Raw genomic sequence first — 57,671 nt, 5'->3', positions numbered from 1 at the left:
ATCATCAACTGAAAAGAGCTAAACCGATGAAAACCGATAGCACAGATTTAGGTAACTAAATCTGTGAGTAAGCAGAAGTCAGCAGACGGCATAGTAGCCAAACGCCCATCGTAATGGAGGGGACATGGTGAAGGCCTGAACATCTTAAACGAGGAGATACCATATTGAACTTGAACCACAAAACCTCACCATGTTGTGATAGTGACACTCAGCGTTCAGATATGAACCATACCTTAAATGAATATCCATTAATGACGTTAATGCTCAGTGACGACAATATGAAAGCGGCATGGAAACATGTTAAAGCCAATAAAGGTGCGCCAGGTATTGACGGAATGAGTTTCGAAGACGCTGAGCCATTTCTATTAGCTCATTGGCAAGGAATAAAAGCAAAACTGATGGAAGGACACTATTTTCCGCTTGCGGTAAGACGGGTCATTATCCCGAAACCAGATGGTGGAGAACGCTTATTGGGGATACCTGCGGTCATCGACAGGCTACTTCAGCAAGCGATGAATCAAGTGATCGCGCCTTACTTTGAACCAGTATTTTCGTCTCATAGCTACGGATATCGCGCGGGTAAAAGTGCACATCAAGCGGTAACACATGTACAAGATTGCATCTCGCAAGGGTACAAAACAGCCGTTGATATTGACCTCTCAAAGTTCTTTGATGAAGTTAATCATGACATGCTAATGAACCGCGTTGGTCGTAAAATCAAAGACAAGGCGTTAATGCAATTACTCGGTCGGTTTTTACGAGCAGGTATTGCAGAGGCAGAAACAGGTCTTTGGTTTCCATCCGATAAAGGCGTACCGCAAGGTGGGCCACTATCACCACTTCTTTCCAATATCATTTTGGATGAACTGGATAAAAAGCTAACACGAGAGCGACTACACTTTGCTCGATATGCAGACGACATCATGATTTTAGTGAAGTCCAAGTTTATCGGCAACAAGGTTAAAGTGGCGATATCGCACTACATCAGTAAACGTTTAAAATTGATTGTTAATGAAAAGAAAAGCCGTGTCGGGCCAGTATCTGGCTCGAAGTTTTTAGGCTTTGGCTTTTCTGGAGGTGGTTTACAGATCCATGCTAAGACTTTAAAAACATTTAAAGAGAAAGTGCGGATACTGACTAATCGAAACTGGGGAATTGCAATGGGAAAACAGATCCACAAACTCAATTTGTATTTACGAGGATGGGGGAATTATTTTCTAATTGCCAAGGGCTACCAATTAACGATTGAGCTCGACCATTGGATCCGTCGCCGCCTGCGAATGTGCTACTGGCGACAATGGCGAAAACCACGGACGAAAGTGAGATCATTGATCAAACTGGGTGTCAGTGAACGTTTAGCTATTTCCTGTGGGATCACCAGCAAAGGACCTTGTCGTAGTTCGAAAACCAAAGGGATCAATATAGCGATCAGTAATGCGTTTTTAGCCAGACAAGGTTTGATGTCATTAAAGGACTTGTGGATTAACATTCACTATTCATCATAAGATGAACCGCCCTGTGCGGAGCCGCATGCAGGGTGGTGTGGGGGCTGGAGGTTAGATACCTCCGGCTACCCGATTATGTTTATGCTGTAAATTGCGAACCAACATTCACAAAAATAAAACTTAAACGTTAGCCCAATTACTCTTTAGGCTTCTTGTACTTCTTTCTGCATGCTCGACACCAGCTTTGATTTGTAGCTGCATTTGGTTTTATGTTCCTGAAACCAAATATGGTGTCCATTTCTTGATAAGTGCCAGCGTTGCTAATAGAGCACTTCGGACAAGTATGCGGTAAATTGATTAATCCACTCATTTAACCTCCTAGTTAAATATAAAATATGCACATGTTTAATATGGGAGAGTTAATAAAACTCAACTGAACGATTTAAATAAACATAACAGCTTATTATACAGAAATATTCCATATTTCTGGTGGAAAGACGGAATATCTTAATTTGATAAAATTAATCGGACATTACACTTAAAAATTGATATATCAATGCATTACGGGAAATTATCAAATACTCGTCATGTAAATAGACAGAATAATTCCGCATTAACGACGGAAAGGCGGAATAGCAATAACTCTGTATATAAAACCACCACTTATTTACCATGAGGAAATAAAAATAAAATCTTCATTTTAAGTGCCGCTGCTGAAAAATCAGTTTAAACTTTTATGCAGGAAAACCATTTTTTGCATAAAATTGCTATGCACTTCAAGGTTGAATCTGCCTAAATATTATTACGGGTAAATACTTTATCCTTTAGGGATGCACTAGTAGTAAAATAGTGATTAATTTATATTTTCTCTCGCGTGTTCTTTAAAAGCGCTTACGACTATATTCGCCTTCTTCATGACTCTAGTGTGTTCTTTTCTATCGGTTTCTAAAGTGTAAGCATTGTCGTTAACTGCGAAAAATGATTCATCTATATTAGTAACGTCCGCAAAACCATCTTCATTGATCACGTGTATATATAGTAGAGAGCCTCGTTCGGCTTGTCCAACACCTATCTTGTTTGTTATGCGAAACTTAGCGATATCGCCCAATTTCACTCCCCACTAAATCAATTAGTCCCTTTCCAGAAAAAGGTTCAAAGTGACCACCAAATATAGTTGATACCGGATATTGACAAAGACGTTTCAAACCGTCTTCATAAGACTGAACATCTTTAGGTCGAAAATCATTTAGATATGGGTCGACAAACAAAGTTTCGCCGCCAAATAAGTAGCCAGTTTTCTCTTCCCAAAATACTAAACTTCCCGGAGTGCGTCCTGGAATGTGAAGAACTTCGATACTCCGATTACCCAAATCGAAGATGAAGCCGTCGCTAAGTAAGTCAGTGGGTATTGTACTTATAGGATGATATTCCCCTAATTTGAACTCTTTGTTTGGCAACGCGGAAAATACAGAAAATTGAATAAAATTGGCTGCGCCCATGTCGTTTGTGGAATCAGAAATAACAGCGGCATCAAGGGGGTGACTGCATCGCCGGTCGAAATAGTGAAGACCTCCTGCATGATCATAATAATGGCAAGATGAGGCCGCTATTAATGGTGTATTCGTAATCGATTCAATTATTGGAATAGGAGATACGATCCCCGTTCCGGTATCGACAATCAAGCTGGCTTCAGAGCCCTTAATCACCCAAATATTACCTGACCAGTAAGGGTCGATATATTTTTCAGAAATTCTAGTGACGTTGTTTGGATATGACTTGGTCTCATACCACTCATTCACGATGGGGAGATTGAAGTTAGACATTTCTACTCGTTGCCGGTGGTCAGGAATTATTCGCATAACAATTTATTATCCATAATTAATATTTTTGGTGGAAACACGGCATATTTTAATTTGACAAAATTAATTGAAGATTATATTTAAAAATTTTTAAATCAATGTATTACAGGGAATTATCAAATACTCGTCATGTAAATAGACAGAGTAATTAAGCATTGTCGGTGGAAATTCAGAATAACAACGACTCTGTATATAAAACCACTTATATACCATGAGGAAATAAAAATAAAATCTTCATTTTAAGTGCCGTTGCTGAAAAATCAGTTTAAAATTTTATGCAGGAAAACCATTTTTTACATAAAATTGCTATGCACTTCAAGGTTGTATCTGCCTTATCTTAAATGACAGGATATTTTTTATATGATTTTAACTACATGCTATTAATAAAATAGTATTAATCTAACTACCCTTCTATTTTAAAAAACTTTAGCGACTGTTCTGTTAAACCTTCTGATGTATTAAGCGAAAAAATAGAGAGTTTAAATATTTGGACATTAGGATCACAACCTATTGTTTTAACATCTTGTTATACCATTCATATGGTAATTACACAGTTAAAAATGATTTAATATTTTGATTACTCAGAACTATATTCAATGACGTATTAGTCAACTCGATATTTTTGATTAGTTCTCCCAATAAAGGCATGGTAATCGGCAACGACGCATTTAAAGGCCAAATAGAAAACTAACGGGTAAAGTATGCATCCAAAGAAAATGTGGATGCCCTTTTAAAGCATAAGGTAATAAAATTAAGTTTACTCTGCCCCCGCTTACCCTTTGAAAATATTACAATTTAATCAGAAAAAATTACAGTTTTACTGTTATCACAGTCTTATTGAGCGGATAAAAAAAGTAATGCATATATATTGTTCTCCAACATTCACTAACAAAAAAATAAACGTAACCCATTGATATTAAATTAAATATCAAAATCAGATAAACAGCTCTTTGTTACTTTTATAATGTTGGCACCCATTTTGTAACTAGTTAAATGAATTCACGTAATTAACTAGGAGTATCTTATGAAAAATACGATTATTACTTTAGCTGGACTTATCTCGTTAGCCTCTGTTAGTACTTTATCTCACGCTGATGACTTCAAGAAAGACGTAGCAGAAAATGGCATTTATGTCGGCGGTAATTATGGTTACCTAAAAGTAGATGGTGAAGATGACTTTGACGACGACAATGATGTTCTCCAAGGCATAATCGGTTATCGCTTCAACAACTACTTAGCCCTAGAGGGTAGCTATATTGATTTTGGTAGTTACGGCAACAACTTATCTAGCGCTGAAACAGATGGTTATACCGCAGGCTTAAAGGTGATATTGCCTATTGCTGATCGAGTAGAGTTGTATGCTAAAGGTGGTCAGTTATGGTATTCCACAGACTATGACGTGGTCGGATTTTCTGGCAATGAAGATGATGAAGGTGTGTTTGCTGGTGCCGGTGTAGCGTTTAAAGTAACAGAGCGTTTTTTAATTAATGCCGAGTACACTTGGTATGATGCAGAAATTAATTTGGATAATGTATCTAACGGTTCCGATACAGAAACAGACTTTAAGCAGGCTAGTATCGGTGTTGAATATCGTTTCTAGTGATAAGTAGAGTGCTTAAATTAACGATTTAAAAGTAAAGTCCAAAGGGTGTAATACAGATTATATACACCCTGACCAGAATAAACCTCGCTTGCCCAAACCTAATTAATCATCTGTATCCGAGTAACGTTTTTGAATATTTTCCTCAACCAGATAAATCTTAATATTAAACTCTTAGCATTAAGTTTTACTTTTGAATTGTAATATATTCTAAACATTCACTTACTGCAGTTACTTAATTTTTTGAATGAAAAAATTATTAATACACTTCATCAACCTTATTGCTGTCGGATATTGTTAAATGGTAAATGGTAAATGGTTAGTTAGTTGTATACGCTTTATATTTTAATACTGTTCGAATATTTTTATTTATTAAACTTGGCTTAAGATTATTTTATTTCACTATTGGCAAAATAACCTCATAACCAAAATTAATTTTATCGTTAATTTAAATAGCGGGTATTTTGCTTTTAATGAACTTATTTCCTTTCCCCAGTTTAATATTACAAATAATATACCTTTATTTATTCATCACAAAAGCAGCCAATTGCTTTAGTTTTTCGATATTTTGTGGTTCTTCATAAGTGCTTTTGAAAAGCTCCAAGGCAATTAAATCATTCTCTTTAAGCCATGAAAAACTATGCTTAGGCCCTAAATACCACATATCACGCAATAGAAAGTATGTTTGTAAAAGATCAGACTGCAGTCGTACCTTTCTGAAATTCCCTTCAAGGTCACCTTTATCTGATTGTTGTAAATTTTTATTACCTAACTCTACGATATTCATTTTATTATCACGGCTTAAAGGTATTGGCCCTTTTTTATATGCCTTAGCGACTTTACTTAATAATTTTTTGCCTAATCCCAGTTTATCAACAGCACAATAGGCATTATTGAGCTTTATAAAATCATTAATATTATTCATCGAAGTTGTTGGATATATCCATGCATCTATAAAAATTCCATTAACATTTCTAGTGTCCTCGAACTCTAAAGTTGAATCTAGAAAACAAACAAGATCAACATCACTTTCTGCAGTAGCATCACCCCTAGCTCTTGAGCCATAAATGATTATGGTGTGAGGGTTATACTTTTCAATCATTGTATTTATTGAAAACTCTGTTTCTATATCCATCAAGCCCACTTTATTTCTCCTAAATGGCACTTATGCGGCAACATATAACGAGGCAGTAAAAATTCTTATTTTCAGCCTAGTTATTTTAATAACCACCGATATTAATTCATATTTCCTTTAAATTCAATAAGTTACTAAAGCGTGAGTAACTTATTGATTACATTGGTTCATAAGCAACTTTACTGGATTATTAAATCGAGATTTATAAATATCAGAACTTAGCCCTTACATTAACTTCTCATGTTTATCGTGTGTCTTATAATGCAAGAGACATTTCGTGCCAACTAAGACCACCATGATCTGAATCTGATTCCCCTAAATGAATAAAACCATATTTAGCGTACATGTTTATCAGTTCGGTTTGGCATATTAAATAGATTTCAGTTTTTTCCATTGCCTGCATTGCATTTATAAAGTTTCTCATTAGTAAACTAGTAAAGCTTTTACCCTGATAATTTGGGTGAATGACAACTGACATTATTACAATGTGTTTGCCATCGGGGTCATGGCCAATTAATTCCTTGAACTCTTCATCGGACAACTCAACTTTATGTGTTGCACCAGAATTAATGAAGCCAATAATTTCTTTTTCATTTTCTAAAATAATAAAACCTTCTGGGTAGGTTTGAATTCTTTTTAAGATTTTTTCTTTTGTAGCTGCCTCTTCACCAGCGTAAGCATCCTTTTCGATTTCAAAGCATCGATCTAAGTCAGAGACCTTTGCACTACGAATAATTAGTTCGGACATTTAAAACTATACTCCCAAATTGCCGTTTAAATAGATTGCTGAATAACACATCTTCAACCTACTTCTTTCATTTATTCAGTCAAATAACAACTGACAATAATTTATATTTATTTTAGATTCAATCAGTTATTCTATTTTTATTCACTGCTTGATTAAATTGCTCCACCGTGAGATCCAGTATCACATTAACTTTCTTTTAATTAAGTTTTTCTGAACGCCTGAACGTTCAATTTAAATTACATAAAACAGCTAATATTCACATAATTTTTCTTATCATTGTTACCAATTCATTTGAAATAGCAGTTTTCATTACTAACGTAAATTAAAATATAGAGCATTTTGTTTTGGTAGTGAGTGCTTCAAGCACTTTCATCCCTTTATAAGAATTACCTTTGGCATTTAACTTTGGGCTCCATACTGCAATACAAAATTTACCAGGGTGTATGGCTACAATGCCACCACCGACACCACTTTTACCAGGTAAACCGACTCTAAAAGCGAACTCACCAGCTTCGTCATAAAATCCGCACGTCAACATCACTGAATTTATCCGTTTTGTTCTAGTAAGGCTAATAACCCTTTCATTTATAATAGGATTCATACCACCAGAAGCAAGAAACATAAAAGCGTTAGTCAATTCTTTACAGGTCATTTCGATTGAGCAAAGGTAGAAATAAAGGTCTAAAACAATATCTACGTCGTTATGAATATTACCGAAATCTTTCATTAAATTGACGAGTGCATAATTACGATAACCACACTTTTTCTCTGACTCTGCTACTTTTGAAGAATAGTTAATACTATCAATACCTGATATTTTTCGAATAAACGCAAGTAAATCTTTCTTTGGGTCATCCAAACAAGTAACCAGAATATCACAAATAACAATTGCGCCAGCATTGATGAATGGGTTTCGCGGGATGCCCTTTTCATATTCTAGCTGCACCAAAGAATTAAAAGGAGAACCCGACGGTTCAACACCCACTCGATTCCAAAGATCTCCGCCCATAATTTTCAAGGCTAATGTCAGTGATAATACTTTTGCCACACTTTGAATTGAAAATGGTTCGTCAGCATCACCAAATGCATAGTGTTGGTTATCAACAGTAGTAAGGTGAACTCCCAACTTAGTTGGATCGACCTTACCTAATTCAGGTATATAGTTTGCGATCGCACCAAGGTCATCAACCTCTTTGAATTCAGATGCAATTTCAGAAAAAATATGATGGTAATCGATAGTATTAATCATTTATGCATTGCTCCAATATATAATATTGAGTAGCCGTTAGGCGTGTTATGAAATTGAACTTTTAGTTATTAGCAAATAACAACTATTTGAGCAACTAATACTACAGCAGTAATGAATTCACCGTCGCCACATTAAAAGGTTTGCTCGTTAGCTGTTAAATTATTTTTATAATTATATTTAATATTAATCACCGCCTTTGTCCCTCTTTTAAAGGTTGTGCTTTTTAACACTCTCGAGACAATAAGAGTATCCATTCACAAGCTTCTTGATTTGATTACCTTAACCAGTTCGTAATTTCATAATAGAATTAATAAACAGCCATTAAATTCTGAACACCGACTGGATTTCTTTGGTTGATACTGTTTTAAAAAAAGCTACGGCAATTAAGCTTAGCTTTGAATCTCATTTATGGTGTATTCGATACTTTGTTGACGGCATAACCTTGGCATCCATTAAATTTAGCAAAACTGATTAGTTCTATATCAAGTGCTTCAAAAAATGCTTCTTGGTTTTTTAATTTTGGTTCTAAATGTAAATGGTTAATGTTGAGTACTTTTTCTTTTTTATCTACTCTGCAATCGGCGCGAGCAACTAAATTTCCATCCCATAAAATAGGCAAACAAAAATAGCCAAATTGACGTTTAGCCTCTGGTACATAGCACTCTAATAAATAATCAAATTCAAAAATAGCACGGGCTCTTTTTCGTTGTATGAGTAGATTATCGAACGGCGAAACAATCTTAGCCTGCTTTTTATTGAGCCTATCATTGAGTAAATTTAAAGCACTATCAAATGTAAAATAAGGCGTTTTATTAATAAGTATGCGCTCTATTGTCTTCGACTCTACTAACTCATTAAGTGCTTGGGTTATTTGTGCTTTACTATTTTTTAGTAAGTAAGTTATTTCACTTAATGTGCCAAATCCATGTGCTTTTAGATAATTTAAGACTAAAAACTGCCCATGTTCTTCATTGGTTGGGATTGAAGTATTTATTGTATTAGGGAGTACTCGCGATGTTAAATCGTACACCTTATGAAAATTTTTACGCTCGGTGATCATTAAATCCCCCTGCATAAATAACATTTCTAACGCTTGTTTTGTTGGCTTTGCTCCCCAGCCATTACTTTTAATATTATGCGATGCAAAGTCTTTCGCCATCAATGGGCCTTCGCTCTCTATTCGCGTAAGGACATGATTCATCATTTTTTTATCTTTGGTGAACCAGTGTTTTTGTTCACCTCGTTTTAGGGCTGCTTTTCGTGGCAAAGTAAATCGATAATTTTGCATGGGTAAATAGGCTGCTGCATGCGACCAGTATTCAAATACGTCTTTATTTGCCACCAGTTGATCTAAATGATCGATGTTGTAATGAGGATTGCGGCTAAAAAGCGTGTGGTGATGTGCACGTTGCACCACTGAAATTGTATCTATTTGCACATAACCAAGCTGATTAAACACAGCTAATGTTTTATCTAGCTTATTACCCGTCTTTGAAACTTTTGAAAGTAAACCTTGAGAAAGTAATGATAGTTTTTTAGCTTGAGATAAAGAGAGTGATTTCATAAATTTTTATTTAGATGTTTATTTACAAGAGCATTTAAGAGAGTAACTGAAAGTATCTAAAAAAGCGGTTAAGAGAATAAATAATTATTAATTTATAAAAACACTATTGCTTACTTGCTTATAGTGGTAAAGCTTTTAGGTAAGTAACTTTATTAATCAGTGAACAAATGAATTATACAAATATGAACGCTGTGTTGTTGTGTAGAAAGATGTAACTTACACATAAAAATAAACTTATATTCAATTTTTGGTCTTTCTAAAAAACATACAGAAAAGATTTAACTACAGATGAAGATTACCTTTTTGCACAGTAGGTATTACAAAAAGGTAATTTGAAGTTTAAACGCCCAAACGATTTTTATCGAAAGCCGCCTATTCATTGATTAATAGTAGGCTAACAAAAAGTCATTTAGCTACACATTTAATTTCAGCATTTTAACCATAAAAAGCTTCAACTGTGCCTTTTACTGTTTTCATTAGTGGGTGTCCACGACGGTCTAATGCTTTATGTGCAGGTACTTTTACCCATCCTTCGCTAATGCAGTATTCTTCAACATCGAAACGTTGTTTGCCGTTTAGTTTGATGCCAATTTCATGTTCAAAAATTTCTGCTACATGATGTGGACTGCGAGGATCAACTGATAGGCGATCTGGTAAAGCGGGTAAAGATTTAGTGTCGTTCATGATTAAGACCTTTGATAAGAAAAAATAAAACTGCGCAATTGTAGTCAATATAACGACCACGCTCAATACTTGTTATGATAAAAAACCATGTTACTTTACATTGCTATGGCGCTATTTCTAGATTCGTATAATAACTTGGTTACTTTATTGTAATTTAAACAGAATTAAACATGACATTAACAAAAACTTCATCTTAAAAGGCTTATTTTGTTTAGAGTACTATTCTAGTTAGCTTAATTAGTTACATAAGAAATGTATTTTACTATTTATTATTTATTATTTATTATTTACTATTCTGCCACTCTATTTTTTAGGGATAAACGGTTGTTGATTAGAATCGCTTAAAATATCCCTTAAATCCTTCCAAAGCAGAGGCTTACTGAATAAATATCCCTGAAGCATATCGCAGCCCTGCTCTAATAGGAATGCGTGTTGTTGATGGGTTTCAATCCCCTCTCCGACTGTCTTTAATTGATATGACTCTGCAATTGAAAGAATCGCTTTGATCATAGTTGATGTTGTTTTATCCGCTGAATTTAAGTTATCAATAAAGGTTTTATCTATTTTTAAACAGCTTACAGGGTAGTTAATCAATTGTGAAAATGCCGTATACCCTGTTCCAAAATCGTCCAATGTGAGATGAATACCTAGATTGTGTATCTCCTCTAGTGTTGAGACACTCATTAGATCTGCTTCAACCAAACAAGTTTCAGTTATTTCAAGTTCAATTGTTGTTGGATCTATTTGGTATAGAGACATTAGCTCAGTAAGTTGTTGTACAAAAATTGGATTATGTAACTCTACAGATGAGATATTGATACAAAATATTAAGGGATGTGATTGTAAAAACGTGGATTCTTTTGTTATTTGTTTAAACGTTGTCTCAATAACCCATAAATCGATACTTTTAATTAGATTATATTCTTCTGCTATAGGGATAAAAACATCGGGGCCAATCCCTAATAATTCATGAGTATTAGCCCTAATTAATACTTCGACACTGACTACTTTTAAACTTTTAGCATCCAATATAGGCATAAAGTTTAAATGAAATTGGTCGTGGATAATGGCATTTTTAATTTTTTCAGCCGTTTGTTTACGGAAAAATATATCTTGTGAAACTGTTTCGTTAAAGACTTTGAAACAATTCTTACCTTCTTTTTTTGCGTAATACATTGCTGAATCGGCCCTTGCTAATAAACCGTCAAATGTTTTTACATCTGCACTTAATTTAGCAATACCCAAACTAGCACGGGCATAAGTTTCATGTTCTTCGAGCGCAATTGGAGCATCCCAAACCCCAAGTAAATTTTTAGCAAAAGTTTTTATTTGCTGATCTTTTAAACCTATAACCACTAATGCAAATTCATCACCTGATAATCTTGCAAAGGTAAATTGAATACCTTCGATTGAATCTAAATAATTTTGTACATAATGTGAAAAACTAATTAATAACTGATCCCCTACTTGGTGGCCATAGGTATCATTGACTTTTTTAAAATCATCTAGATCCAAATAGAACATATGAAAACGTTGTCTAGCCATCCCCATGAATATTTTTTTATTGGTCCAGGCACTGATACCTTGACGATTATATAACCCAGTTAATGAATCGGTAATCGATATTCGTTGTAAAATATTACGTTGTAGCGTGACCAAAAAGATGATCGTGATTAACCAGATTAATAAAATTAATTTGAGTAAGTTCGCTTCTGAGATTAATTTTCCATATAAATCGATACGTTGGATTTCGATATTATAATCACCAATAACATTCATACTGTCAGTTAATATCTCTAAATAAGAAACATTGGTTAATTCAACTTGGCTATTGGTGAAGCCAATTTTGTATTGATCAACCCACCAATTATCAACTTGAAGAGCGTCGAAAGGAATGTCGACAGGAAGTTTATGTCTATTGGGATTATATGAAATACTGTTAAATTTTAATGACACCGAGTCTTCTAAATTGGAGTACTTGTCGTTAAAATTTCTAAATGAAATTTTTAATTTGGCATTATCAACGGGTGCGGTATATTTTATTGAAACTGAAATTCGGTTGTAGACACTCAAATCTAGACCATTATTTCTTATGCCATCAGTCAATGGTATCCCTACACCACAAAACTCATATCCATCAAGATTGGTTAACTTACACTGTAAAGATACTCCCGCATTATCTATAAAATGTGAATCGACATGCGCACTTTTCAACAGTAGTTTCACAGAATCGTTGCTTTTAATTAATAGAGGATACTTGGTATCAACAATCCCTAATCGGTGGGATAAAATTGCAACTATAGATAAACAAAATAATCCAATAATGACCTTTACATTAATATCTGCAAACACAGCGGATCCTTTTACTATTATGAAAGAATAAATAATAATGAAAACCTAAGTAACCGAGCCTAGATTTGTAAAATAAAAATGCCTTAACCAATTTCATGAAAATATGACAATTAATATACATGAGTTAAAGTGTCTTTAATATCATTGATATAGATATATGCTATTTACTGAGTAAAATTGATATTAATTTCTTCCTTCTCTTAAGAGGTATGCTCTACTACTTTATAAAAAGCCTGAATATTTTTATATGCCACCAAGTGCTACACAAAATAAACTAATAGATTAGGCCATAATGAAATGAGCCAACCAATGATGTTAAAGGGTATTTTTATCAAGGTAAGTTGATGAAGTATTCTTAATGAAGGTACTGTTGATCGAGGTAATGCTGATAATAGTGATGAAAAATGTTATTACAGACATTATTTACCAAAATTAAATAGGAAAATTTTATTCAAATAAAATGGTAATTTATTTGAAATTTGATGTAGCTAACAAGTCGCGACTAACTCTTATGCTGTTGTTATTATTCATGATATAAGTGTATCACTTATAAGTTATATTATTGATGCACCACAATTTTGCCTATAGTCCCCGAATATTTTGTTTGTTAAACAATTTTTTTGAAATGATTAACCGTAAATTCCTGTTTTACGGTTAATCATATAGTCTTCCAACAATACTGGTTGTTGAATACAAGGGATATACGATGAATGGCCAAGGAAGGAAAAGATGTTATTAGTTATTGCAATGGCCGATGCTTATGGTGCCGGATTTGAATTTACTGAAACAGATTATATTGAAGAAAAACATTGTCTTACACAATATCATCAACCCTGGTTAGATAACCGGCCAGCTGGTTCTTATACCGATGACACGCAGATGACGCTCGCCATTTGTGAGCTAATGCTTAACGTACAAAACACGTGGAACGAACTGTTAGTTGCAGAGTATTTTTTAAAAGTATTTAAACGAGACCCTAGGCAAACATACTCAGATAACTTCTATCACTTTTTATTAAAAACAAAGACTGCCGATGAATTTATTGACACTATCTATGCTGATAGTGTGCGTAATGGTTCTGCCATGCGTTCTGTACCATTGGGTTTAATAAAAGATAAAACCGAGATGCTGGAAAAAGCGCGTATTCAAGCGACTGTTACACACAACACTCACGAAGGGATAATAGCCTCTCAAGCCGTGGCGTTAGCTGTTTATTATTTCGTTAACAAACTAGGTAGTAAACAGGGTTTATTTGAGTATGTCTGTTTACAGACCAATGAGTTCTTTATTGAAGATAAAGTCGATCGAACGGAATGTGATGCCATTGATACTATTGATGCTGTATTAACCGTTTTATCTCAATCGAGCTCCCTTTCAGAAGTATTAGATAGAGCAATCATGTTGGGAGGAGATACTGATAGTGTTGCTTCTATTGCTTGTGGTATTGCATTTTTCAGTGATGAGTATGATAAAGATTTACCTGAATTTCTGTCACGAGATCTTGAAAATGGCCCGTTTGGTAAAGATTATTTAATACAATTAAACCATCAACTTTTATCACGTTATTTACCTTAAGTAATATCATTCCGAAAACTAAAGCTAAAAACAATAGCCAATACAATCTAAGGTTTAAAACGACAGTTGTGCGCAACTTATGATTAAAATCTAGGCATTACAACTACCTTTTCGCTTTAAAGAGAAGAGACAAAACATCAATGTAAACCAAAGTTTAATTTCGATGTCTACTTGACCATAGGTATTGATTTATACCTTTTTCACTCAATTAACTTTTAAAAATCATAAAGATAACACTGAGCCTTTGAGCGTTACTGTTATATAGTGACGGGTCGGCTTAAATAATTGTCTAGCTGACTCTACTCAAATAAGTTTTTGTATTTATTGCTTTACATAAAAAAGGATAACGATGGCTGGATTAAGTTTATTAGCGTTACTAGACGATATTGTTGCAGTACTGGACGATGTTGCATTAATGAGTAAAGTCGCGGCTAAAAAAACAGCAGGCGTTTTGGGCGATGATCTTGCTTTAAACGCACAACAGGTTTCAGGCGTAAAAGCCGATAGAGAGTTACCCGTAGTTTGGGCGGTTGCTAAAGGTTCTCTATTAAATAAAGCTATTATTGTACCAATTGCATTATTGCTCAGTGCTTTTTTCCCTTCAGCCATTACTTTTTTACTAGTCATTGGTGGATTATATTTATGTTTTGAAGGTTTTGAAAAAGTAGCGCATTCTTTGTTTACTCTTCATGAAAAACAAGAAATCAATCAGCAAATTAAACAACAACGTATCAAAGAAAATGCGGATAAAAATATCGACCTCGTGGCTTTAGAAAAAGATAAAATTAAAGGCGCGATTCGCACGGACTTTATTTTATCAGCTGAAATTGTAGTAATTGCATTAGGTACTATTGCCGATGCAGACATATTAACTCGCGTATTGGTGCTGATTGCTTTAGCCATTGGTTTAACTGTTTTTGTTTATGGTTTAGTGGCAGCGATCGTCAAACTTGATGACTTAGGCCTATATTTGCTTAAAGGTGCAAATACTGAAAATGAAAACACGTTAAAAACGATGCTAGGTAATTTTCTATTAGCTTTTGCCCCATTATTAATGAAATTTCTAGTCATTGTAGGTACCATCGCGATGTTTTTAGTCGGCGGTGGAATAATCGTTCATAACATCTATTTCATAGCAGAGTTTGTGCATTATATTGAACATTACTTTTTTACTCTTAGTTATCTCTTTGAATATATTGCCCCAACCATATTAACTGGGCTAGTCGGTATTGTTGCGGGTGGTGTATGTTTATTATTACTAACGTTAGCTTCAAAATTACTATTATTACCTAAAAAATAATGAGTCAATAATGAAAACCTTACGTTATTTTCACAAAGTGCCATTACGCGTTTTGCGTATCGAAAAACTCTCGCTTAGATTAAAAACTAGGCGTGCAATGATTAAACTAAAAATTGCTCTAGCACAGGAAAAACAAGAAACGATCTTGATGTTAACCACCTATAAAAATTATACACAAGGCCAAGCTAGCAAAGCAGAGATGAAAATGGCCAATGAGCAAATGGTCAATGTATTAAAAGGAATAGGCTTAGGCGTGTTTGCAGTTTTGCCTTTTGCCCCTATTACTATTCCTATGATCATAAAATTAGGCCGTTTAGTGGGTGTTGAGGTTCTGCCCAGTGCTTTTATTGGCAAGAAAGAAGTTGTTAAGAAAGAGATTAATAAGAAAGATAAAAAATAATAATTAGCAGAGATCTAGTGACACTTATTTCTAAAGTTCATATTTAAAACATTAAAAAGGCCAAATGAGTGGCCTTTTATATTTACAAAAAACTATGTAGAAAGTTATGCAGAAAGCTATACCTGATCAGATAGTCAATTATAACTTGTAGGTATTCATATCAACTTGGTAATCTAATAAGGGTTCAACGACTTTTCCGTTAAACATACCTTCAAAAATAACCTTAAGTGCATTGTTTTCATTGACCGACTCTCCCTTAAAATAAGTATGATCGGTGCCAATGCCGTTGACATCGGTAACGTCTATATACGCGGCATTGGGACTATTTAGTTTTTTCAGATACGCACCTAATCGCGCTTTTTGTTCTTTGCCCGGTTTGATACGTGATGCTCTCAGTGCAGAATCATTTTCATTAATAACAACATACACTCTTTTCCTTACATCAAGTTTTTCTACCCAATTAACATGATCTTTATTGTTAGTATCAGCAGCAACCAAGCAGATATTATCAAACACCAATCCAGAGGTTTCGTTTTCACTTGTTGAAAGCGTATGTTTTAGAACGTAATTCCCCATACTGTGGCAGAGTAAATTGATTGTAACGGAGCAGTCCGCTGCCATTAATTTGGTAAAAAGAGAAGCTTCCGCATTTGGGTTATCCGGATGTTTGTTAAATGCCTCTTTTTGACGTCTAAGTTGTAAAGAATGTGTCAGTAATAAATGTAGTTGTTGAATAATGCCAATGGTGCGATTAAGTGCACCAGCTGAAACTCGTGCATCAGATTTATCACTAAGATACGCGCCTGTTCCTGAAATAACACCTCCTCCATTTGCAGGCCAAGTAAATGGCACAACAATCACATTGTATAAAGATTCAATCTCATAGGCGGCTTTTAAAACATCCTCAACGTCATTGTTATAACCATGTACAAAAAATAAAATAGATTTTTGCTCTGTGCTAGCACGTTCAAAGAGTTCACAGGCGACTTCAAGACTCGCATACCAATCTTTATCAGTATCAATATCAAGGTGATATTTTGATTTTAGTTGTTTGACTTTACTGGCAGTTAGTTTGTCATCAAGCGGTTCTACTTTCCATCCGTTGTCTAATTTATCGACTCTAACTAAACGTAATTCATTAGGTCCTTTAACATTAGGGGATTTCCCAAAACATTTTAAACTGCTTGCTTTAGATAATTTACGATTAGTAATTAAGTACATAGCAATCTCCTTATGATTGTCTTTAATTAAACTAATATTTTGCAAACACCAAGAGCAGGCTCATATCTTCATTAAATAACTATTTTGACTATCGTCTACGCTTATAGTCACTGTTAGCATAATATGATTTTTCAACCTTTTTATAGCAACTCCGACGATCTACACATGCAACTTACGGATCACTGTCTGCACTGAAAACTTACACCTATCAACCATCAAGTACAGGTTACTAGGTCACATATAAATAATTAATAAGTGACTTTATATATACATTTAACGTTTTCACTTCAAAACAATACTTAAATAGGTAGAAAATATGATTAGCTAAAGTGCAGTTATTGATTAAAATATAGAGTCATTTGAGTAAATTTAATTTAGTAGGTAAAAAGTAAATCATGAACAAAGAGCATGGCAAGATTAATTTGTTAATGTATAATGAACGAGTGTTCTATTATTAATTTAAGAAATCGATATGAGTAAAAATGCTAAGTTTGATCGTACAGAGGTCATTGAAAAAGCGACTAATTTGTACTGGGAAAAAGGTTACCATGGAACATCTATGCGTAACTTACAAACGGCTATTGACCTCCGCCCAGGTAGCATATACGCAACTTTTGGCAGTAAAGACAATTTATTCAAAGAAGCAATAAATCACTACGCTGCACAAACAGGTAACTTATTACAAGATTGTTTAGATCAATCTGCAACGCCATTAACAGGTCTAAAATTATTTCTTAAGAAACTTATTATAGATAATCTAGATGGTAAACCTAGTTGTATGTGCATGATTGTAAAGTCACTCTCTGAATTAACTGAAAGTGATAACAAAGAGCTTTTAGATGAAGTAAAAAAAATACTCTCTAATATAGAAAATAGACTGGCTGGCATTATTACAGATGCTATTGATGCCGATGAGTTAGACCAAAGCAAAGATGCAATGGAACTCGCAAGTTATCTGCAAGTACAAATCATCGGGTTAAGAACTTATGCTCGGTTAAACAATAACAAAGAAATAGTTAACAAGTTTATTGATCAAATATTTGTGGGTGCACCTTTCCATTAATATGCGCATGAACTTTTAAAGTTTATTAAAGCCTGTTTAGTAATTAAACGGGCTTTTTACACTACAGCACTTATTCTTTAAGTACTCCCAATACATTCAACTATATTTAACTATATCAACTACCTTAAATAATATTAAGATGCCTTAAACTACATTAGCGAACTAACCCCCACTGCATTTTACTTAAGCTCATAAATTAAACCCCAACGTATTTCTCTCGAACCAATTAGCATTTTTATACTTATTACAATATGGATGCGAATTAAAATGCAAATAAAACGATAAATAAGTATGTTTTTACCCCTTGATTTGAACGATTGTTCAGAATTAGGTTGAACAATCGTTCATGGGCGTTTATAGTAGTCTCACTTAAGAGAATGAACTTCTCATTAAAAACTAATTTCGATAATGATTAATCACTAGAGAGAGTAAAAGAATGAGCGAATTTAAAATCCATACAGTAGAAACGGCTCCAGCAGACAGTAAAGCAATTCTTGAAGGTGCAGTTAAACAAATGGGCGTTGTGCCTAATCTTTTTGGCACAATGGCTGAATCTCCAAATCTTTTAAAAGCCTACACTCAGCTTAATGAATTATTTACAAACACTTCTTTTAATGCAGAAGAGCTAACGGTTGTATGGCAAACAATCAATGTAGAACATGAATGTCATTACTGTGTTCCTGCACACACAGCAATCGCGCATTCAATGAAAGTAGATGCAGCCATTACAGACGCTTTACGTAATGACACTGCTTTGCCAACTGCAAAACTACAAGCATTAAAAGACTTCACATTAAGCATGGTACGTGACCGTGGTAATGTGCCAGCAGCTGCAATGGAAGCATTCTTCTCAGCAGGTTACGGTCAGCAACAAGTATTAGAAGTTATACTTGGTTTATCTCAAAAAGTGATCAGTAACTATGTCAACCATGTTGCAGAAACACCTGTCGATCCAATGTTTGAGTCATTTGCTTGGAAGAAGTAATTACAACGTTAACGGTTTGAAACTTAGCAAACTATTGCTTTAGTTTTAGGGTACTTGTTGTTATCAACAAGTACCCTTTTTTATAGCCAGCTATAAATGGGGATTTTATTAGACTCTAAATAATACCGTTACTTGCTGTTCACCAATATCGATACGATATCTACACTGTAAGTAAGTGGATAATAATTGGTTTTTCGCCCCCTCGCACTTAAACCAGTAACCCCCTCTACTTTAGTTAATATCCCCCTCATATAAAACACATCACGCATAAAAATTTACAATGTAAAACCCATGTCTATTTTGCCAATATAAGCTTAGTGCTACCTATTCAATTGATTAGTTTATTATTATTGGTAGAGTGTGATTTAATTAAATATAGGTTAAGCAAAAAACATACAGTAAAAACATATTAATAATATTGTCACGATTAATACGTTACTATCAAATGAAACAGTACTTAGATTTAAATTATAAAAATGAAGGTTTATGATAAAAAACAATAAGCCAGTGAGAATAACATTGGCACATATCAATGATACGCACTCTTACTTTGAACCCCAGGCATTGCAGTTACAACTTAATATCGATGGAAAAAAGCTTTCTCCCTATGTTAGTAATGGGGGCTTTTCGCGGATCGCGACACGGGTTAAACAACTTAAAGCTAACGCACTCGCACATGATCGAAATTTTCTATTTATGCATGCCGGTGATTGTTTTCAAGGCACATTGTATTTTTCTTTGTTTAAAGGCAAAGCAAATGCCGAAATGCTCAATGCATTAGGTATTGATATGATGACGATTGGCAACCATGAATTAGATATGGGTAACGAACCAGTTGCGACCTTTTTGGATCGGATCACGTTTCCGTTGTTAGCGGGTAACTGGGATTTGTCGAACGAATTAAACACTAAGTCTCATCGGTTAAATGGTCGTTCAAACTTACTCTCTTATCAACCTAAGGATAAGACTGCACAGTGGATCACGCGTATTGTAGATGGCGAGCCGATTGCAATATTTGGGCTTTCAATCGACAAGATGGCTGATATCGCAAATGTAGACTTAGACACACCCTTTGTTGATTCTTACCAAACAGCCATTAATACTATTAAATCAATTCAAGCAACGGGCATTAATAAAATAATATTATTAAGCCATCTAGGTTTTCAGGGTGATTGTGATTTAGCAGACAAAGTAGATGGTATTAGTTTAATAGTCGGAGGTCATACTCATGTTCTGCAGGGCGATTTAAGTGATTTAGGGTTTAAAAAAGAGTCTGAGTACGGTTTAAAAATTAATGATACTTATATTGTTCAAGCAGGATGCCATTCACAGGCGCTTGGCCATTGTGAAATTGACTTTGCCGCCGATGGTTCAGTAACTGCTTTTAATGGAAAAAATGAGTTATTAATAGGTCGCCGATTATGTATTGATAAAACCCTGTTAAGCACTCATGAGGATCAACTCTATAACAAAGCCAGCCTTTACCTTGCGCAACATAAAAATGTGGTCGTGTGTAAAAAAGATCTACAACTGCAAAGTTTGCTACTTGATAAATATATCCCCAGAGTCCGTGAGTTACAAAGTACCGTGATTGCAACCATCGCTGAGAATATGCGGCATATTCGTATACCAGATGTGCAAGGAGGAAGCGATATTGCGCCTCTTGTTGCAGAGTCATTTGTTCATATGATGAATCATAATGGGCATCAAGTTGATTTTGCAATCCATAATGCGGGTGGCGTAAGGTCATCTTTAAACAGCGGTAATATTTCAGTAGCAGATATTGCAGGTAAGTTGCTGCCTTTTGTTGTGCCTATTGGTGTTTATCGTATCAAGGGGAAATATATTGCGCAGGCTTTAGAGGGTGCAATTAATAATGCGACCAATAATGGTGTCATGGGAAGCGGGTCTGGAAGTTATCCTTATACTCATAACCTGAGTTTTCGCTATTATAATGAACGGCCTATGGGTCAACGTATTGCTAAACTGGTTATCTATACAAAAGCTAACGGTTGGCAACAGATTGACCATGAAAGCTTTTATTATGGCAGTTCTTCCGCTTATACCATGAAAGGTAAAGAAGGCTACGATGCATTGACTATGATGGAAGGTGAAGGAATTATTACTCAACATTCAATGGCAGACTGCTTTATCCATTTTATTAAAAATAGCACAAACAGTCTGCTCCTTAAGTCTGCAGCAAAAGAGCAGTAAAGAGCGGCAATAAAAAGAAGATTAACTCTCTTTACAATGCTTGATCAGCAATTTAAGGCATAATTATTTACAGGGCTAACTTCAGTCAAAAATATTTAAGCTTTAATTGCAAGTGCAATACCGCCGCATATACCAGCACTATCACCCAATAGTGGAGGTACTATATAGTGTTCAATATGCGTCAAAATTTCTGCTTTACTAACATAACCGTTCAACATTTCTTTTACTTTTTGTCTAATTAAAGGGAATAAATGGGCTTGCTTCATTACCCCTCCTCCCATAATTATCTTTTCTGGGGAGAGGATGAGAATATAATTAACCAGCGCTTGTGCTAAGTAATAAGCCTCCATTTCCCATGCTTGATGTTCAACGGATAATGTATTTGCTAACTCACCCCAACGCTTTTCTATAGCGGGTCCTGCAGCTAATCCCTCAAGACAATCACCATGAAATGGACAAGTACCTTGATAATTATCATCAGGATGTCTTCGCACAGAAATATGGCCCATTTCAGGATGTAATAAACCATGCACCCTGTTACCTTCAATCACCGCGCCAGCACCAATCCCTGTACCAACAGTAATGTACAATGAAGATGATAACCCTTTTGCGGCACCCCAATTTAACTCACCAAGCGCTGCACCATTAACGTCAGTATCGAAGCCGATGGGTAAATCAAAGTGTTGTTTCAATACGCCTATTAAGTTGTAGTCGCTCCAATTTGGCTTGGGTGTTTTTGTAATGTATCCATAGGTGGGTGAATCAAGGTTAGGGTCAATAGGACCAAAAGAACCAACACCTAATGCTTGAATAGGTTTATCTTCAAAAAAAGCGATAACTTGTGCAAGGGTCTCATCTGGAGTGGATGTTGGAATAGTTACTTTTTCTAAAATATTGCCTTGTTCAGTGCCTATTGCACAAACAAATTTTGTACCACCTGCTTCTATTGCACCAAATAACTTCATGGCAACCTCTTCTGTTATGTATCAATTTAATTTCTATTTAGCTTGTCTTTGTTTTTACTTTTTATATTTAATGTTTTGTGAATATTGAAACACAGACGCTTTGGACAGTCATCTAACATTGCAGCTAAACTTGAGCCTTGCACTTATTCTTAGCATTGTAATCTGAGCAGAGTAACTATTCTGAGTTCTGCAACTATTATGAGCGCAATAACTTTGATTTTTTATGGCTAACAATAAAAAATTAGCATTAAAAATTTAATTTCTATGATGAAACATCACTTAACTAATCTGTAGTTAGGTTAAACTCTGAAAAAATAATATCAGTTACTATTCCTTAATTTACAACTGATTGCATTAACAAACTCCCGTGGTACTACAAGCTTAGGCTGGATCAATAATCTTGCAGTAGCCTACACACTTTAGATGTTTTTATTACAAGGGTTTTAGATGATTTCCGTCGCGTTAGTTGATGATCATATTATGGTACGTTCTGGCTTTGCCCAATTATTGAGTGTTGAACCAGATATACAAGTACATAGCCAATATGGTTGTGCTTTAGATGCTTACCAAGCACTCGCGAGTACTACATTAGATGTTGCTGTTATTGATATTTCAATGCCCGACGAAAGTGGCCTAGTGCTATTGGGTAAGTTACGCAAAGTACAACCAAATTTTAAAGCCATTATTTTATCTATTTATGACTCAGCTTCCTTTGTTAGCCAAGCTATTGAAGCTGGTGCCAGCGGATATTTATCGAAACGTTGTGGACCAGGAGAATTAGTTGCGGCGATCCGAACCGTGGCTAAAGGTGATCGTTATTTATGCGCGGATGCATTATTTAACTTAAGTAATGCCGCAGCAACACCATCACCATTGAATGCGTTAACAAAGCGTGAAACAGAAGTATTTAATCACCTGATTCAAGGTAAAGATGTAAAAAATATTGGAAATGAGCTTTTCATTAGCCACAAAACTATACACGTACATAGAGCGAATATTCTTAGTAAGCTAGACCTTCAAAATAATGTTGACCTAATTCGTTTTGCACTTCGGCATAAACTATTGGCAGAATAAGTAAATGGCGATTAAGTCCCCTCTAACTGAGACCAATCAAGATGTGTTCAACAATTACATCATTGGTGAACACAGCCTCTCTAAGCTCGCTTTTGTTTATATATTTAGCTTTTTAATTTATAGCATTAGCTGGTTTTGTTTATGGAATATTAGCCGTTATTTATCGCCAGATATTTTATTAGCGGGTTTATTGCTACCTACAGGGTTAAAATTAATCACATTCACTCTCGCGCCGCGTAGTTTGTGGCATCTTTTTATGATGAGTGAATTGTTTATTGTTGCTAGTTTACTTTATCTCTTGGGAGAAAGTGAACACGAAAACTTATTATTCATGTTTGTTTTTTTACCCTATATTATTGCCATACCGTTTAGTCACTATTGGAAGCATTTAGAGACCTATTGGCAAAAGTTGCTTGCGCTATCTGCCGTTACTATCCTTTATAGTTTAGTTTGTGGCTTAGCCCTTTTACTACTTGCGAACCCCTTAAACTTGCCCTTTAGTTATGTATTTTCAGCGACCATTTCCGCATTAACAGGCGGGATTTTGTTAGCCCCGTTTTTATACCTGCTTTATGACTATCTTCAACATAAATTGTGGTTACCTTTAAGTCCAATTCTGATCCATCAAGAGATCCGCTTGCGCCCCTCTGCCATCATCTGGGGAATAGGCTTTTTTAGTATCGGCCTAGTTGCAGAATTAACGCTATTAGAAACAATGAAACCCTTGGTACTATTAATTATATTATTACCAAACATTTTTATGGCCTACAAATACGGTTGGCAAGGTGGTGTATTAGCGGGTGTGATTAACAGCATACTGTTAACTACCGCGAGACAAATCACAGGCACCTTTGAATCGGATCAAGAATTACAAATTTTTATGACTAGCCAAGCTCTAGTTGGATTAGGTTTAGGGATCGCCATCAGTAGACAGTATTTATTATCTGAACAACTACAACGGGTTAACTGTGATTTAGCAATGGAGCTTTCTAATAAGCAACAGTTAACACAGCAACTAGTGCAAGCGGAAGAAAATATTCGCAAGTCTGTGGCTCGCGAATTACATGATGAAATCGGCCAAAATATTACAGCGATTCAAATCCAAGCAATGCTTGCAGGCAAAGTAAGCCAGGATAAAAATAGTCAAGATATCGCAACCACGATTAACACATTAGCATTAAGAATTCACAGCTCTACTCGGCAACTATTAACTCAGTTGCGCCCTCATTCCCTTGATGAATTAGGCTTAGAAGATGCCATTAGACAACTAAGTGCAGAAATGCGCTTTGCCGATAGACGTATTGATTTTAAACTAAATTTTGGTTTATCTGCCACTAAGCTTGATGATATTACCGCCGTTACGTTATATCGAATTGTGCAAGAATTATTAAATAATGTCAGTAAACATGCGCAGGCAAGCGAAGTTAAATTAAGTTTATTACCCGGTGAAGTGTTTACCTTAGAATTACGAGACAATGGAATCGGATTGCCTGAACAATGGCAAAATAAGGGGCAAGGGCTTAAGGGGATCAAAGAACGGACCAGTGCATTGGGTGGAAAAATAAGAATACAAACCCGAGAAGTACAAGCAGACCAGCATCAGCAATCGGCAACAAGGTTAACAAACTTGAAGACCTCTTACCCCGGCACCCTAATAACCATTCATTTACCCGTAAAAGCCTTTTCCAACGCAGATTAAAATGACAACAACTAAAGTTATTAATGATTTAATAGGCCGCTAAGTAGGAAAATATTATGTTACCTAGCCCACAACTCTGGGCCTTACACAGTAAAACTAGGAATTTTTCTTAGTCATTTAGAAATTAGTCTCACTCTTTCACCAACACCATTCAGTACCATCGTTTTCAGTTAGGAGAATTTACACATGATGGGTTTTTTAACCTCTGAGCAACCCGCTAAAACGATAACTAATCAAGTACAAATTAATGCCACTTATCAATACTGGCGATTGCACTTAATGTTATCTATGTATCTTGGTTACGGCATGTTTTATTTTACGCGTAAAAGTTTGAACTTTGCGATGCCAGCTTTACTTTCCGACCTTGGGTTAGCACATTCCGATATCGGCTTTTTAGGAACACTTTTTTATATTACTTACGGCCTATCCAAATTTTTTTCCGGGATGGTCAGCGATCAATCAAAACCTAGTTATTTTATGGGATTGGGGTTGATAGCAACGGGCATTATTAATATTGCCTTTGGTTTGAGTTCATCGTTATTCATGTTTGCCACATTGTGGGTAGCGAACGCCTTTTTTCAAGGTTGGGGATGGCCACCTTGTGCCAAGCTATTAACCACTTGGTATTCTCGTTCTGAACGTGGTTTTTGGTGGTCGATTTGGAATACATGTCACAATTTAAGTGGTGCGTTGATCCCTATTGTCATCGGCTTTATAGCGGTCTCTTGGGGTTGGCGTTATGGGTTCATTATGCCAGGACTTGCGGCCATATTAGTTGGCATTGTTTTATGTTTCAGAATGCAGGACAAGCCAACCAGTTTAGGTCTACCTAGTGTCGGCGAGTGGCGAAATGATGCACTTGAAAAGCAACACGAACAAGAAGGTAAAGGATTAAGTTTTAAAAAAATCCTAACTGTTTATGTATTAGGTAATAAGTATATTTGGATTTTATGTAGCTCTTATTTTTTGGTGTATATCGTACGTACCGCTATTAATGATTGGGGAAACCTTTATTTAATGCAAAGACATGGATTTGAACTTTTTTCAGCCAATGCGGCTGTTTCCATGTTCGAAATAGGCGGTTTTCTTGGGTCATTATTTGGAGGTTGGGGATCAGACCGATTTTTCCGTGGTAACCGCGCTCCAATGATTTTGATTTTTGCTTTGGGTATTTTCGCTTCTGTTTCTGCCCTGTGGTTAACACCTGTAGATAATTTTGTGGTGCTATCGGGTTGCTTTTTTTCCATTGGTTTTTTTGTATTTGGCCCTCAAATGATGATTGGAATGGCAGCCGCTGAATGTTCACACAAGAATGTAGCAGGTACAGCAACTGGGTTTGTAGGATTATTTGGGTATTTAGGCGCAGCACTTGCTAGCTACCCACTTGCTTTAATTATTGAACGATTTAATTGGGAAGGTTTTTTCAGTGTCATTACTTTATCTGCAGCTTGTATTGGTTTACTGATCTTACCTTTTGTAAAAGCACAGGATGTGCGAGATAACGCGAATGGCTAGCCGTATTGTTGTTACTTGCTAACGCTTGTGTTTTCTTGAAAAGAAAATTTAGAATGTTTTAACACCATTATTCATATTTGTATTAGCAGAATAGTTGAATGGAATAACGAGACTAAATGCTTTGGCATTATTTATTCACACAGTGAAATATTAGTTTTTTATCAAAAAAAGGAAGGGAAAGAATATGAAAATTAGCACTCAACGTACTTTATTAGCCGCTTGTGTTCTAGGCTCCACAATGACCATTGCACCACAAGCCGTTGCTGAAGGTCGACTTGTTGTTTACTGCAGTGCAACCAATGCAATGTGTTCAGCAGAAACTAAAGCATTCTCTGAAAAATATGATGTTAAAACTTCATTTGTACGTAACGGCTCTGGTAGCACGTTTGCTAAAATTGAAGCAGAGAAAAAGAACCCTCGTGCCGATGTTTGGTATGGTGGTACGCTAGATCCACAATCTCAAGCGGGTGAAATGGATTTACTGCAACCTTATAAGTCTCCTCAGCTTGAATTCATTATGGATCAATACAAAGATCCAGCTAAGCGTAAAGGTAATTACTCATCTGCCGTTTATATGGGCATTCTTGGTTTTGGTGTGAATACTGAACGCCTTGCAGAGAAAGGGTTAGAAATCCCACGTTGTTGGAGTGACCTGACTAAACCAGAATATAAAGATGAAATTCAAATTTCTGACCCACAAAGTTCAGGCACTGCATACACTGCATTAGCAACCTTCATCCAACTTTGGACTGAAGATAAAGCGTTTGATTACTTCAAAGCATTAGATAAAAACATCTCTCAATACACTAAATCAGGTGTAACACCATCTCGTAACTCTGCACGTGGTGAAATCGCAATCGGTGTAGGCTTCTTACATGACTATTCACTTGAACAATCCAAAGGTGCACCATTGGAGCTTATTTCTCCTTGTGAAGGAACCGGTTATGAAATTGGTGGTGTGAGTATTATTAAAGGGGCTCGTAACCTAGATAATGCAAAACTTTTTGTCGATTATGTATTATCAAAAGAAGGCCAAGAGTTAGCTTGGAACAAAGGTCAATCGTTCCAAATTTTAACCAACACAACCGCAGAGCAATCACCTAATGCGCTGGACCCTAAAAAACTAACCTTAATTAATTACGATATGAATAAGTACGGCTCATCTAGTGAGCGTAAACGTTTAATCGATAAATGGGTAAACGAAGTAAAAATGGGTGAATAACCTTCACTTAGATGAGCAGTATTAGTACTGCTCATCTCCCCTTAATATTTTATTTTAATTCTATTATCAATCGCGATTACAAATTACATTTCCATTTGCTGCAGTTCGGGAATACTTAATCTAACAAATTGATTAAAAATAACTTTTTATTAACTCGGTATTTTACAATGAATGATATAACAGATAAATCATCTACTCGTCACCGGCCTACTCCTGAACATCGAGATCCTATTTTTTATTGGGTTTTGGTGTTACTTGCCGGCTTTATATTCCTCCCCAGTTTTTCACTCGATTATGGGGTGTTCGATTCCACTTTTGAAGAAATTAACATGGCTATGGGCTGGAGCTCAGCTAATATTTCTTGGCTATGGTTTATCTTACCGCTCGGTTTATTAATTCGCCCTCGTAAAATACAAAACAAATACGCCAAAAAACAACATTGGTTCGATATTGTTTTTTCTATTTTCTGTATGTTTATAACGCTACTTTCATCCTGGTATACTGAACAAGGTTTAGGTTACTCCACGATTGTTCTATTCATTGGCCTTGGCGCAGTAATGACACTCGCCTTTTCAAGAATGGAATACCTTGGTGGTGATGTGTTTATTATCGCATCGCTCATTTCCATCATTATATTAATCTCTACTTTTATCATTTATCCAAGTATTGCCATTTTTGTACCGATGTTTCAGGATGATGCTGGTAATTTTGTACTGTTCCAGTTCCTTGAAATACTCACTAAATCGCACATTATACAAATTATATTAAACTCGGTTATGTTGGGTACTTCAGTTGGAATCGGTGCTACTTTTTTTGGTCTCATTTTTGCCATTTATACTACGCGTATTGCAAAACGTTCCGCTTTTATCGCGCGCATATTTTCTATTCTACCGATTGTAACTCCACCCTTTGTTGTAGGTTTAGGCGTAACTTTAATGCTTGGTCGTTCAGGTTATATTACTGAATTAATGGTCGATTGGTTCGGTTTAGAACAAACTAACTGGTTATATGGTTTTACTGGTATTTGGATGGCTCAAGTACTTGCTTTTGCACCTATGTCTTTCATGATTATTGACGGTGCAATGAAATCTTTACACCCTTCATTAGAAGAAGCGTCATATACATTACGTGCTAACCGTTACCAAACCTTCTTTCAAATTGTGATGCCATTATTAAAACCTGCATTGGCTAATTCCTTTTTAATCATCTTCGTACAATCTCTTGCTGACTTCAGTAATCCATTGGTACTGGGTGGTAGTTTTGATGTATTAGCAACACAGATTTATTTCTACATTGCGGGTGCTCAACTTGATTATGCTTCGGCAAGTACTTTAGGTGCAGTGCTACTGTTATTCTCTTTAGCTATTTTTGTAGTGCAGTATCTATGGATTGGTAAACGTTCATACGTGACTATTTCAGGTAAGTCTTACCGTGGTGATGTTCAACCACTACCACCATCGTTGAAACTAGGTGTATCGGGTCTTCTGTATTTTTGGATGGCCTTTAATGTGCTTCTTTACGGCAGCATCTTTTATGGCAGCTTTACGGTTAACTGGGGTGTTGATTACAGCCTGACATTTAATAACTACATCAACCTATTTGGTATGGGAATGAGTGAGGGAGCTTGGCCTTCTTTAATCACTACCATGACTTATGCTGGTATTGCCGCACCAATAACTGCTTTCTTCGGTTTATTGATTGCTTACATAGTGGTTAGACAACAATTCCGTGGCAAAAAAGTGATTGAGTTCTCAACCATGCTTTGTTTTGCTGTACCCGGAACAGTAGCTGGTGTGTCTTACATATTAGCCTTTAATGATGCGCCAATTTATCTAACGGGAACAGCCGCGATTGTGGTGATCTCAATGGTGATGAGGAATGTGCCAGTTGGGATACGCTCTGGTATAGCAGGACTGGGCCAATTGGATAAATCATTGGATGAAGCTTCATTAAGTTTACGCGCTAATTCTTTAAAAACGATTACCCATATTCTACTTCCGTTATTAAAACCAGCTATTTTATCGACACTGATTTATAGCTTTGTGCGCGCAATGACCACAGTAAGTGCCATTATATTCTTAGTTACACCGGAAACGCGTGTTGCCACTTCTTATATTTTGAATCGTGTTGAAGATGGTGAATACGGTATCGCTATTTCCTACGGATCAGTGCTGATCGTGGTGATGTTAGCAATTATTTTAATTTTTGACTTCCTTGTTGGTGATACCCGTGTATCTCGTTCTAAAGCAACCAACCAAGAATAATGACTGGAGTAACGATTAATGGAAAACAGTAAAATGGAAAATGAAAACTTCGTAGTATTAAAAAATATCTGCAAAAAGTTTGACGATAAAGAAGTCATAGGCAACTTAGACTTAGAGATCAAAAAAGGCAGTTTAGTTACATTATTAGGTCCTTCTGGTTGTGGGAAAACAACAGTATTGCGTTTAGTGGCTGGATTGGAAAAGCCCACCAGCGGTCAAATATTTATTGATGGTGAGGATGTAACCAATACTTCGATTCAACAGCGTGATATCTGTATGGTATTTCAGTCCTATGCACTATTTCCTCACTTATCATTACACCAAAACGTTGCCTATGGATTAAAGATGCTAGGCATCTCTAAAGCTGAAACTAAACAACGTGTTGATGAAGCATTAAAATTAGTTGATTTAGAAGGCTTTGGGGAGCGTTATGTGGATCAAATATCCGGTGGTCAACAACAACGTGTGGCACTGGCCCGTGCGCTAGTATTAAAACCAAAAGTGTTGTTGTTTGATGAACCTCTCAGTAATTTAGATGCAAATTTACGCCGTAGCATGCGAGAAACCATTCGTGAACTACAGCAACGTTTCAACATCACTTCTTTGTATGTAACGCATGACCAAACTGAAGCATTTGCCGTGTCAGATACCGTGATAGTAATGAAAGATGGCGAAATTATGCAGCAAGGTTCGCCCACTGAGCTTTACAAAAATCCAGCGTCGATGTTTATGGCAAACTTTATGGGTGAAGCTAATATCTTCCCAGGTGAGTTTGATGGTGAACAAATTAACATTAATGGTTACAAGACCCCTGCCGATCCGACCATGGTTGAAGGTTTTAAAAGTGGAAACTATTTAATTGGCGTTAGACCTGAAGCGATCCTATTAACTAACCAAGGTGATGAAAGTCAACGTTGCCAAGTGAACAAAGTTGCTTATATGGGGGCTATGTACGAAGTGAGTGTAACTTGGCAAGAGCATGAAATATTATTGCAGCTTAACTCTTCACAATTTAATGCCTCTTTAGCTGAACGAGCATTTTTAACGATTAATCCAACGGGCTTATTTTTATTGCCTGCCGATGCTAAATAGTTAGATTACAAAATATAAAAAGGCCAAGTAGGAGATTATCTTACTTGGCCTTCTTCTATAAGCACTTATTTAGCACTTGCATAGTACGTACGCCCACTCGACGTTTAAGCTTTAAACCTATTTTGGTTTTTTAGCTAATACTGCATCAATATCTGCAGCTGAATGACGCTCAGGAACTTGTTCCCAATCCTCACCCCAAGAACGGTTTATTATACGACCTCTTTGTACACCTTCTCGTGCTTCAAGCATTTTTGCCCATCGTAAAACGTGCGTATAAGTGTCAACTTGTAAAAACTCTGCAGCATCATATAAGTTCCCAAGTACTAGATTTCCATACCATGGCCATATTGCGATATCAGCAATTGTAAACTCTTCACCCGCTACATAAGTATTGTTAGCAAGTTGCTTATCTAATACATCCAGTTGACGCTTAGCTTCCATTGCAAAACGATTGATTGGATACTCAAATTTTTCATCTGCGTAAGCATAAAAATGACCAAATCCACCACCCAAGAAAGGAGCTGAACCTTGAGCCCAAAATAACCAATTAAAGGTCGTTGTTCTCGCCGCACCTTGTGTTGGTAAAAAATGCCCAAATTTCTCTGCTAAATGAACTAAAATTGAAGCGGATTCAAACACATTAACAGACTGATCACTCGATTTATCCACCAGCGCTGGAATTTTAGAGTTAGGGTTTGCACCCACAAATCCTGAAGAGAATTGATCGCCTTCACCAATGTTGATCAAGTAAGCATCATATTCAGCTTCTTTAACACCTGCTACTAATAACTCTTCTAAAAGAATGGTTACTTTTTGGCCATTTGGCGTACCAAGTGAATAAAGTTGTAAATTGTGTTCACCAACAGGTAATTCTTTATCATGTGTAGAGCCAGAAACCGGTCGATTAATACTCGCCCATTTGTTGCCGCCACTTGTGTCATGAACCCAGACTTTAGGTGGTACATATTGCTCTGTCATTTTAATTCCTTACGCAAATAAAAAGTTAAACTTTAGGGTAGTTAGATGGGAAGAATGCCCGTTTAGCTTCTTCATCAAACTCTTTCTTAAATGAGATGTCTTTACCAATCTCTCTCGCGCGCGCTGCTGCTGGACGACTATTAATACTATCAAACCAACGTTTAATATTAGGGTAAGGCGTTAGCCCTTCTTCGCCCAATACTACTGCCGCTTTATCAATCCAGCCCCATGCAGAGACATCGGCAATAGTATACTCTTCGCCAACTATATATTCACGCCCGGCTAAATGCGTATCTAACACTTCATAATGACGTTGCGCTTCACGTAAGTAACGGTTAACTGCATAATCATTACCTTCAGGTGCAGCATGACGGAAATGTACACATTGACCAGAATATGGACCAAGACCAGAAGCAATAAACATTAACCAAGAAAGCATTTCAGCACGATCACCTGGTTGGCCAGCCAATTTTCCAGTCTTTTCAGATAAGTACATCAAAATTGCATTTGAATCAAAAACACGTGTGCCATCATCCTCAATGGCCGGTGCTTTAGCATTTGGATTTATTTGACGATATTCAGGTGTGTGTTGCTCTCCTTTTAAAGTATCAAGTGCAACTAACTCAAAGGGAAGCCCTGTTTCTTCTAAAAACAAAGCCACTTTCATTGGGTTTGGTGTGTGGTGAAAATAAAACTTGATCATGTCATGCTCCTTTTTATGATGATAATATTGAAACACAGACAGAACGATCGTTCAATAAAATTTTAATAGATTATTAAAAATTAATGTTGAAAGTGATACATTTACCAATAACTGTATAAATAAACAGTTAGGTGAGAATGCAATAAAAAGCGGATAATCATATTAACCTACTGATTTAGTATAATTTGTTCGATTAATAAACATTAATGCTTCAAATATGTGTTAAATGTTTGAGAGTTTACTATTAAAATAAAAATCGCCCATTTAACTGTATGCATATACAGCTTTCGTTGCAATTTATGACGAGTGTAATATATGGCATTAATTACTAGGTATTAGTGATTAGTTAGTAGTTAGTAGGTATTGGACGTTGGTAATTAGGAATTGAATGTTAAACATTAACAGTGGTATTTATTAACACTGGAATTTGATATTAACCGCTATCACCCTCTTTGGAGATAGCGGTTAACTTATAGATATTAAAATGTAGGTCTTAAATTGTAGAGGTTATGTTATGGAAGTTAACTCCATAAACTTAATTTAAATTTGAGCAGCTACAACCTCATCTTCAGTTCTAGATAAACGATAGTTAACCAAGCAAACCATTACAATGATCGCGATCCCCGCTATATTGATATAAAGATAAGGTACTAACATAGTAAACCCAGCAATCAACAATAACCCACGGGCAAGCAAAGGTAGCTTAGTGGCTAAGCGTCCTTCTATAGTGCCTGCAAATGCAACGATTAAACCAATGGTTAATACGATAGCAATAAAAAAGTCGATGTTTTGACCTTCCATCCAAATCAACCCAGAAAAAGCCATCATAATAGGAATAATGAAGAAGCCTTGAGCTAACTTAAATGCTTGAACGGCGGATCGCATCGGTGATGTATTAGCTATACCTGCAGCGGCAAAGGCAGCTAATGCAATTGGTGGCGTGACATTAGACGTTTGCGATAGCCAAAATACAATCATGTGTGCCGCTAATAAACCCACACCTAACTCAGTTAAACTTGGCACTGCCATAATAGATAAAACGATATAAGCTGCGGTTACGGGTAATCCCATTCCTAGGATAACCGCTGCAATTGCAATCAGACCTAATACTGACCATAGGTAACCGCCTGATAATGCCATTAAGAACTGAGTAAATTGCAATCCAATTCCTGTTTGTCCTACAACACCGACTACAATACCAGCAGTACCACAAGCTACAGAAATAGGTAATGCTAATAGCGCCCCTTCCTTCATGCCTTCAAAGAAAACCGCTATGGTTATACGGCTATGCTTTCTGCACATAGCAGCCACCAAAATAGCCACACAACCTGAAATACCCACCAATATAGGTGAATAACTCATTAACAGTAAACTAGTGATTAAAATTAATGGTACGAGGAAATGCCAACCATTTTTTAACACCACGGAAATTTTCTCAGTGATTTCCATGCCTTGTAAGCCTAATTTACACGCCATTAGGTGGACATAAAGCAAGGTACAAGCAAAATATAAAATAGCAGGAGCTATCGATACTAATAAAATTTCACTGTAGGGAATGCCCGTAAACTGAGCCATTACAAACGCACCTGCACCCATAACAGGAGGCATGATTTGACCACCTGTAGACGCCGCCGCTTCTATACCTGCAGCTTGCTCTGGTTTATAGCCTAATTTTTTCATCATAGGTATGGTCAATGCGCCAGTGGTTACCGTATTAGCAATTGCAGATCCTGAAATTGAACCTAAAGCAGCTGAAGCAATAACACTCGCTTTTGCTGGGCCACCGCGGTATTTACCTGCAATCGAAAATGATGCATCGATAAAGAATTTACCCGCTCCGGTTACCTGTAAAAAGGCACCAAACAATACAAAGATAAAAACTACACCAGCAGCAATTGCGAGTGGCGCGCCATAAACACCATTGGTTGAATAGATATGGAATCTAATGATCTCCTCAACAGCAAAGCCTTTACTTGCCACAGAGCCAGGTAGGTAATTACCAAAAATAGCATACACTAAAAATAATGCGGCTATAAACACCATGACTAAACCAACCGTACGTCTTGTTGCTTCTAGTAATAACACTAAAATAATTAAACCGGATATTTGATCAAGCGTTGTTAATCCATCTAATAAGAATGAAATATCGTCATAGTCAAAGGCAACGATATGATAAGAAGCCCAAGCTATCGCGGCAATAAAGATTAAGTCTATGATACGCCCCATTAGGTATAAACCTGTCGAACGTTGCGATTTAATTAGTGGTAGGGTAAAAAATACTAGGATTAATACCCAGCTTAAGTGAATAGGTCTAAATATGGTAGCGGCTAAGTCGGCTGTTATTCCTTGCCATATTTGAAAGATTGATAATGATATAGCTGCTAATGCAGCAATTAATACTATTTTGTCTGAAATCCATTTACACGTAGTAGTAGATTCACTCATGCTATTCTCCACAGGGTCACCAAATATTATTAGATTTATAGATTGGTTCTTGATTACGTTAGTTATTACGTTAATGATTAAATCAAGTTAAAAGGCTGATGTTAAAAGTTGTACTTACTGTTATTTGTTAATTGCTCCTTGCTTAATTGTCCCTTGGTTAATTACTACTTGGTTAATTACTACTTGGTTAATTACTACTTGGTTAATTGATACTAGGTTAATTGTTATGCGTAAACTATTCGTTGCCATGCATAAAATAAAACGGCTAATAAATACCTATTAACCGTTTTTATAATGACTCTCTCTAAGATAATTTACTTTGAACTTTTTCTCTAAGCGAAAGCTGTTGAGATTATTGCATTTGTTCTTTTAAGTATTTAAGTGAACCTGGGTGTAAATCAATCCCATCTAATTTGTTCATATTTTCTAACGTAGTAAATTTAGTCACACTGATCACTTGATTAATTTTGCTCATATTTTCAAAGGCAACTTTAGTCATCTTGTAAGCTAAATCAGTATCTAGGTTTTTATTAACTACTAAGATGTTCCACACTGCTGGTGCATTAAATGCGTTCACACCTTTATAACTACCTGCAGGCACTTCGATTTCTTGATAAGAAGCATTACTTGCAGAAACTGCTTTTAGTTCTTCAGGCGTAAAAGATAAAATACGAATATTGTGAGTAAAAGCAAGCTCAGTAATCGCGCCAACACCAATGCTGCCTACGATAGCGCCGGCATCAATTTGTCCTGCAGAAATAGCACTGGTAGTCGCAGTATAGTTAAGCGACTGCGCATCAATATCTTTTTCTGTAATGCCTAAAGCGGCAAGAATATTAGTTGAACTCACACGCGTACCCGAACCTGGTGCACCTAGAGAAATACGCTTACCTTTAAGATCTTGAATAGACTGAATTTCAGAATCAGCAGGCACAATAAACTGCACAACATTTGGATACAAAGCAAATAAGACAGAAACATCCATTTTACGTGGGAAAGGTTTTACACCTTCATGTGCTTGCAATACCACATTACCCATGGCAATACCTGCGAGCTGTTTGTTTGTCGACACTTTAATCGTATTTTCAACAGATGCAGCCGTTACTTCAGCACGCATATCAAAGTCTTCTATGTTTTCACTCCAGATTTTAGCAAGTATGCCACCAAGAGGATAATAAGTACCACTTTGGCTACCAGTACCGATGGTGTAGTTCTCCGCCATTGCATTAAATGAAAATAAACACGCTAATCCAATTATTCCGTTTTTAAAAATCTTCTGCATTTTCATAATCCCTTTTAGTTCATTTAGTTGATTTGTATCTTGTTATCAATTTGTTATGGGTTTGTAACCTGCAAAAGACTACCATTAAAACTCAACTTCACAATGGTCTTGTGTCACAAAGTTGCAGTGTGTTGCAGTAGTTACCGTTAGGGCCAACTATTATTTGTAGTTAATAATAAGCAGTGAATGAAAGTGAACAGAGTAAATGAGTTCGGGATTTAGGTTAAGCATTAGGTTTCGATCTGGTTCTTATAAATGGTAAGAAAGTGAATTCATTTTAGCCTCAAGTCGTCTACTGCTCCCAATATGCATTTTCAACAAAATACTGTTTACAATAATCAATAAAAGCACGAATTTTTGGAGCAACTTGTCGAGCACTCGGGTAGATAGCCCATATCGAAGTATCGCTAGCAAGAGGATAATCCGTTAGCACAGGAATGAGTTTATTATCCTGTAGTTGTTGGTAGGCAATCCACTTAGAACAAACGGTGATGCCTAATCCATTAACACAGGCATCACGAATAGCTTCGCCATTATCTGCACTGAGGTTACCTTTTGCTTTTATCACCATTTCTCCATTTTCTCCTGCAAAGCTCCAATGATCCAAACCAGTTAAAGAAATACATTGATGATTTTTTAGATCTTGCGGAGAAACAGGAACGCCATGCTTTGCAAGGTAGTCAGGGGATGCACAAACAATACGGCTATCGGTCGCTAATTTTCTGGCGATCAAACTTGAGTCTTTCAGCTGTGAGTTGCGTATGGCAATATCAAACCCTCCTTCTACTAAATCGACTATGGAATCAGATAACTTTAAATCAATATTCAATCCTGGGTGCTGTGCTAAAAAGTCCGTTAAAGCAGGGATTAGATGCATTCGCCCAAACGAAGCAGGTGCAGTTAAGCGTAACGTCCCTTTCAAAGCATTATCAGTAAACCTTAACGCAGCTTGTGCAGAAGCTACACTTGCAATAACATCTTCGGCATAGGGTAAAAAGGCTTTGCCCTCTTCGGTTAACGAAACTTTACGTGTTGTTCTATGAACCAGACGAACCTTTAAATTCTCCTCTAATTTACTTATATGATTACTTGCAACCGCTGCTGATAACCCTAATGCTTGTCCTGCTAAACTAATGTTATTCGTCGCAGCAACGCGTAAGAATAATTTTAAATGTTCGATATTCAAAATTGTATAACCTCTATCATTATCAACATAAAATATAAAGTGATTCACTGTTTAAGTATATTATCAAGATTGTCACTAGGTCATATAATTATTTAACTTAAACAACACCAACTAGAATTTATGGGTTAACTTTTAAATCCACTACAAATTATAACTAACCCTTAATCTGGGCGTATTCAATACTGGATTCTTATCATCTTTCTTTTTATTTTGGAGTTATATAATGCATAAAACAATTTTAATTACGGGTGCTACAGATGGTATTGGCTTTGAAACAGCAAAGAAATTAGCATCTCTAGGGCATGATTTAATCATTCATGGTCGTAACAAAGAAAAATTAAAGTCTGCACAACTTAAACTACTTGCTTTAACGAATGTGTCTAAAGTAGACACCATGCTCGCAGATTTATCCGATCTCGAGGCAGTGAAAGATCTTGCCGCTACAATATTAGCTAAATATAAAAGCATCGATGTACTGATCAATAATGCAGGTGTATTTAAAACATCAGCAACAAAAAATAAACAAGGATTAGATGTTCGATTTGTTGTTAATAGCATTGCGCCTTATTATTTGAGTCAATTGCTGACACCTGTTTTAGGTAAAAATGGTCGTATTGTTAATTTATCATCAGCCGCGCAATCACCAGTAAATATCGATGCAATGCTAGGGAGAGTCGACCTTGATGACATGCCAGCTTATGCACAAAGCAAATTAGCCATTAGATTATGGACACATTCATTCAGCCTTAACAGTGAAGGCCCAGACTGTATTTCGGTCAATCCAGGATCATTATTAGCCAGTAAAATGGTGAAAGAAGGCTTTGGTATTGCAGGAAACGATTTAAGTATTGGTGCAAACATAGTGATTGAAATTGCATTATCGCCAGATATGGCTGAGCACAATGGCCAATATTTTGATAATGACCTAGGCCACTTTGCAACTGAGCCTTTATCCAAGCAACAGCTAACGATGGCGGTTGATATTATTGATACAATGCAACACATCATTAATAATGGTTAATTGCTAATGAATGACAAAGCTGCCTAATAATTAATAATAACTTTTGATTTAACTTTACTTGGTATTCGTTACAATCCTCTTCATTAATTGATCAGAGACGAATACATGAGTAAGGTTTTTATTATCGGTTTACCTAGAACTGGCACGACTAGTATCAGCGTTGCATTTTTAAACTTAGGTTTTAAAGTGGCGCATACTGCTTTCACTAAACAGACCTTTGCTCTTGCCGATGTAGTAACTGATTGCCCATGTTTTTCAGATTATAAACAATTAGATAAATTATTTCCGGGATCCCAGTTTATCTATTTAACACGAGACTTAACCGCTTGGTTACCTTCCGTTCAACGTTTATTACAAAGAATGTTGCCACACCTAACGCTTAAAACAGGTCAATTTAGTCCCGTATTAAAACGTTCATTTGATCAAACCTTTCAGTTATCCCACCCTGATTTATTAACCGATGAACATCTAACGGCTTGTTATGAAAATCATAAAACAGAAGTAACGGATTATTTCTCAGGCAAGTCTTGTTTTCTTTCCATTGATATAAGTAAGCAAAATAGCTATCAAATACTTTGTGATTTTTTAAAAATTTCTATTGATGAAAAGGATTCCTCATCGCATGTCAGTTCCTCACCACATGACAGCTCCTTTCCTCATGTAAATAAGGGCGCACAGGTTGCACATTGGAAAGCAGTAAAACACCGCAATAAGATAAGCAGTTTTAGTGCAGGTAAAGACCATAGACAATTTTTTGATTACACCTAATAGGTTAAATAAGTTAAATAAGTTAAATAAGTTAAATAAGTTAAATAAGTTAAAAATAGCTTAACCTACATTTTCAAATAAAAGTCTTTGGTAAGTGCAATAAACTCCTTTGAATAACCATTCCCTTCATTAATTGTTAATATCTCAAATTGGGTTTCGTGTTTGCTCGCCATAGTTGCAAGAGCAGTGTTAATTTGCGGATCAGGTATTTGTGACAAGGTTGTTTTAGAATCTGTTATTTTAGAGTCAGCTACTTTAGGTTCAGGGAGTAACGACTTAGTTATCTCTATTAATAAGCGCGTTGGTTGTTTATCTTGGCGCGTTTTTACCAAAGTCAAACGTGATAATTTTAGTACATTACTACTAATAATATCGCAACTATCCAATAGTGCGATAAAATTCATGCCTTCGACTTTAGGTAAAATAAAACTAGCAGTGCCTCCTGTAATTAGTAAGTCAGAACAAGCATTAAGTAATGTTTGATGTGATAAACCCGAAGTATGCCTAGCCAAGGCTCTTTGTGATAATAGTGCTTCTTCACCACTATTAAAATAAGGTGGATTACATATAATGTTTGAGAATGTTTGAACATTTCTAACAAAATCCTGTAACGAGCTATTTTTGATCGTAATTCTATCAGACCATGGACTTTGCTCACTATTATCCGTTGCCGCACCCACTGCATTTTCTTCTATATCTATACCTGTAATAAACGCTTTTTTATTGCGTTGCGCACACATAATAGATAATAAACCTGTACCACAACCAATATCTAAAATACTTTGTGCATTACTAATATTCGCCCATGCTCCTAGTAGCACACCATCGGTGCTGACAGGCATACCACAAAGAGCGGCATCAATATGAAATTGTTTAAATGTGAAGCCTTTAGCCATTTAACACTTTACCTATTTTGTTAATCATTTTTTCGTTTTTTGTTCTATTGCTGAGTAATGAGTTTATTAGTATCGGCACCCCTTTGAGTGACTTGAAATTAATGATTTAAAATCGCCTCATCTATAGATAATACAAAACTATAAGTACTCGATTACAGTTATTTTTATAAGTGCTAGTCGGTCTCATTTTGCAACTTTTAGTATCAGGACCTCCGCTTAAATAAGCTATTCTATTAGTTTTTTATTATAATTATCATAAAACTTTTTACATACAATCTGCTATCATCCTGACTTTATTATTTTTTGCAGAACTTTCTGCTCACTTTGACTTTTTATAGGATATTTTTATGAGTCTTGCCGACAAAGTATTAGCTGTAAACAACGATTTACCAATTCGTACTGACCAGCCAGTCCACAGTGGTAAAGTGCGTTCAGTTTATTGGTTAACAGCTGACGATAGCAAACGTTTAATTGAAGAAAAAGGTTACGATGTAGCAGCAGATGCTCCACTAGCCATCATGGTGATCAGCGATCGTATTTCTGCGTTTGATTGCATTTGGCACGGCGAAGGTGGAATGAATGGCGTACCAGGTAAAGGTGCAGCATTAAACGCTATTTCAAATCACTGGTTCAGACTATTTAAAGAACAAGGCTTAGCAGACAGCCACATTCTAGATATCCCACATCCTTTTGTTTGGATTGTACAAAAAGCTCGTCCAGTAATGATTGAAGCGATTGCACGCCAATATATTACAGGTTCGATGTGGCGTGCCTATGAAAAAGGTGAACGTGAATTTTGCGGTATCGAAATAGCAGAGGGTTTATCTAATAATACAAAATTACCTGAGTTGTTAATCACTCCTTCTACTAAAGGTATTTTAAAAGGTATTGCAGGCGTTCAAGAAGCTGATGACGTAAATATTACACGTAAAAATATCGAAGATAATTTTGCTGCATTTAACTTTACTTCAGCATCGCACATTGCTGATTATGAAAAACTACTAAAAGAAGGTTTTGAAGTGATCAGTAGTGAGTTAGCTAAATTGGACCAAATTTTTGTTGATACAAAATTTGAGTTTGGTTATGTCACGGATAAAGCTGGCAATGAAAAACTAATCTATATGGATGAAGTCGGTACTCCCGATTCATCTCGAATTTGGGATGGCCCAGCCTATCGTGAAGGTAAAATTGTTGAAAATTCTAAAGAAGATTTCCGTCAATTATTACTTAAACATTTTCCTGATCCTGATATTCTTTTGAATAAAGAGCGTATGCCAGAACGTTTTGCATTAGCACAAGAAAATGCTTTACCTGAATCTGTATTAATGAAAATTTCTGAAACCTACATTGGTATTGCTGAAAAAGTGATTGGTAAAAAAATAGTACTTTCAGACAATCCAAAACAAGAAATCATCGATATTCTTCGTGAGCAATACAATCTGATCGACTAATACTAGCTAATCTACAGGTAAAGGTTAATATCGAAGCAGAACTAAGTTCTGCTTTTTTTATATCCATCGGAGAAATAATTATGTCTACAGGTTGGGTGATCTTTATCGTGGTGATTGTATTAGGAATCATCCTTAGCAATATATTACTGTTAAAACAAAGCGCGAATATGAAACTACCCGATAGTGTAGTGATAGCGATTAAAGAGAAAAAAGAAAAAGAGGCATTAGAACAGCAGAAACGACTTGAAGAAGAACAGGTACAACAACAAAAAGATCAAGATAATAAATAATTTTAAAAGTTAAAAGATAAGGAGTGTTATTAGTAATAAAATTTTTAATGCTTACAGTGAATAGAAACAAAAAAGCCTAACTCATCACAAGTCAGGCTTTCAATATCTAAACACTATTCTTATAAAGGTTTAGTCTGAATATCATTTTCTAAAATAACACTGCGAATATTATCAGTGATACTTAAATATAACTCAGTCACTTCCTGCTCAGAAAGTTGTTTTTTATCAGAGTTTAACCAAGTTAAAGATGTATCCCCACCGGTTAATTCACCTAATTGAACAAAGTACTCGCCTTCTTCCAAGTTAATTGGATTCAAGTTTCTTTTCTGCCAATATTGTGCATCTTGAGATTCAAATTTTACTAGGAAATAACCTAGATTCTTATCATTATCAACAGGACTAAAGCTCATTAACTGCAATAAGGCAGGTAGTTTACGCCAAACTTCTGTAAATTCTGCATCAATGATCCAAGCCGTTTGATGACTTTCATCAAAACCAAGTTTAATTGGTAAAGGCTTATTGTCAGCCGCGATTAACGCCTCTGATTCTTGCTTCAAATAAGCAAAATTGAGCATGTCGTTGATAAAGCGAATTTCTATGCTGCGTTTATTGCGGCCTTCTAAAATTTCTTTAACCGGCTCATTATCATTTAACTGTTGATAGCTTGTCGCGTCAACAGATAAAGAAATACTTCGCCCATCTCCGCCTTCCGCTAATTGTAATTGATATTCACCTTCTTCACGCACTGTATTTTTACTTAAACTGCCGTAACTACGTTGGTTAACAACAACACCAGTATCAATAGATAGCGCTGATCTGTCTGCAACAACATCCTTCGCATCTTTGGATGCTAAGTACTGTAGCGCTAAGTCCCACACTTTTTGTTCAATATTGGTTTCTTGTTTAAAAGCATTAAACCAAACTTTACTCTGTGTAAGATCTGGGTCGAGTAAAACACCATCAAGTACAGCCATCAATTGACTTGGAGGGCGAACATCTACATCTTTACCACTTAATCCTAGCTTTTCTTGTTGCGTTGAAAGCCCTTGAATATCAAAAGTAGAACGATTTTCTAATGTTGAAAAATTTCCACTATCAAATTTTTCAATTAGTGTAGCTTGTAGATAATCATCATTACCTTCTGCTTGTGTTCTAGTATCAAACCTAGCACAGCTAGTGATCGCTGAACTTAGGATCACCAAACTAGCAATTTTAGTCAGTGCGTTGTTTTTAATCATGACAGTAATTTTGCTTCTATTAAGGCATTTCGAACAGTACCCTGATATTGCTCAGATAATGTTGTTAATGGCAAACGTAACGTAGCCGTAGGAATTAAACCTAGCTCCGCACAGGCCCATTTAACTGGAATTGGGTTCGCTTCATGATAAAGGTTGGTATGTATAGGCATTAATTGAGTATTGATAGCTTGTGCTTTTTCAACTTCACCTGCCAAAGCATGCTCACACATTTCAGCCATTTCAACGGGAGCAATATTGGTTGATACAGAAATTACACCATGACCACCTTGTAAAATAAAGTCACAACCCGTTGCATCGTCTCCACTATAGAGTACAAAATCTTCAGGCAAGATTGCTTTTAATTCAGCAAGGCGTTGTAAGTCACCAGTTGCTTCTTTAATACCAATAATATTTGGAATTTTAGCTAAACGCGCAACCGTTTCAGGCAACATATCAACCGCCGTTCTACCAGGTACGTTGTATAAAATTTGTGGTAATTCGCACGATTCTGCAATCGCTTTAAAATGAAGGTATAAACCTTCTTGCGTTGGTTTATTGTAATAAGGAGTTACATTTAAACCTGCAACAATGCCACTATTAGTAAATAATTTGCTTAATGCAATTGCTTCAGATGTTGAATTAGCGCCATTACCAGCAATCACAGGGATTCGACCCGCAGCATAAGTGATAGTACGTTCAACAACTTTAACATGATCATCAACACTGAAAGTTGCTGACTCACCAGACGTGCCTACAGCAACAATAGCTGCAGTTTTTGATTTAATATGGAACTCTACAAGTTCTTTTAATGCATTATAATCAATTTCGCCGGTCTCATCCATTGGGGTTACGAGTGCTACGATACTACCTGTTAACATGTAAATGCTCCTTTTATTGAGCGTCTAATGTTACTTTTGCAAGCCTTTAAAAACAAGAAGAAAAATCAACTCATTACTTCTCAAAGCGAATATTTATAACATTGTTGCTGATGCTCACCTTTTTATACGTTAATCACTTGATAATAGCGCTAATATCAAACGCATAGTCTTTGCTGTCCATCAATCTTCACGTATCATTGGCAAACATTTCGTAGAATATTTAATAAAGAGGATAAACCGAATATGCAAGCAGATATATTTGATGTAACCGTGCAAGATTTTCAAACTATTATTGCACAAGGTTCAGTGAATAAACCTGTGCTGGCTGTTTTTTGGTCAAGCCAATGCACTATCTGTCGTTCTTTGTTGCCTTTACTTGAACAACTACAAAGAGAACATGCAAATGGCTTTACACTCGCGAAAATAAACTGCGAGACAGAACAGCAAATTGTGCAGCATTTTGAAATAAAAAGTGTTCCAACTGTTTACATGTTTGTTAATGGACAAGGTGTAGACGGTTTTGCTGGAGAGCAAAATGCTGACTTCATCAATAACTTCATCAATAAACACCTTCCCGACCCAGCGCAATCGTTGTTAGGTGATGCGCAAACACTATTTGCTCAAGGTAAATTAGATGAAGCGAAAGCAACAATTGTGCAAGCGCAAAATCTTAATCCTGAAGATAACCAAATTAAACTTGCAACGGCACAAATTTATTTAGCATTGGGTGAGTTTGAAAATGCAAAACCTATCTTAGCAGTTATTCCTACGGCAGATCAAAATATGATTTATCATAGCTTGATGTCAGAGTTAAAACTCGCTGAACAATCAGCACAAACGCCAGAAATAATAGCGTTAGAAAATGCGTTAATTGATGCTTCGAATAAACAACCGATTCAATACCAACTTGCGATTCAATACCATCAAAACAAACGCTTTAGTGAAGCGCTTGCTCTTTTATATAGTCTGTTATGCCAGGACTTAGGTTATGAAAATGGCGATGCAAAAAAAACCATGTTAGATATTTTGGCCACAGTAGATGATGCGGCATTAGTCTCTGAATACCGCCGTAAACTTTATAGTTTACTGTATTAAAGTAGGTAACATTCTTTTTATATCGCTGTTTTAAAATTGCTGGAGCTTGTATTAAATAGATCAAGGTTAGAATAACGAGTAACTATCTAGTGCCGTGAATATAATTTACGGCACTAGAATAAAAACTACAAATATCGGCAGAGCTAATTTAAACAAACACTACTTTAGAGTAAGTAACTTATAGTCATCGATACTCATCAAGTATGTAATAAATCAACATTTAAAATATCAAATAAACCAGTTTTTAGTATTAATCGTAGATGCTTATGGTTGTTCTAATGATCTCTACTTATGGTAATAGCTGTACAGTTTCACCCACGCTTAAAAATACAACAATTGTAGGATCCGGGTTTTGCCCCCCTATCACTGTAGTTTCATCCTCAATTTCTGTTTCAACATTAAGATCAAGACTATCCAGTATCAAAGTTGCTTGTGCCAATGTTTTCCCAACGACATTAGGAACTGGGCGACTATTTTCAATTTCACTTGAAGGAGGGATAGCCACAACATCGAAAATAATTTTTGCGCTGACCTTGCTTTCATAATTATATTGATTTTGAAAACCTGCATCCACAGGTGAAGCATAAAGTTTTGGTACAACACGTCGTGTTTGAGAAACCTTTAACGTCTGCAACTTGTTATTTAAATTAATGTTACTACTTGGAGCCATAACCTGGCGACTAACAAGGGATTGATTATTTATTCCCTCGCTTTGTGACGAACCCGAAATAGTAAATGCAAGGTTAATTTCTGCACTCGCTTTTGGAATGGTATAAAAGGTCGGTCGATACCCCAACTCCCGTAACGCTTTTAAATGGGCTTGATCGGAATAAAGATCTAAATAGGCTTGAATTGAGCTTTCGTCGAGCGCTTTTTGTGCTTCGGCAACACCGCGCCCAACCGATGCGATAATATCACCCAGTGGTGCCGTGGCAATATCTTGAGTTAATTTTTTAAAATCACTCATATTTTCTGCCCCCCTCTTTTAACCGCCACAAAAGCCGAAATAAAATTTTCTCCCAAAAGGATCTCTGTTCCAGGATCTGGTTTTTGCATAAAAATTCCTCCAGTTGGGCTGGTTGATTGTTCCATCTCAATAACGCGTAATTTTAACCCCAAGGGTAATAAAACACGGCTCGCAGTAGCGGGTGTAAGCCCAACAATGTCTGGCGCCTTTTGCGATGAAGAACTGTCATTATTGGTGTTGCTTAGAGTAAAACTAATTTCACTTGCAGTTTCTGGATTAACACGGGCTAACTCAACAGCATCAAGCGCACGAAAACTCCTGCCACCATTAGCCATGTACCCTTTAAGTTTGACATTAGCTGTTGAGATTTTATATCCGGTATTTACACTGTCAATTTGTATAGCTTGAGATATTTCATTGGCAATATCATTAATTTTGGGGGCTTCTGTCCCGCCTTGTAATATTTCAAGGTCACTTTGGAGTTTTTTAACTTGTACATCACCCAACTCTTTTGCATCAATGGCAACTTTTGCACTTTTCCTAACCAAACTCAGCTCTTCCTCAAGACTGATTTTAGCCACATTTAATTCAGATACCTTTTTGCGTAAGCTATTTTCTAAATCACTTGAAGACCCGATCTCCCCTGAGTCCCCTCCTTTACTTTCCTTTATTATGCTACCATAAAATGCAGTATCAGCTTTCTCATAAGCCGGAGATAAGAGCTCAAGAGGTCTTTTAACATCAATAAAAATAGTGCCAAAGTTTAATAAAAAACTAGTTTCTTCCTTGATTGAAATAACAGGGGACGTTAACAATATTGCATTTTTTGTATCCAGCTGAGGATGAACAATGCGAAGTTGCATTGCAGGAAAACTTGTAAGCTTGGTGAATGCTTCGGGGTTGATTTTTTGGGAGAACACACCATTTTTATCAAACGGTAGCTCAGCATATTTAATCCAGCCTCTAGGAATTGAAAAATACTCGAGTACAACTGACATTTCAATATTTTGTAAAGACAGTTCACTAATAAATTGGCCTTCTACTGTGATTGTTTTGATCATGTCAAAGCCCCCTTAGTGATGGCAATATAGCTCTCCGTATTACCACTCGAAATGCGTAATACCATAGGCTTTGTAGCATGTAACTGTGCCGTGACAATATCTATTTGGGCAATGCCGCCTGCATCTGTCAAATACTGTTGAGCAACTAAAAGAGATGTCTTTTGATTTGATGTTGGTTGTGTTCCACCTGCTTGGACCGTTAGTTCACTATCGATCTCTACACTAATCTGTGTATTGGTCATCATCTCACCAGCTTCATTTATTAATGTTGCTATTATTTTTTGTGATGCCAACTCAATTAATATTTCAATTTTAGGTAAACCGGCATTAGGAGGAATAGATACAATCCTGCCTGAAATTTTTGCACTTGTTTCGACACTACTCGATTCCCTTGGCCCCATTTTAAAGCCAACACCTGGTTGAGTAGACTGACTAGCTTCGATATCAAAAGTAAAATCTAAGTGTGGAATATGGTAACGCGGTAATTCTCGTCCAGCTGCATCATATGCTGCCATCGAAGATAAATGAGCCTGAGATGCTCCTAGTGCATCGGTAAGCGCTGTTAACATATCTTGTATCCCTTGCGCAGTCACTTTGGTCGAATCTGGCATAGCTAACCCCTCAATCTATTTTTAATGCTATTCAATCTATTTTCGTCTCGATTTTTATCTCGAGAAGCATCTCGATCTTTCATTCCATTATCCACACCTGTTTCAGCCATTTTTTCTAAACGTTCAGAAATCAGTTTTGCTCTTGCATCCAAATCACCCGATCCCCCGTTGATAACTGAAAGTAATTTATTCCTTCTTGACTCATAACTTTCCTTAGCTTTAGCTGCTTTACGAACAATCTCTAGGCTTTGTTCTTTAGCTTTTTTACTCAATTTATCCTTTGAAAATCCATTCTTTAGTGTGTCATCAATCATTTCATTACCAACACTGTTAAGTTTTTCTTGTAACTTGGTAAGTAATTTATCTTTATGTTGCTTTAATTTTTTATCACTTTCTAAATTTGTTTTGTCTCTCAAGCTTTGCAGAGGTTTTTCAATATCAAAATCTTTTAGCGAACTACGTTGCTTGAAAGCAGTTTGCCCTGTTCGTAATTTTCTGGCAGTCCCAGTTGCAGTGGGGTGTTGTGCTCTAATAAGTTGGCGTGATGATTGCACCTCTGCTTTTGAAAAAATTTCCTTACGTTGAGCAAGCCAACGGGCATCCTCATTACGCCGTTGGGATAACGTTTGTACCGGAAATCGAGGGTCGGAGCTTGAATCATTTTCACCATTTTTTTGGGTTAGGAAACTCATCTTTGCTTCAAGATTTTTACGTTCGAGGAGCAGCTTAGAAATTTTAGAATCTTCTGTAAGCAATTTTCCTATTTCTTTTGATGGATTTTTTTCAAAATCTTTCAAGGGCTCATCAACTTCATCAAGAAGATGTTTCCAAGATTTAAGTGTCATAGCATCAAACTCCTCTGAAGTTAAATTGAAATATTAGGCTTCACCATCTGGTTTAATTACTGGTTTAACATCTCGATCAAGAATTTGACGAATGCGTTCTTCTAGCATTGGTGGTGGTGGCACAGTCACGAGTTTGGTTCGCATCAATGAACTTCCTTCTGCTGAATACTGGTATTTGCTTGAAAAACTTGCTGAAACCGATGACGCATTTACCGATGCTTTAGCGGAGAAAAAACCAAGTTTTCCTGACATATTCACTTGCCCTGACTTTATCTTCTTCGCCCGCGTAGTTTCACGACTCATGGATATTGACATTTTCACTTCTATCAAAGTATCAACAAACTGATAGAATGTTGGTGTAAATCCAAGCTCCAGTAGACTATATTCATCGTCTTCTTTAGGGCCAATTTTTACCAGGTTAGTGCGTTCTCCAGTTGTAGAAGAGTTTCCATTCTCATCCTCTTCGATATCATATCCCCCCATCAACCTTGCAATTTTCATCGATGTTAAATCAAGTTCATATTGCGCTTGAGCAATACCAACTCCCATTGATTTGACCATTTCGGGAAAGGGTACGTTTAATAGATCTTGTCCAATGCTCATGTTAACTCCTTTCTATTTATGAGCCCTCACGATTGGGCACGAATCCAAATGAAAATTAAATAGTTAGACGATTGGTCTGGGTGCGCTTATTTAACTTTCATTTGTTTTAGGTTTATTGTTCTCTATTTGCTGTGCTAGCAATTCGGCCTCGATATCCATACGTTGACGAATACGATCTTCTAACACAGCAGGAGGTGGAATAGGCACCATTTTGGTACGCAATAAAGTAGCCCCTTCAGCAGAATACGAATATTTACTTGAATATGTGGCATCTACCTGTGTAGTTTGCACACTATTACTAGTTGTATTGTTTCTAGCGGCAAGTAAGCCAAACCTCAAACCTTTAATACCCGAGAACTTTAGCCCTCTCGTTTTATCGGTACTTGAATCGTTTGTAGATTTTGATGTGGTACGAGAATAGCTAGATTCACGAGTCATTTTGATGGCAATTTTTACTTCAATAATCGTATCAACAAACTGATAAAATGTCGGACTAAACCCAAGTTCCATCATTGATAAACGTGTTGGAACTCGAATGATTTCATCTTCAAATTCCTTCAAAGCTGGTGATAACTTCCCACCATCATCCACAACATCACTCCTATCTGTTTTTGAAGTACCTGTTGAATTATTTTTATCTGCAAAAGTTGCAATGACATCGAGAATTAAATCTTTTAATTTCAATGTGTCATCATTTATTTCGCCCGTTAGTCCGTCGTCGAAAATTGCATAAGCTAATGCTTGTTTGACAGTCATATATTCATAACCAAAGAATATTCTACTATCATCAAAACTTATTTTACCTTCTTCGTCATAAACCGTTTGCAACCCTCCCATCATTTCAGCAGTGCGCATACTGCTTTGATCGAGTTGAAATTGACTGTCCGCAATAGCAAATGCCATATCTCGGATCATATCACCCATTGGTACGTTTAATAGATCTTGGCCAATACTCATTATGCTCTCCCTTTACTCTTATTGTTGGTTAACGTTCAATCACTGCATTTAGTACTTTTAAAAATTTTTCAGGTGGTGGCAGCGCGACTAATCGTGCAGCAATTGATGATGAACCAGAGGCTTCTACACTGAACTTTCGTGCATAACTAGCAGACACTGTCGCAGCAACTACTGCGTAAGAAATGGTAAGCTCGCCTGAAATCTCTGTCTCAGTACTTTCATTGATTGTATAGCTCAACTTCGCTTCAACTGTTGCTTCTGTATAGGCGTAAAATGTAGGTAAAAAACCTAGCTCTAGAAGATTGTAATTCTTACCATCAATCTCTATTTCAGTGGTGGTTAAGGTTTTTGCGATTTCTGCAGAATTCAAATCAAGCGCGAATTGTCCCTGCGCAATCGCAAGTCCAAGACTACTTACAATGTCAGGAAGTGGTGCTGAGGACATTTCCCGAACAGTTGCGCCTGCGCTACTCATTCTCCTAACCCATTTTGATATTCTTTGATCACCTTAAGAAACTCAGGAGGCGCCGGTATTGAAACCAATCTTGCAGATATTTGTGAGTTACCAGTTACTTCCATTTCAAATTGTCGTGAATAACGCGCATCTACCGATACTCCAATAGCAACAGTAGAATTACTCTGAGAATTTTCTTCGCTGTTTGTGGTGGATGATGTAGAACTATTAAAATTCTTTGTAACTTGATATGTTTCGTTACTTGTTAATTCAGCACTTTGGTCAACTTTTGAAAATAACTTAACGCTATAGGTATCGGTCGCTTTCATAATTCGTACCGTCGCACCTGTTCTTGAGGCGGCATACCCTGGCAATGCATTTACTGCCAGCGTTAAATTTTCAGCATAGGCATTTGCATGTCCCGAAGCAATGGTATTAACTGACCCACCACTGTAAGGAATATTTGCAGCACCATTATCAATATTTAGTTCCTCTCCCGAAATACTTAATGCTTCCGTTGGTGCAAGATAAAACCATCCATTTTGCAGGTTAGTATCGGTGATGGCGTTAGGTGCAATCTCTGCACTATCAAGAATGGTATTTGTAGATTGCACTTTTAATACATAGGACTCAAGTGTCGGAATATAGACAGACGTTTTACGATAATTCGCATTTGCCGTACCGTTGTTATCACCAGCCTCAGCAGCAGCGGCTTCTCCTCGACTAGGCCGTATGATAATTGAGTTTGCATTCACACCATGTGCAATAAAAACATCCTTCATCCGGTTTGCACGACTTTTGCCAAGTTCCAAATTTTTAGCAGTACTTCCTACACGGTCAGTAAATCCTTCAATTTCTACGGGTAAATTTATATATTTAGCTAAATTTGCCAACAGCACTGCCTCCTCAAGTGCGTCGCCTTCTAACTCAGCAACACCTGTAGCATATGCAACAGAATTAAACTCATCCCCCTCTTGTGCCATTTGCGGGGTGAACATACTAACAAAGTCGTCCTGATGGGTGAACGCTACCCTAAAGCTTGCTAACACTGATGTCGCATACGTCCCTAGATCAGCGGCTGATACAGTGGGAATTGTTGTTGTATCGTTAATTATGTAATCAGTATCTTGGTTTGCTTTCATCCAAATAAAACCATAGGGTACCGTTGTTTTTAAAAATGTTACAAATGGTGATTGTATAAGTACTTTATCGTTTGTGGCTAGAGTACTTAATACAGGAGGAGTGGTAATGGGAGGCTCATATACTAAGCCTTCTATATTGGAGCTTGTGTTTCCTAATAATTGATCTCGAAGATTTTTAAGCCTTAAAGCAGGTGTCGCCCCAGTGGCAGTATAATTTGTACCGTTTAAAGACATAGTCCCAGTCTCAGTGACGTGGTATTTCATTTCGGCTGTGCGGTTAATACTTGTCGTACTTGATACAGACTCTTCACTATTTTGATTTAAACTTTCTTGCGAAGAAGCATTATTTCCATTGTTAAAGTCTAAACTTGCCTGACCACCTATTTCAAAACTTTTTCCGACCTCAAGTCTAATTTGCATAGAACAGGAAATATCAGCGTATTGATAGTGATAAAACGCTGGCATTAAACCAAGTTCAAGCAAAGATCTGTTCCCAAGCCCTTCGCGAGGCAATGAAAATTGCCCAAGTTGACTAATAGTATTTTCATCCAAAGCTTGTTGTGCGGCGGCAATACCCAACCCTAAGCTAGAAATAAATTCAGCAACACTTGCATCTGCTAGGATTTCTCCAGGTTTCATTCCATCATATTTGGCCATCTGCATTTACCCTTTTAAGTTAATGTTTTTGTCCTATTTCCGCTCGCTTTTTATCAACATTATCTTTGCGCACGGTGTAAAATTTATGGTGATTCAATATTTGATCTAACCACCTTTCGGGCATCGATTGACGTCGGACTAATGCTTGTTTCAATGCAAGATATAAGGAGCTATCTGCATACATTGTCGAATCCAGCTCTGAGACTAAAATCAAAGCCTCTTGGTGCTGTCCAAGCTGACATAAAACAATCAGCTTTCGAAATAGAAATGGTGCAATCACAACAGGACTTTCATTGCCTTTATTTGAAATTGCTTGGTCCAACAATTCAAGCGCAGCATCAAATCGTTTAGCATGCTGTAAACAATCTAAAATACAGTCTACATAGTGGCGGGCAAACACCTGGGGAGCATGTTGTGAAGCACACATAACCATGGCATTTCGATATTTTTCAAGTGCATCATCAAAGCGCCCTACAATATGCAATAGTTTACCTGACTCACAAATTCCTAAATGGAGATTATTTTGCGATTGTTGTTGATTGTTTGCGTCCGTCATTCAACCATCTCCTGTTCGAAACGATAGACCAACCCCATTGCATCAAATTGTGGCGTTAATATTTGACACTCAAGTTCAGAAAAACCGCTTTTGATTTTAGCGGGTAAACGGTTTGGCAAAGCAATATCATAAAACTCTTTTAACTCCGCAATGCTTGAGTGATGACGATATTGATCTACATAGAGAGAGTATTGTTGAAAATTATAGAGTCGATTAGTCAAGTTAAGGTTCGACTCCTTTGCGAGTTCACACATTAGAATAGATTGTTCATAATCGAGTGCTTCTGCCACAACAATTGGCGTATTTTGCATAATTCGCTGTACAATTTTTTCTGGCATATCAAGGATTTGAGCAAGAGCCCTAATTGCCTCAGGAGCATGGTTTTCACTTTCCAACACTAGGTCATAACTGAGTAATTTACGTTGGAATATCCTTGAACTATTACCTTTAGGTAATTTAACAAATAATTTCTTTGCATCCTCATAAGAAACATCTAGTGGTATATATCCTCGGCTTTTCCCATAAGTTTTTTCTAAACTAGTTTTTAGTTCATGTGGCAAATATTGTGTATCTTCGACAAAAATATCGTAGATATCTTCATGGGCCTTAGCAAATAATAACTTGGCATTTTCACCTAGTCGCTTTTGCAAAGCATCAATTAAACCGATCCCGACTGAGCCAATTATGATGCCAGGAGGTAATGACGACAACGACAGTATTTTTTGAGGTTCAAGTCCAATGACGTGAGAAATGATATCAAGCGTTTCTTTTAAGTGAGTAACTTCAAGGTAACGAATTGCGACATCATAAAGCTGGCAATTTTCGATTGAAATGTTGTCTTCATTATCTACGACAGTATTCAATCCAATAGACTTCAACAATTGGTTTATTTGTTCTGCGCTTTCTAAATCAATTTCAGAAATAAGCACAGAAGGTGCTTGGCAGACTTTTTTTGCAATTTGATTTGGTGGCGTCCCAAGGCCGGCTGAAATCTGAAGAATAGCCTGAATTCCAGCGGAGCCAATATCTTCAACCAAGATACAATAATTTCCAACCGTAGCTACCATATCGACTCCTTCAGCATACGAACAACATATGATTTACTGTTTGTTTTTTAAGCTACCATGCAGATATAAAAAAATATACATTAACAAACTCTAAAAGAGACTTTAAACAGCTTTTTAGTTTACATTTATTTGATCCAAAAATTAAATGGTTAAGAAATTGATAAATTAGAATGTTACATTTATTGGCTAAATCTAACCCAAGTAATAACTTAACTTTTTGTATTGGTGTGTTTATACCTAGAAATACTACTTGATCACTTTTACGAACTTATGATCTGAATCCAAGTTAGATAAAAAGACTCAATTTCCATAATTTGATAAAGTATTTTGCTGCTCATGAATAGGCCTTTAATGAGCAAAAGTAGTTATGCAAAAAAGGATTGCATCTAACGCACGAATTATTTGAATCTAAGTTTAAAAAACAGATCCTTATATTGGTTTAAGACGTATTGCAGCATAGATAAAAATTTCTAGAGGCTGCTATGAACATATTTATATTAGATAAAGACATAAAACAGTGCGCTCAATACCATTGCGATCAACACGTTGTAAAAATGATATTAGAAAGTGTGCAACTACTTTGTACGGCATTAAATAAAAAAGGATTCGTTACCCCATATAAATCGACACACATGAAGCATCCCAGTGTATTGTGGGTAGAAGAATCCTACGATAACTTCATTTGGTTACGCGATTTAACTGTGGCTTTAAATGATGAGTATAAGTACCGTTATAATAAACAAAACGACCATAAGTCGATGGCCGTTTTACCAAGTATTGAACAATATGCTTTTCCTGCTATCGGTTTAACCCCCTTCCCCCAAGCAATGCCTGACATTTATAAAGTCGATGGTGACGCTGTTGCTGCTTATCGAAAATTCTATCGAGGAGATAAAGCGAAGTTTGCAAAATGGACTAAACGTGCTGTGCCAAGTTGGTTTGAAAGCATCTAAATGTTAACTGTTTATAATTAACATTATGTAAAGTGATAGGTAGATGGACTAAATAAGCTAAATAAAGGTTACATTGATATATTGCGACAAATTCTGTTGTTCAATATTATCTAAATAAGGTATTTCAGCAAGTAATGGCGCATTAATGAAACTTGTTAAGGAGACAATATTTTGTTGCACATAGGGCATCTCCGCTTGAAGATGATTGGCAATCCAACCAGCGATATTTAGCCCACTCTGTTCAATACTCTGAGCGGTTAATAACGCATGGTTTAAACATCCTAGTTTTAAACCCACCACTAAAATAACTGGTATTTCATTTGCAACGACCCATTCTGAAAATAACTGATGCTTATTAATCGGCAAATGCCACCCTCCCGCACCTTCTACAAATAAGCATTGAGGCAACTGTTGTTGTAAGAATGTTAAACCTTGATCTACCGTAGCGAGACTAATAGGCTGATTAGTTTCATTGGCAGCAATATGTGGGGCAATAGGTTGCTGGTAAGCAATGGGATTGACCGCGGCATAGTCAACTTGCAAGCTACTATTTTGCTGTAAAATTAACGCATCATCATTGCGTAACCCTTGTTCAGTTTGACTACAACCTGCAGATATAGGTTTATAGGCCAAAGTGCTTTTCCCTTGCTCATTGGCTGCTTGTAATAATGCTTTGGTGCAAATAGTTTTACCGACGTCTGTATCAGTTCCAGTGATAAAATAGGTAGTAGAAGCAAGATTTGTGTTGATTCTAGTAAGCATACTGGGTTCAGTTATTGGGGCTAAAGTAGATTCTGACATTGATTGTTTACTCATTTTTTAAAAGGGTGTTAAAAAGCGATGCTAGCAATACAAGCATTAGCTTATTTTTGTGCAACAATATAACAAACTTGATAACTCAAATTATAGTAACCGTTTTGGTCTTTAAAAGTTTGATAACCAAGCTCTAATTGATTTAATAATTGCCTATTTGAAGTTTGCTTGTTGTCTCTATCATGCACATGATTAGCCCCAATTCCTTTTAAAGCCTTAAGCACGCTGATTACATCGGGGTATTTTTTTATACGTGTTTCAGTGAATATTTTAACCTGTTGATAACCTGCTAGTTTTACAGCAGTCAAAACTTGTTCTTTACTTAAAAAATGATTAACGTGTACCGCGCTATCAATGCTTTTCCAAGCTTGTTGAAGTTCAAATAGAGATCCATCGAGTAAGGTAGAAAAGCACAAGTTACCATCGTATTTAAGGGCATGATTAGTTTGTTGTAATGATAAACTGAGTTGCTCACTCCACTGTAAGACTAGATTTGAAAAAATCAGATCAAATTGCCCAGCAGTAAATGGCTGAGCATCAATATCACCTTCTACATATTGGCATGATGTCAATTTTCTTTGTGCAGTTTGCTGCAACATCTGTGGAGACAAATCGAAGCAGGCAAGTGAAGCTTTAATATTCATTTCACGTAACAAAGCAGAAAAATAACCGGTGCCACACCCTAAATCGAGTATAGAACTCGATTGCTTGACGTTAACAGGCATCAGGTCAAAAAGGTGGTGACCTATCTCTCTTTGTAAATCCGCGAATTGATCGTAATGACCAGCTGCTTTTGAAAAAGAGGCTTTGACCGCTTTTTTGTTAATGGTCTTTTTACTTGTATCAGTTGAAGCCACGTTTACCTGGTTAACAGAATTTTTTACAGACTGTTGCTTTAGGACTTTTTTATTGGAAGTTATTTGCATCAATAGCCTGTTTAATCTGTTTGACGAGTATTTCAATATCTTGTTTTTGATGCTGACTGGTAAGGGTTACTCTTAACCTAGCACTTCCCTTAGCGACTGTTGGTGGACGAATCGCCGTTGTCCAAAAGCCTTTATCTTTTAAGTGTTGACTAACCGCTAAGGCAGTATCACTCGCTCCAATTAATACCGGTTGAATAGCGGTGTTTGATGGCATTAAAGGAATTTCGTAGTGTGCTGATAAGTGTTTAAAGTAGTGAATTAATTCTCCTAACTGATCTCGACGCCATTGCTGCGTTTGTGCTAGATGAGCAGCCTGACCAATGCAATACACCATTGCCGGCGGTAGACCTGTGGTGTAAATATAAGGTTTTGAAAAGTTATTAATATAATCGATAAGTTGCGATGAACCCGAAACAAAAGCGCCGCCCACACCTAAGGCTTTACCGAAAGTGGCCATATAAATATTTACATCGCTATTATCAAGTTGCTGGTCAACAATCGTACCTTTACCCTCTTTGCCTAATACGCCTAAACCGTGTGCATCATCAATCATTAACCAAGCATTATGCGCGGTGCATTGTTGTTTAAGTGCGTTGATAGGTG

51 protein-coding genes (1 of these 51 only partly in view) are annotated in these 57,671 nt (G+C 36.4%); 20 read left to right on the top strand and 31 right to left on the bottom strand.

Annotation, left to right across the window (positions count from 1 at the left end):
• The first annotated feature begins 164 nt into the window (after positions 1-164).
• Entirely contained in the window at positions 165-1,505 is a 1,341-nt protein-coding gene (gene ltrA, locus MT391_RS10615) for a group II intron reverse transcriptase/maturase (protein ID WP_499497948.1), read from the top strand.
• 793 nt (positions 1,506-2,298) lie between these two features.
• Here ltrA and MT391_RS10610 read toward each other — a convergent pair.
• Positions 2,299-2,553 carry a hypothetical protein gene (locus tag MT391_RS10610; protein WP_499497946.1) on the bottom strand — a complete coding sequence of 85 codons (255 nt, stop codon included), beginning with the start codon at positions 2,551-2,553 and terminating at the stop codon, positions 2,299-2,301.
• Entirely contained in the window at positions 2,537-3,268 is a 732-nt protein-coding gene (locus MT391_RS10605; protein WP_499497945.1) for an MBL fold metallo-hydrolase, read from the bottom strand. The genes MT391_RS10610 and MT391_RS10605 overlap by 17 nt, the downstream gene beginning before the upstream one ends.
• Before the next feature lie 1,060 nt (positions 3,269-4,328).
• Here MT391_RS10605 and MT391_RS10600 point away from each other — a divergent pair.
• Positions 4,329-4,904, top strand: coding sequence for a porin family protein (locus MT391_RS10600; protein WP_499497944.1), 576 nt, complete (start codon positions 4,329-4,331; stop codon positions 4,902-4,904).
• A gap of 520 nt (positions 4,905-5,424) precedes the next feature.
• On the opposite strand, the gene MT391_RS10595 is transcribed toward MT391_RS10600, so the two are convergent.
• The 6 genes from MT391_RS10595 to MT391_RS10570 form a co-directional block, all read right to left on the bottom strand.
• Entirely contained in the window at positions 5,425-6,039 is a 615-nt protein-coding gene (locus MT391_RS10595; RefSeq protein WP_499497942.1) for a nucleotidyltransferase family protein, read from the bottom strand.
• 256 nt (positions 6,040-6,295) lie between these two features.
• Positions 6,296-6,787 (bottom strand): GNAT family N-acetyltransferase, encoded by a 492-nt coding sequence (locus tag MT391_RS10590; protein WP_499497940.1) that lies wholly within the window; start codon positions 6,785-6,787, stop codon positions 6,296-6,298.
• Positions 6,788-7,109: 322 nt separating this feature from the next.
• Positions 7,110-8,036 (bottom strand): glutaminase, encoded by a 927-nt coding sequence (locus MT391_RS10585; RefSeq protein ID WP_299663536.1) that lies wholly within the window; start codon positions 8,034-8,036, stop codon positions 7,110-7,112.
• Between the two features lie 406 nt (positions 8,037-8,442).
• Positions 8,443-9,600, bottom strand: coding sequence for a winged helix-turn-helix domain-containing protein (locus tag MT391_RS10580; protein WP_499497939.1), 1,158 nt, complete (start codon positions 9,598-9,600; stop codon positions 8,443-8,445).
• 435 nt (positions 9,601-10,035) lie between these two features.
• Complete coding sequence (locus tag MT391_RS10575) at positions 10,036-10,284, bottom strand: DUF3297 family protein (RefSeq protein ID WP_166369477.1); 249 nt, start codon at positions 10,282-10,284, stop codon at positions 10,036-10,038.
• A gap of 303 nt (positions 10,285-10,587) precedes the next feature.
• The gene (locus MT391_RS10570; RefSeq protein WP_499497938.1) at positions 10,588-12,636 is read right to left on the bottom strand and encodes a putative bifunctional diguanylate cyclase/phosphodiesterase; all 2,049 of its coding nucleotides are present in this window, start codon (positions 12,634-12,636) and stop codon (positions 10,588-10,590) included.
• A gap of 729 nt (positions 12,637-13,365) precedes the next feature.
• On the opposite strand from MT391_RS10570, the gene MT391_RS10565 reads away from it, so the two are divergent.
• From MT391_RS10565 to MT391_RS10555, 3 genes are all read left to right on the top strand, one after another.
• The gene (locus MT391_RS10565) at positions 13,366-14,211 is read left to right on the top strand and encodes an ADP-ribosylglycohydrolase family protein (protein WP_499440356.1); all 846 of its coding nucleotides are present in this window, start codon (positions 13,366-13,368) and stop codon (positions 14,209-14,211) included.
• Positions 14,212-14,560: 349 nt separating this feature from the next.
• Positions 14,561-15,511 carry a DUF808 domain-containing protein gene (locus tag MT391_RS10560; protein ID WP_499497936.1) on the top strand — a complete coding sequence of 317 codons (951 nt, stop codon included), beginning with the start codon at positions 14,561-14,563 and terminating at the stop codon, positions 15,509-15,511.
• Positions 15,512-15,521: 10 nt separating this feature from the next.
• A complete protein-coding gene (locus tag MT391_RS10555) occupies positions 15,522-15,911 on the top strand; it encodes a hypothetical protein (protein ID WP_499497934.1) in 390 nt (129 codons plus the stop codon).
• A gap of 138 nt (positions 15,912-16,049) precedes the next feature.
• Here the strand turns inward: MT391_RS10555 and MT391_RS10550 are convergent, their stop codons facing one another.
• A complete protein-coding gene (locus tag MT391_RS10550) occupies positions 16,050-17,132 on the bottom strand; it encodes an alpha/beta hydrolase (RefSeq protein ID WP_499497933.1) in 1,083 nt (360 codons plus the stop codon).
• A 472-nt stretch (positions 17,133-17,604) separates the two neighbouring features.
• Between MT391_RS10550 and MT391_RS10545 the strand changes: the two genes are divergently transcribed.
• The 3 genes from MT391_RS10545 to MT391_RS10535 all read left to right on the top strand — a co-directional run bounded on the left by MT391_RS10545 (position 17,605) and on the right by MT391_RS10535 (position 21,394).
• The gene (locus tag MT391_RS10545) at positions 17,605-18,195 is read left to right on the top strand and encodes a TetR/AcrR family transcriptional regulator (RefSeq protein ID WP_499440351.1); all 591 of its coding nucleotides are present in this window, start codon (positions 17,605-17,607) and stop codon (positions 18,193-18,195) included.
• A 436-nt stretch (positions 18,196-18,631) separates the two neighbouring features.
• Positions 18,632-19,180 carry a carboxymuconolactone decarboxylase family protein gene (locus MT391_RS10540; protein WP_166369463.1) on the top strand — a complete coding sequence of 183 codons (549 nt, stop codon included), beginning with the start codon at positions 18,632-18,634 and terminating at the stop codon, positions 19,178-19,180.
• A gap of 486 nt (positions 19,181-19,666) precedes the next feature.
• Positions 19,667-21,394: a bifunctional metallophosphatase/5'-nucleotidase gene (locus tag MT391_RS10535; protein WP_499497932.1), complete on the top strand. Its 1,728-nt coding sequence runs from the start codon at positions 19,667-19,669 to the stop codon at positions 21,392-21,394.
• Positions 21,395-21,489: 95 nt separating this feature from the next.
• Here the strand turns inward: MT391_RS10535 and MT391_RS10530 are convergent, their stop codons facing one another.
• Complete coding sequence (locus MT391_RS10530) at positions 21,490-22,359, bottom strand: ROK family protein (protein WP_499497930.1); 870 nt, start codon at positions 22,357-22,359, stop codon at positions 21,490-21,492.
• 447 nt (positions 22,360-22,806) lie between these two features.
• Between MT391_RS10530 and MT391_RS10525 the strand changes: the two genes are divergently transcribed.
• The 6 genes from MT391_RS10525 to fbpC all read left to right on the top strand — a co-directional run bounded on the left by MT391_RS10525 (position 22,807) and on the right by fbpC (position 31,225).
• Positions 22,807-23,433 (top strand): response regulator, encoded by a 627-nt coding sequence (locus MT391_RS10525; protein WP_499497929.1) that lies wholly within the window; start codon positions 22,807-22,809, stop codon positions 23,431-23,433.
• Positions 23,434-23,437: 4 nt separating this feature from the next.
• The gene (locus MT391_RS10520) at positions 23,438-25,132 is read left to right on the top strand and encodes an MASE1 domain-containing sensor histidine kinase (RefSeq protein WP_499497927.1); all 1,695 of its coding nucleotides are present in this window, start codon (positions 23,438-23,440) and stop codon (positions 25,130-25,132) included.
• A gap of 186 nt (positions 25,133-25,318) precedes the next feature.
• On the top strand, positions 25,319-26,647 hold the full coding sequence (locus MT391_RS10515; RefSeq protein ID WP_499497925.1) for an MFS transporter: 1,329 nt from the start codon (positions 25,319-25,321) through the stop codon (positions 26,645-26,647).
• 184 nt (positions 26,648-26,831) lie between these two features.
• Positions 26,832-27,869 carry an ABC transporter substrate-binding protein gene (locus MT391_RS10510; RefSeq protein WP_499497923.1) on the top strand — a complete coding sequence of 346 codons (1,038 nt, stop codon included), beginning with the start codon at positions 26,832-26,834 and terminating at the stop codon, positions 27,867-27,869.
• Between the two features lie 167 nt (positions 27,870-28,036).
• On the top strand, positions 28,037-30,133 hold the full coding sequence (locus MT391_RS10505; RefSeq protein WP_499497921.1) for an ABC transporter permease: 2,097 nt from the start codon (positions 28,037-28,039) through the stop codon (positions 30,131-30,133).
• 33 nt (positions 30,134-30,166) lie between these two features.
• On the top strand, positions 30,167-31,225 hold the full coding sequence (gene fbpC, locus MT391_RS10500) for a ferric ABC transporter ATP-binding protein (protein WP_499497951.1): 1,059 nt from the start codon (positions 30,167-30,169) through the stop codon (positions 31,223-31,225).
• A gap of 117 nt (positions 31,226-31,342) precedes the next feature.
• Here the strand turns inward: fbpC and yghU are convergent, their stop codons facing one another.
• The 5 genes from yghU to MT391_RS10475 form a co-directional block, all read right to left on the bottom strand.
• The gene (gene yghU, locus MT391_RS10495) at positions 31,343-32,203 is read right to left on the bottom strand and encodes a glutathione-dependent disulfide-bond oxidoreductase (RefSeq protein WP_499497919.1); all 861 of its coding nucleotides are present in this window, start codon (positions 32,201-32,203) and stop codon (positions 31,343-31,345) included.
• Between the two features lie 25 nt (positions 32,204-32,228).
• Complete coding sequence (locus MT391_RS10490; RefSeq protein WP_499497917.1) at positions 32,229-32,906, bottom strand: glutathione S-transferase family protein; 678 nt, start codon at positions 32,904-32,906, stop codon at positions 32,229-32,231.
• A 540-nt stretch (positions 32,907-33,446) separates the two neighbouring features.
• Positions 33,447-35,351, bottom strand: coding sequence for a TRAP transporter permease (locus tag MT391_RS10485; RefSeq protein ID WP_499497916.1), 1,905 nt, complete (start codon positions 35,349-35,351; stop codon positions 33,447-33,449).
• A gap of 352 nt (positions 35,352-35,703) precedes the next feature.
• The gene (locus MT391_RS10480) at positions 35,704-36,633 is read right to left on the bottom strand and encodes a TAXI family TRAP transporter solute-binding subunit (protein ID WP_499497914.1); all 930 of its coding nucleotides are present in this window, start codon (positions 36,631-36,633) and stop codon (positions 35,704-35,706) included.
• Positions 36,634-36,925: 292 nt separating this feature from the next.
• A complete protein-coding gene (locus MT391_RS10475; RefSeq protein WP_499497912.1) occupies positions 36,926-37,819 on the bottom strand; it encodes a LysR family transcriptional regulator in 894 nt (297 codons plus the stop codon).
• 223 nt (positions 37,820-38,042) lie between these two features.
• On the opposite strand from MT391_RS10475, the gene MT391_RS10470 reads away from it, so the two are divergent.
• Positions 38,043-38,840, top strand: coding sequence for an SDR family NAD(P)-dependent oxidoreductase (locus tag MT391_RS10470; protein WP_499497910.1), 798 nt, complete (start codon positions 38,043-38,045; stop codon positions 38,838-38,840).
• A 105-nt stretch (positions 38,841-38,945) separates the two neighbouring features.
• Complete coding sequence (locus MT391_RS10465; RefSeq protein ID WP_499497909.1) at positions 38,946-39,608, top strand: sulfotransferase; 663 nt, start codon at positions 38,946-38,948, stop codon at positions 39,606-39,608.
• A gap of 65 nt (positions 39,609-39,673) precedes the next feature.
• On the opposite strand, the gene MT391_RS10460 is transcribed toward MT391_RS10465, so the two are convergent.
• Positions 39,674-40,504: a tRNA1(Val) (adenine(37)-N6)-methyltransferase gene (locus MT391_RS10460; RefSeq protein WP_499497907.1), complete on the bottom strand. Its 831-nt coding sequence runs from the start codon at positions 40,502-40,504 to the stop codon at positions 39,674-39,676.
• Between the two features lie 347 nt (positions 40,505-40,851).
• On the opposite strand from MT391_RS10460, the gene MT391_RS10455 reads away from it, so the two are divergent.
• Positions 40,852-41,955 (top strand): phosphoribosylaminoimidazolesuccinocarboxamide synthase, encoded by a 1,104-nt coding sequence (locus MT391_RS10455; RefSeq protein WP_499497906.1) that lies wholly within the window; start codon positions 40,852-40,854, stop codon positions 41,953-41,955.
• Positions 41,956-42,035: 80 nt separating this feature from the next.
• Positions 42,036-42,245, top strand: a complete 210-nt coding sequence (locus MT391_RS10450) for a DUF2897 family protein (RefSeq protein ID WP_499497904.1) — start codon at positions 42,036-42,038, stop codon at positions 42,243-42,245.
• 119 nt (positions 42,246-42,364) lie between these two features.
• Here the strand turns inward: MT391_RS10450 and bamC are convergent, their stop codons facing one another.
• Both bamC and dapA read right to left on the bottom strand, forming a co-directional pair.
• Positions 42,365-43,483, bottom strand: a complete 1,119-nt coding sequence (bamC, locus tag MT391_RS10445) for an NlpB/DapX family lipoprotein (protein WP_499497903.1) — start codon at positions 43,481-43,483, stop codon at positions 42,365-42,367.
• Complete coding sequence (gene dapA / locus MT391_RS10440; protein WP_499497901.1) at positions 43,480-44,361, bottom strand: 4-hydroxy-tetrahydrodipicolinate synthase; 882 nt, start codon at positions 44,359-44,361, stop codon at positions 43,480-43,482. The genes bamC and dapA overlap by 4 nt, the downstream gene beginning before the upstream one ends.
• A 243-nt stretch (positions 44,362-44,604) precedes the next feature.
• On the opposite strand from dapA, the gene MT391_RS10435 reads away from it, so the two are divergent.
• The gene (locus MT391_RS10435; RefSeq protein WP_499497900.1) at positions 44,605-45,456 is read left to right on the top strand and encodes a tetratricopeptide repeat protein; all 852 of its coding nucleotides are present in this window, start codon (positions 44,605-44,607) and stop codon (positions 45,454-45,456) included.
• A 289-nt stretch (positions 45,457-45,745) separates the two neighbouring features.
• Here MT391_RS10435 and MT391_RS10430 read toward each other — a convergent pair whose 3' ends face one another.
• The 10 genes from MT391_RS10430 to MT391_RS10385 form a co-directional block, all read right to left on the bottom strand.
• The gene (locus MT391_RS10430; protein ID WP_166369423.1) at positions 45,746-46,423 is read right to left on the bottom strand and encodes a PASTA domain-containing protein; all 678 of its coding nucleotides are present in this window, start codon (positions 46,421-46,423) and stop codon (positions 45,746-45,748) included.
• Positions 46,420-47,484 (bottom strand): PASTA domain-containing protein, encoded by a 1,065-nt coding sequence (locus MT391_RS10425; RefSeq protein ID WP_499497898.1) that lies wholly within the window; start codon positions 47,482-47,484, stop codon positions 46,420-46,422. The genes MT391_RS10430 and MT391_RS10425 overlap by 4 nt, the downstream gene beginning before the upstream one ends.
• The gene (locus MT391_RS10420) at positions 47,481-48,095 is read right to left on the bottom strand and encodes a hypothetical protein (protein WP_499497896.1); all 615 of its coding nucleotides are present in this window, start codon (positions 48,093-48,095) and stop codon (positions 47,481-47,483) included. The genes MT391_RS10425 and MT391_RS10420 overlap by 4 nt, the downstream gene beginning before the upstream one ends.
• A gap of 2 nt (positions 48,096-48,097) precedes the next feature.
• On the bottom strand, positions 48,098-48,940 hold the full coding sequence (locus MT391_RS10415) for a hypothetical protein (protein WP_499497895.1): 843 nt from the start codon (positions 48,938-48,940) through the stop codon (positions 48,098-48,100).
• A 33-nt stretch (positions 48,941-48,973) separates the two neighbouring features.
• Complete coding sequence (locus tag MT391_RS10410) at positions 48,974-49,543, bottom strand: hypothetical protein (RefSeq protein ID WP_166369415.1); 570 nt, start codon at positions 49,541-49,543, stop codon at positions 48,974-48,976.
• Between the two features lie 90 nt (positions 49,544-49,633).
• On the bottom strand, positions 49,634-50,500 hold the full coding sequence (locus tag MT391_RS10405) for a hypothetical protein (RefSeq protein ID WP_166369413.1): 867 nt from the start codon (positions 50,498-50,500) through the stop codon (positions 49,634-49,636).
• 28 nt (positions 50,501-50,528) lie between these two features.
• On the bottom strand, positions 50,529-50,975 hold the full coding sequence (locus tag MT391_RS10400; protein WP_166369411.1) for a hypothetical protein: 447 nt from the start codon (positions 50,973-50,975) through the stop codon (positions 50,529-50,531).
• On the bottom strand, positions 50,972-52,753 hold the full coding sequence (locus MT391_RS10395) for an OmpA family protein (RefSeq protein ID WP_205962952.1): 1,782 nt from the start codon (positions 52,751-52,753) through the stop codon (positions 50,972-50,974). Before MT391_RS10395 ends, MT391_RS10400 begins: the two co-directional genes overlap by 4 nt.
• 19 nt (positions 52,754-52,772) lie before the next feature.
• Positions 52,773-53,309: a hypothetical protein gene (locus tag MT391_RS10390; protein WP_166369409.1), complete on the bottom strand. Its 537-nt coding sequence runs from the start codon at positions 53,307-53,309 to the stop codon at positions 52,773-52,775.
• Entirely contained in the window at positions 53,306-54,376 is a 1,071-nt protein-coding gene (locus tag MT391_RS10385; RefSeq protein WP_499497893.1) for a hypothetical protein, read from the bottom strand. The genes MT391_RS10390 and MT391_RS10385 overlap by 4 nt, the downstream gene beginning before the upstream one ends.
• Before the next feature lie 482 nt (positions 54,377-54,858).
• Here MT391_RS10385 and MT391_RS10380 point away from each other — a divergent pair, with 482 nt between their 5' ends.
• Positions 54,859-55,329 carry a pyrimidine dimer DNA glycosylase/endonuclease V gene (locus tag MT391_RS10380; protein WP_499497891.1) on the top strand — a complete coding sequence of 157 codons (471 nt, stop codon included), beginning with the start codon at positions 54,859-54,861 and terminating at the stop codon, positions 55,327-55,329.
• Between the two features lie 57 nt (positions 55,330-55,386).
• Here the strand turns inward: MT391_RS10380 and bioD are convergent, their stop codons facing one another.
• The 3 genes from bioD to bioF form a co-directional block, all read right to left on the bottom strand.
• Positions 55,387-56,130: a dethiobiotin synthase gene (gene bioD / locus MT391_RS10375; RefSeq protein WP_499497889.1), complete on the bottom strand. Its 744-nt coding sequence runs from the start codon at positions 56,128-56,130 to the stop codon at positions 55,387-55,389.
• A 62-nt stretch (positions 56,131-56,192) separates the two neighbouring features.
• A complete protein-coding gene (gene bioC, locus MT391_RS10370; RefSeq protein ID WP_499497887.1) occupies positions 56,193-57,068 on the bottom strand; it encodes a malonyl-ACP O-methyltransferase BioC in 876 nt (291 codons plus the stop codon).
• A protein-coding gene (gene bioF / locus MT391_RS10365) for an 8-amino-7-oxononanoate synthase (protein WP_499497885.1) crosses the window boundary here: on the bottom strand, positions 57,049-57,671 show its 3' portion. 553 nt of this gene lie beyond the right edge of the window; 623 of the gene's 1,176 nt are visible here — the last part of the coding sequence; its start codon lies beyond the right edge, outside the window; the stop codon is at positions 57,049-57,051. Before bioF ends, bioC begins: the two co-directional genes overlap by 20 nt.

Origin of the sequence: Vibrio sp. 1-Bac 57, from assembly GCF_037546855.1 — a bacterium.
Taxonomy (GTDB): Bacteria; Pseudomonadota; Gammaproteobacteria; order Enterobacterales; family Psychromonadaceae; genus Psychromonas.
This window is presented reverse-complemented; position numbering and strand designations above follow the sequence as displayed.

Coding starts and splice junctions, on each gene's coding strand:
- MT391_RS10605 (WP_499497945.1), bottom strand. CDS start 3,268: ATGTCTAACTTCAATCTCCCCATCGTGAATGAGTGGTATGAGACCAAG.
- MT391_RS10600 (WP_499497944.1), top strand. CDS start 4,329: ATGAAAAATACGATTATTACTTTAGCTGGACTTATCTCGTTAGCCTCT.
- MT391_RS10595 (WP_499497942.1), bottom strand. CDS start 6,039: ATGGATATAGAAACAGAGTTTTCAATAAATACAATGATTGAAAAGTAT.
- MT391_RS10590 (WP_499497940.1), bottom strand. CDS start 6,787: ATGTCCGAACTAATTATTCGTAGTGCAAAGGTCTCTGACTTAGATCGA.
- MT391_RS10585 (WP_299663536.1), bottom strand. CDS start 8,036: ATGATTAATACTATCGATTACCATCATATTTTTTCTGAAATTGCATCT.
- MT391_RS10580 (WP_499497939.1), bottom strand. CDS start 9,600: ATGAAATCACTCTCTTTATCTCAAGCTAAAAAACTATCATTACTTTCT.
- MT391_RS10575 (WP_166369477.1), bottom strand. CDS start 10,284: ATGAACGACACTAAATCTTTACCCGCTTTACCAGATCGCCTATCAGTT.
- MT391_RS10565 (WP_499440356.1), top strand. CDS start 13,366: ATGTTATTAGTTATTGCAATGGCCGATGCTTATGGTGCCGGATTTGAA.
- MT391_RS10560 (WP_499497936.1), top strand. CDS start 14,561: ATGGCTGGATTAAGTTTATTAGCGTTACTAGACGATATTGTTGCAGTA.
- MT391_RS10555 (WP_499497934.1), top strand. CDS start 15,522: ATGAAAACCTTACGTTATTTTCACAAAGTGCCATTACGCGTTTTGCGT.
- MT391_RS10550 (WP_499497933.1), bottom strand. CDS start 17,132: ATGTACTTAATTACTAATCGTAAATTATCTAAAGCAAGCAGTTTAAAA.
- MT391_RS10545 (WP_499440351.1), top strand. CDS start 17,605: ATGAGTAAAAATGCTAAGTTTGATCGTACAGAGGTCATTGAAAAAGCG.
- MT391_RS10540 (WP_166369463.1), top strand. CDS start 18,632: ATGAGCGAATTTAAAATCCATACAGTAGAAACGGCTCCAGCAGACAGT.
- MT391_RS10535 (WP_499497932.1), top strand. CDS start 19,667: ATGATAAAAAACAATAAGCCAGTGAGAATAACATTGGCACATATCAAT.
- MT391_RS10530 (WP_499497930.1), bottom strand. CDS start 22,359: ATGAAGTTATTTGGTGCAATAGAAGCAGGTGGTACAAAATTTGTTTGT.
- MT391_RS10525 (WP_499497929.1), top strand. CDS start 22,807: ATGATTTCCGTCGCGTTAGTTGATGATCATATTATGGTACGTTCTGGC.
- MT391_RS10520 (WP_499497927.1), top strand. CDS start 23,438: ATGGCGATTAAGTCCCCTCTAACTGAGACCAATCAAGATGTGTTCAAC.
- MT391_RS10515 (WP_499497925.1), top strand. CDS start 25,319: ATGATGGGTTTTTTAACCTCTGAGCAACCCGCTAAAACGATAACTAAT.
- MT391_RS10510 (WP_499497923.1), top strand. CDS start 26,832: ATGAAAATTAGCACTCAACGTACTTTATTAGCCGCTTGTGTTCTAGGC.
- MT391_RS10505 (WP_499497921.1), top strand. CDS start 28,037: ATGAATGATATAACAGATAAATCATCTACTCGTCACCGGCCTACTCCT.
- fbpC (WP_499497951.1), top strand. CDS start 30,167: ATGGAAAATGAAAACTTCGTAGTATTAAAAAATATCTGCAAAAAGTTT.
- yghU (WP_499497919.1), bottom strand. CDS start 32,203: ATGACAGAGCAATATGTACCACCTAAAGTCTGGGTTCATGACACAAGT.
- MT391_RS10490 (WP_499497917.1), bottom strand. CDS start 32,906: ATGATCAAGTTTTATTTTCACCACACACCAAACCCAATGAAAGTGGCT.
- MT391_RS10485 (WP_499497916.1), bottom strand. CDS start 35,351: ATGAGTGAATCTACTACTACGTGTAAATGGATTTCAGACAAAATAGTA.
- MT391_RS10480 (WP_499497914.1), bottom strand. CDS start 36,633: ATGCAGAAGATTTTTAAAAACGGAATAATTGGATTAGCGTGTTTATTT.
- MT391_RS10470 (WP_499497910.1), top strand. CDS start 38,043: ATGCATAAAACAATTTTAATTACGGGTGCTACAGATGGTATTGGCTTT.
- MT391_RS10465 (WP_499497909.1), top strand. CDS start 38,946: ATGAGTAAGGTTTTTATTATCGGTTTACCTAGAACTGGCACGACTAGT.
- MT391_RS10460 (WP_499497907.1), bottom strand. CDS start 40,504: ATGGCTAAAGGCTTCACATTTAAACAATTTCATATTGATGCCGCTCTT.
- MT391_RS10455 (WP_499497906.1), top strand. CDS start 40,852: ATGAGTCTTGCCGACAAAGTATTAGCTGTAAACAACGATTTACCAATT.
- MT391_RS10450 (WP_499497904.1), top strand. CDS start 42,036: ATGTCTACAGGTTGGGTGATCTTTATCGTGGTGATTGTATTAGGAATC.
- bamC (WP_499497903.1), bottom strand. CDS start 43,483: ATGATTAAAAACAACGCACTGACTAAAATTGCTAGTTTGGTGATCCTA.
- dapA (WP_499497901.1), bottom strand. CDS start 44,361: ATGTTAACAGGTAGTATCGTAGCACTCGTAACCCCAATGGATGAGACC.
- MT391_RS10435 (WP_499497900.1), top strand. CDS start 44,605: ATGCAAGCAGATATATTTGATGTAACCGTGCAAGATTTTCAAACTATT.
- MT391_RS10430 (WP_166369423.1), bottom strand. CDS start 46,423: ATGAGTGATTTTAAAAAATTAACTCAAGATATTGCCACGGCACCACTG.
- MT391_RS10425 (WP_499497898.1), bottom strand. CDS start 47,484: ATGATCAAAACAATCACAGTAGAAGGCCAATTTATTAGTGAACTGTCT.
- MT391_RS10420 (WP_499497896.1), bottom strand. CDS start 48,095: ATGCCAGATTCGACCAAAGTGACTGCGCAAGGGATACAAGATATGTTA.
- MT391_RS10415 (WP_499497895.1), bottom strand. CDS start 48,940: ATGACACTTAAATCTTGGAAACATCTTCTTGATGAAGTTGATGAGCCC.
- MT391_RS10410 (WP_166369415.1), bottom strand. CDS start 49,543: ATGAGCATTGGACAAGATCTATTAAACGTACCCTTTCCCGAAATGGTC.
- MT391_RS10405 (WP_166369413.1), bottom strand. CDS start 50,500: ATGAGTATTGGCCAAGATCTATTAAACGTACCAATGGGTGATATGATC.
- MT391_RS10400 (WP_166369411.1), bottom strand. CDS start 50,975: ATGAGTAGCGCAGGCGCAACTGTTCGGGAAATGTCCTCAGCACCACTT.
- MT391_RS10395 (WP_205962952.1), bottom strand. CDS start 52,753: ATGGCCAAATATGATGGAATGAAACCTGGAGAAATCCTAGCAGATGCA.
- MT391_RS10390 (WP_166369409.1), bottom strand. CDS start 53,309: ATGACGGACGCAAACAATCAACAACAATCGCAAAATAATCTCCATTTA.
- MT391_RS10385 (WP_499497893.1), bottom strand. CDS start 54,376: ATGGTAGCTACGGTTGGAAATTATTGTATCTTGGTTGAAGATATTGGC.
- MT391_RS10380 (WP_499497891.1), top strand. CDS start 54,859: ATGAACATATTTATATTAGATAAAGACATAAAACAGTGCGCTCAATAC.
- bioD (WP_499497889.1), bottom strand. CDS start 56,130: ATGTCAGAATCTACTTTAGCCCCAATAACTGAACCCAGTATGCTTACT.
- bioC (WP_499497887.1), bottom strand. CDS start 57,068: ATGCAAATAACTTCCAATAAAAAAGTCCTAAAGCAACAGTCTGTAAAA.